51 protein-coding genes and 4 tRNA genes (2 of these 55 only partly in view) are annotated in these 57120 nt (G+C 59.9%); 23 read left to right on the top strand and 32 right to left on the bottom strand.

From position 1 onward, the window contains the following. On the bottom strand, positions 1-700 hold the 5' portion of the coding sequence (gene dapA / locus OU997_RS17240) for a 4-hydroxy-tetrahydrodipicolinate synthase (RefSeq protein ID WP_108486500.1). Its footprint begins 179 nt before the window's first position; the window shows 700 of its 879 coding nt (coding positions 1-700); it begins with the start codon at positions 698-700; its stop codon lies beyond the left edge, outside the window. Positions 701-926: 226 nt separating this feature from the next. Between dapA and OU997_RS17235 the strand changes: the two genes are divergently transcribed. After that, positions 927-1484, top strand: coding sequence for a glycine cleavage system protein R (locus OU997_RS17235; RefSeq protein WP_108486501.1), 558 nt, complete (start codon positions 927-929; stop codon positions 1482-1484). Between the two features lie 14 nt (positions 1485-1498). After that, positions 1499-1972: a peroxiredoxin gene (locus OU997_RS17230; RefSeq protein ID WP_267809929.1), complete on the top strand. Its 474-nt coding sequence runs from the start codon at positions 1499-1501 to the stop codon at positions 1970-1972. A 53-nt stretch (positions 1973-2025) separates the two neighbouring features. Here the strand turns inward: OU997_RS17230 and OU997_RS17225 are convergent, their stop codons facing one another. Both OU997_RS17225 and OU997_RS17220 read right to left on the bottom strand, forming a co-directional pair. After that, entirely contained in the window at positions 2026-3090 is a 1065-nt protein-coding gene (locus OU997_RS17225; protein WP_267807736.1) for an AI-2E family transporter, read from the bottom strand. Between the two features lie 32 nt (positions 3091-3122). After that, complete coding sequence (locus OU997_RS17220) at positions 3123-3374, bottom strand: sulfurtransferase TusA family protein (protein ID WP_108486503.1); 252 nt, start codon at positions 3372-3374, stop codon at positions 3123-3125. Positions 3375-3480: 106 nt separating this feature from the next. Between OU997_RS17220 and OU997_RS17215 the strand changes: the two genes are divergently transcribed. After that, complete coding sequence (locus tag OU997_RS17215; protein WP_108486504.1) at positions 3481-4914, top strand: M48 family metalloprotease; 1434 nt, start codon at positions 3481-3483, stop codon at positions 4912-4914. A 48-nt stretch (positions 4915-4962) separates the two neighbouring features. On the opposite strand, the gene OU997_RS17210 is transcribed toward OU997_RS17215, so the two are convergent. Then, entirely contained in the window at positions 4963-5847 is an 885-nt protein-coding gene (locus OU997_RS17210) for a bile acid:sodium symporter family protein (protein WP_108486505.1), read from the bottom strand. 151 nt (positions 5848-5998) lie between these two features. Then, entirely contained in the window at positions 5999-6760 is a 762-nt protein-coding gene (locus OU997_RS17205) for an SDR family oxidoreductase (protein WP_108486506.1), read from the bottom strand. A gap of 224 nt (positions 6761-6984) precedes the next feature. Here OU997_RS17205 and OU997_RS17200 point away from each other — a divergent pair, with 224 nt between their 5' ends. Next, complete coding sequence (locus tag OU997_RS17200) at positions 6985-7992, top strand: NADP-dependent oxidoreductase (RefSeq protein WP_267807733.1); 1008 nt, start codon at positions 6985-6987, stop codon at positions 7990-7992. 88 nt (positions 7993-8080) lie between these two features. On the opposite strand, the gene OU997_RS17195 is transcribed toward OU997_RS17200, so the two are convergent. The 12 genes from OU997_RS17195 to OU997_RS17140 all read right to left on the bottom strand — a co-directional run bounded on the left by OU997_RS17195 (position 8081) and on the right by OU997_RS17140 (position 26297). Continuing rightward, positions 8081-8278 (bottom strand): Fic family protein, encoded by a 198-nt coding sequence (locus tag OU997_RS17195; RefSeq protein WP_267807732.1) that lies wholly within the window; start codon positions 8276-8278, stop codon positions 8081-8083. Between the two features lie 13 nt (positions 8279-8291). Continuing rightward, positions 8292-9083 carry a Fic family protein gene (locus OU997_RS17190; protein ID WP_267807730.1) on the bottom strand — a complete coding sequence of 264 codons (792 nt, stop codon included), beginning with the start codon at positions 9081-9083 and terminating at the stop codon, positions 8292-8294. Further along, the gene (locus OU997_RS17185) at positions 9083-12559 is read right to left on the bottom strand and encodes a DEAD/DEAH box helicase family protein (protein WP_267807729.1); all 3477 of its coding nucleotides are present in this window, start codon (positions 12557-12559) and stop codon (positions 9083-9085) included. The genes OU997_RS17190 and OU997_RS17185 overlap by 1 nt, the downstream gene beginning before the upstream one ends. A 6-nt stretch (positions 12560-12565) precedes the next feature. Further along, positions 12566-14560 carry an RNA-binding domain-containing protein gene (locus tag OU997_RS17180; RefSeq protein ID WP_267807728.1) on the bottom strand — a complete coding sequence of 665 codons (1995 nt, stop codon included), beginning with the start codon at positions 14558-14560 and terminating at the stop codon, positions 12566-12568. Between the two features lie 91 nt (positions 14561-14651). Then, complete coding sequence (locus OU997_RS17175) at positions 14652-16613, bottom strand: DEAD/DEAH box helicase (RefSeq protein ID WP_267807727.1); 1962 nt, start codon at positions 16611-16613, stop codon at positions 14652-14654. A 46-nt stretch (positions 16614-16659) separates the two neighbouring features. Further along, a complete protein-coding gene (locus OU997_RS17170) occupies positions 16660-17853 on the bottom strand; it encodes a restriction endonuclease subunit S (protein ID WP_267807726.1) in 1194 nt (397 codons plus the stop codon). Further along, positions 17850-19334: a type I restriction-modification system subunit M gene (locus OU997_RS17165; RefSeq protein WP_267807724.1), complete on the bottom strand. Its 1485-nt coding sequence runs from the start codon at positions 19332-19334 to the stop codon at positions 17850-17852. Before OU997_RS17165 ends, OU997_RS17170 begins: the two co-directional genes overlap by 4 nt. Before the next feature lie 185 nt (positions 19335-19519). Beyond that, entirely contained in the window at positions 19520-22588 is a 3069-nt protein-coding gene (locus tag OU997_RS17160) for an efflux RND transporter permease subunit (RefSeq protein WP_267807722.1), read from the bottom strand. After that, positions 22585-23616 carry an efflux RND transporter periplasmic adaptor subunit gene (locus OU997_RS17155; protein WP_267807720.1) on the bottom strand — a complete coding sequence of 344 codons (1032 nt, stop codon included), beginning with the start codon at positions 23614-23616 and terminating at the stop codon, positions 22585-22587. The genes OU997_RS17160 and OU997_RS17155 overlap by 4 nt, the downstream gene beginning before the upstream one ends. A gap of 90 nt (positions 23617-23706) precedes the next feature. Further along, positions 23707-24486, bottom strand: coding sequence for an ABC transporter permease (locus OU997_RS17150; RefSeq protein ID WP_108486576.1), 780 nt, complete (start codon positions 24484-24486; stop codon positions 23707-23709). Between the two features lie 11 nt (positions 24487-24497). Then, positions 24498-25430: an ABC transporter ATP-binding protein gene (locus tag OU997_RS17145; protein WP_108486514.1), complete on the bottom strand. Its 933-nt coding sequence runs from the start codon at positions 25428-25430 to the stop codon at positions 24498-24500. Between the two features lie 207 nt (positions 25431-25637). Further along, positions 25638-26297 carry a transglutaminase-like domain-containing protein gene (locus OU997_RS17140; protein ID WP_267807719.1) on the bottom strand — a complete coding sequence of 220 codons (660 nt, stop codon included), beginning with the start codon at positions 26295-26297 and terminating at the stop codon, positions 25638-25640. Positions 26298-26448: 151 nt separating this feature from the next. On the opposite strand from OU997_RS17140, the gene OU997_RS17135 reads away from it, so the two are divergent. Next, positions 26449-28896: an acyl-CoA dehydrogenase gene (locus tag OU997_RS17135; protein ID WP_267807717.1), complete on the top strand. Its 2448-nt coding sequence runs from the start codon at positions 26449-26451 to the stop codon at positions 28894-28896. 66 nt (positions 28897-28962) lie between these two features. Further along, a complete protein-coding gene (locus tag OU997_RS17130; RefSeq protein ID WP_108486517.1) occupies positions 28963-29373 on the top strand; it encodes a PA2817 family protein in 411 nt (136 codons plus the stop codon). A 125-nt stretch (positions 29374-29498) separates the two neighbouring features. On the opposite strand, the gene OU997_RS17125 is transcribed toward OU997_RS17130, so the two are convergent. The 4 genes from OU997_RS17125 to OU997_RS17110 all read right to left on the bottom strand — a co-directional run bounded on the left by OU997_RS17125 (position 29499) and on the right by OU997_RS17110 (position 29900). After that, a tRNA-Gly gene (locus OU997_RS17125) sits at positions 29499-29574 on the bottom strand. 20 nt (positions 29575-29594) lie between these two features. Further along, positions 29595-29670 (bottom strand) — tRNA-Glu (locus OU997_RS17120). 43 nt (positions 29671-29713) lie between these two features. Further along, positions 29714-29789: transfer RNA gene (locus OU997_RS17115), tRNA-Gly, on the bottom strand. A gap of 35 nt (positions 29790-29824) precedes the next feature. Continuing rightward, positions 29825-29900, bottom strand: a tRNA-Glu gene (locus OU997_RS17110). 220 nt (positions 29901-30120) lie between these two features. On the opposite strand from OU997_RS17110, the gene OU997_RS17105 reads away from it, so the two are divergent. Both OU997_RS17105 and OU997_RS17100 read left to right on the top strand, forming a co-directional pair. Then, entirely contained in the window at positions 30121-30891 is a 771-nt protein-coding gene (locus OU997_RS17105) for a hypothetical protein (RefSeq protein WP_108486518.1), read from the top strand. A 35-nt stretch (positions 30892-30926) separates the two neighbouring features. Continuing rightward, positions 30927-31589 (top strand): glutathione S-transferase family protein, encoded by a 663-nt coding sequence (locus OU997_RS17100; protein WP_267807715.1) that lies wholly within the window; start codon positions 30927-30929, stop codon positions 31587-31589. A 68-nt stretch (positions 31590-31657) separates the two neighbouring features. On the opposite strand, the gene OU997_RS17095 is transcribed toward OU997_RS17100, so the two are convergent. Both OU997_RS17095 and OU997_RS17090 read right to left on the bottom strand, forming a co-directional pair. Further along, the gene (locus OU997_RS17095) at positions 31658-32140 is read right to left on the bottom strand and encodes a GAF domain-containing protein (RefSeq protein WP_108486520.1); all 483 of its coding nucleotides are present in this window, start codon (positions 32138-32140) and stop codon (positions 31658-31660) included. Next, complete coding sequence (locus tag OU997_RS17090; protein ID WP_267807714.1) at positions 32133-33026, bottom strand: ATP-binding protein; 894 nt, start codon at positions 33024-33026, stop codon at positions 32133-32135. The genes OU997_RS17095 and OU997_RS17090 overlap by 8 nt, the downstream gene beginning before the upstream one ends. Before the next feature lie 99 nt (positions 33027-33125). Between OU997_RS17090 and OU997_RS17085 the strand changes: the two genes are divergently transcribed. Beyond that, positions 33126-35438, top strand: a complete 2313-nt coding sequence (locus tag OU997_RS17085; RefSeq protein ID WP_267807713.1) for a response regulator — start codon at positions 33126-33128, stop codon at positions 35436-35438. On the opposite strand, the gene OU997_RS17080 is transcribed toward OU997_RS17085, so the two are convergent. The 3 genes from OU997_RS17080 to msrB form a co-directional block, all read right to left on the bottom strand. Further along, a complete protein-coding gene (locus tag OU997_RS17080; RefSeq protein ID WP_267807711.1) occupies positions 35414-35890 on the bottom strand; it encodes a MarR family winged helix-turn-helix transcriptional regulator in 477 nt (158 codons plus the stop codon). The two genes, OU997_RS17085 and OU997_RS17080, sit on opposite strands and share 25 nt — an antisense overlap. Then, positions 35887-36372: a glutathione peroxidase gene (locus OU997_RS17075; RefSeq protein ID WP_108486524.1), complete on the bottom strand. Its 486-nt coding sequence runs from the start codon at positions 36370-36372 to the stop codon at positions 35887-35889. The genes OU997_RS17080 and OU997_RS17075 overlap by 4 nt, the downstream gene beginning before the upstream one ends. A gap of 109 nt (positions 36373-36481) precedes the next feature. Further along, positions 36482-36877, bottom strand: a complete 396-nt coding sequence (gene msrB, locus OU997_RS17070; RefSeq protein WP_108486525.1) for a peptide-methionine (R)-S-oxide reductase MsrB — start codon at positions 36875-36877, stop codon at positions 36482-36484. A 325-nt stretch (positions 36878-37202) separates the two neighbouring features. Between msrB and OU997_RS17065 the strand changes: the two genes are divergently transcribed. From OU997_RS17065 to htpX, 4 genes are all read left to right on the top strand, one after another. Beyond that, a complete protein-coding gene (locus OU997_RS17065; RefSeq protein WP_267807710.1) occupies positions 37203-38414 on the top strand; it encodes a pyridoxal phosphate-dependent aminotransferase in 1212 nt (403 codons plus the stop codon). A gap of 12 nt (positions 38415-38426) precedes the next feature. Continuing rightward, positions 38427-39170 (top strand): SDR family NAD(P)-dependent oxidoreductase, encoded by a 744-nt coding sequence (locus OU997_RS17060; protein ID WP_267807708.1) that lies wholly within the window; start codon positions 38427-38429, stop codon positions 39168-39170. Further along, complete coding sequence (locus OU997_RS17055) at positions 39170-39622, top strand: hypothetical protein (protein ID WP_108486528.1); 453 nt, start codon at positions 39170-39172, stop codon at positions 39620-39622. The genes OU997_RS17060 and OU997_RS17055 overlap by 1 nt, the downstream gene beginning before the upstream one ends. A 145-nt stretch (positions 39623-39767) precedes the next feature. Then, a complete protein-coding gene (gene htpX / locus OU997_RS17050) occupies positions 39768-40643 on the top strand; it encodes a protease HtpX (RefSeq protein WP_108486529.1) in 876 nt (291 codons plus the stop codon). A gap of 45 nt (positions 40644-40688) precedes the next feature. Here the strand turns inward: htpX and OU997_RS17045 are convergent, their stop codons facing one another. Further along, positions 40689-41351 carry a thiopurine S-methyltransferase gene (locus tag OU997_RS17045; RefSeq protein ID WP_108486530.1) on the bottom strand — a complete coding sequence of 221 codons (663 nt, stop codon included), beginning with the start codon at positions 41349-41351 and terminating at the stop codon, positions 40689-40691. 171 nt (positions 41352-41522) lie between these two features. Here OU997_RS17045 and OU997_RS17040 point away from each other — a divergent pair, with 171 nt between their 5' ends. Continuing rightward, positions 41523-42293, top strand: coding sequence for a DODA-type extradiol aromatic ring-opening family dioxygenase (locus tag OU997_RS17040; RefSeq protein WP_267807707.1), 771 nt, complete (start codon positions 41523-41525; stop codon positions 42291-42293). Positions 42294-42424: 131 nt separating this feature from the next. Here the strand turns inward: OU997_RS17040 and OU997_RS17035 are convergent, their stop codons facing one another. Continuing rightward, on the bottom strand, positions 42425-44146 hold the full coding sequence (locus tag OU997_RS17035; RefSeq protein WP_177479975.1) for a DEAD/DEAH box helicase: 1722 nt from the start codon (positions 44144-44146) through the stop codon (positions 42425-42427). 331 nt (positions 44147-44477) lie between these two features. Between OU997_RS17035 and OU997_RS17030 the strand changes: the two genes are divergently transcribed. Next, a complete protein-coding gene (locus OU997_RS17030; RefSeq protein ID WP_267807706.1) occupies positions 44478-45269 on the top strand; it encodes a crotonase/enoyl-CoA hydratase family protein in 792 nt (263 codons plus the stop codon). Between the two features lie 6 nt (positions 45270-45275). On the opposite strand, the gene OU997_RS17025 is transcribed toward OU997_RS17030, so the two are convergent. Beyond that, positions 45276-46049, bottom strand: coding sequence for a spermidine synthase (locus OU997_RS17025; RefSeq protein WP_108486534.1), 774 nt, complete (start codon positions 46047-46049; stop codon positions 45276-45278). A 163-nt stretch (positions 46050-46212) separates the two neighbouring features. Here OU997_RS17025 and OU997_RS17020 point away from each other — a divergent pair, with 163 nt between their 5' ends. The 6 genes from OU997_RS17020 to OU997_RS16995 all read left to right on the top strand — a co-directional run bounded on the left by OU997_RS17020 (position 46213) and on the right by OU997_RS16995 (position 53231). Further along, positions 46213-47562 (top strand): flavin-containing monooxygenase, encoded by a 1350-nt coding sequence (locus OU997_RS17020; RefSeq protein ID WP_267807704.1) that lies wholly within the window; start codon positions 46213-46215, stop codon positions 47560-47562. After that, complete coding sequence (locus OU997_RS17015; protein WP_108486536.1) at positions 47543-48469, top strand: bile acid:sodium symporter family protein; 927 nt, start codon at positions 47543-47545, stop codon at positions 48467-48469. Before OU997_RS17020 ends, OU997_RS17015 begins: the two co-directional genes overlap by 20 nt. Then, entirely contained in the window at positions 48469-49251 is a 783-nt protein-coding gene (locus OU997_RS17010) for an SDR family NAD(P)-dependent oxidoreductase (RefSeq protein ID WP_267807702.1), read from the top strand. The genes OU997_RS17015 and OU997_RS17010 overlap by 1 nt, the downstream gene beginning before the upstream one ends. After that, positions 49251-49991 carry a sulfite exporter TauE/SafE family protein gene (locus OU997_RS17005; protein WP_267807700.1) on the top strand — a complete coding sequence of 247 codons (741 nt, stop codon included), beginning with the start codon at positions 49251-49253 and terminating at the stop codon, positions 49989-49991. The genes OU997_RS17010 and OU997_RS17005 overlap by 1 nt, the downstream gene beginning before the upstream one ends. Further along, positions 49988-51778, top strand: coding sequence for an N-acyl-D-amino-acid deacylase family protein (locus OU997_RS17000; protein ID WP_267807698.1), 1791 nt, complete (start codon positions 49988-49990; stop codon positions 51776-51778). Before OU997_RS17005 ends, OU997_RS17000 begins: the two co-directional genes overlap by 4 nt. A 106-nt stretch (positions 51779-51884) precedes the next feature. Continuing rightward, positions 51885-53231 (top strand): class II 3-deoxy-7-phosphoheptulonate synthase, encoded by a 1347-nt coding sequence (locus OU997_RS16995; protein WP_267807697.1) that lies wholly within the window; start codon positions 51885-51887, stop codon positions 53229-53231. A gap of 53 nt (positions 53232-53284) precedes the next feature. Here the strand turns inward: OU997_RS16995 and OU997_RS16990 are convergent, their stop codons facing one another. Further along, a complete protein-coding gene (locus OU997_RS16990) occupies positions 53285-54199 on the bottom strand; it encodes a response regulator (RefSeq protein WP_108486541.1) in 915 nt (304 codons plus the stop codon). Between the two features lies 1 nt (position 54200). Beyond that, positions 54201-55505, bottom strand: a complete 1305-nt coding sequence (locus OU997_RS16985) for an ATP-binding protein (protein ID WP_108486542.1) — start codon at positions 55503-55505, stop codon at positions 54201-54203. 182 nt (positions 55506-55687) lie between these two features. Between OU997_RS16985 and OU997_RS16980 the strand changes: the two genes are divergently transcribed. Both OU997_RS16980 and OU997_RS16975 read left to right on the top strand, forming a co-directional pair. Continuing rightward, a complete protein-coding gene (locus OU997_RS16980) occupies positions 55688-55855 on the top strand; it encodes a DUF2897 family protein (RefSeq protein WP_108486543.1) in 168 nt (55 codons plus the stop codon). Between the two features lie 22 nt (positions 55856-55877). Then, entirely contained in the window at positions 55878-56636 is a 759-nt protein-coding gene (locus OU997_RS16975) for a CPBP family intramembrane glutamic endopeptidase (protein ID WP_267807694.1), read from the top strand. Here OU997_RS16975 and OU997_RS16970 read toward each other — a convergent pair. Continuing rightward, a protein-coding gene (locus tag OU997_RS16970; protein WP_420713281.1) for a substrate-binding periplasmic protein crosses the window boundary here: on the bottom strand, positions 56587-57120 show its 3' portion. 243 nt of this gene lie beyond the right edge of the window; the window shows 534 of its 777 coding nt (coding positions 244-777); the start codon falls outside the window, past its right edge; its stop codon occupies positions 56587-56589. The genes OU997_RS16975 and OU997_RS16970 overlap by 50 nt on opposite strands.

The raw sequence follows: 57120 nt of genomic DNA, 5'->3' as shown, positions 1-57120 counted from the left end.
CATTGATGGCGCGCGCGATGGCGGCTTCACCACGCATGGCTGCGGCGCACAGATCACTCATCGCACGCGGGGCGACGTTGGCGGTTACCGAGATATTACCCTTGCCGCCCATCAGCATCAGTTCAACGGCTGTGGCGTCGTCACCGGAATAGACCAGGAAATCCTTGCTCACACGATCCAGTACTTCCTGGCCGCGTTGCAGGTCGCCAGTGGCTTCCTTGATACCGATGATGTTGTCGATCTTGGCCAGACGCTCAACCGTCTCCGGCAGCATGTCGCAGACGGTACGGCCTGGCACGTTGTAGAGAATCTGTGGGATGGCCACCGACTCGGCGATGTGGCGGAAGTGCAGGTACAGGCCTTCCTGGGTCGGCTTGTTGTAATACGGGGTCACCAGCAGGCAGGCATCGGCACCAACCTCTTTGGCAGCGCGGGTCAGTTCGACCGATTCGCGGGTGGAGTTGCCACCAGTACCGGCGATAACGGGGATGCGCCCGGCAACCTGATCGACCACGCGCCGGATCACTTCTACGTGTTCACCCACGTCAAGCGTGGCGGACTCACCCGTGGTGCCGACCGCGACGATGGCGTTGGTGCCCTCTTGCAGGTGGAAATCCACCAGTTTGCTCAGGCCGTCCCAATCAAGACCGCCTTGCGCATCCATGGGCGTAACCAGTGCCACCATACTGCCCGCAATCATGCAACCGCTCCTGCCGGAAAAAGAGAGCCGTAATGGTACTGGGGCCACCTGCCTTGCACAAGCGAAGTCCCGAGGCAACGCGTATACAATCTTTATCAGACAAACGCGGCAGATTCCTCATCACCAAGGCCCGCCGGCATTCCCCTTAGCGGTGCTTTTCGCTACCCTTCCGGCTTTGATCGACACTGTGCAAGCAGGTCGACCGCTTATCGTTTAGGAAGGCTGCATGTCCACCCCCCCAGTTCGCGAACAATTTCTGCTTATCAGCGCCCTTGGCCCCAATGCCATGGAGCTGACCAATGTGCTCTGCCGTACCAGTCACGAGAACCGTTGCGCCGTGGTCAGCACTCGCCTGAGCCGACACGGCGAGTACAGCGCGTTGGTCTTGCAGATATCCGGCAGCTGGGACGCACTGGCGCGCCTGGAATCGAGCCTGCCGGCACTGGCCAAGAAACACAGCTTCTCGGTCAACGTGATCCGCAGTTCCGCCTCGGATAGCCGCCCGCAGGCTCTGCCCTATGTGGCGTATGTCAGCTCGGCCTACCGTCCGGACATTCTCAACGAACTGTGCCAGTTCTTTATCGACCACCACGTCGAACTGGAGAACCTTACCTGTGACACCTACCTGGCCCCACAGACCGGCGGCACCATGCTCAACGCTACCCTGACTGTGACCCTGCCAGCCGGGACGCAGATCAGCTGGTTGCGCGATCAGTTTCTCGACTTCGCCGATGCGCTGAACCTCGATGCGTTGATTGAGCCCTGGCGTCCACAGAACCCATAAAGGAGCAGTAGATGATGGCTGTTGCACTCGACACCCCGGTTGCAGATTTCCAGGCAGAAGCCACCAGCGGTCAGACCGTCCAACTGTCCGCACTCAAAGGCCAGCAAGTGGTGATCTACTTCTACCCGAAGGACAGCACGCCAGGCTGCACCACCGAAGGTCAGGGATTTCGTGACCACTACCCGGCGTTTCAGGCTGCCAACACCCTGGTGTTGGGTGTATCCAGAGACAGCCTTAAGTCCCATGAGAACTTCAAGTGCAAACAGGCGTTTCCCTTCGAGCTGATCTCCGACAAGGACGAGGCCGTGTGCCAACTGTTCGATGTGATCAAACTGAAGAAGCTCTATGGCAAGGAGTACCTGGGCGTTGACCGCAGCACCTTCCTGATCGACAAAGACGGCGTATTGCGTCAGGAATGGCGAGCCGTCAAAGTGCCCGGCCATGTAGAGGCCGTGCTGGCCGCTGCCCAGGCACTGCACAAGGCCTGACAGTCACCAAACTAAAAAGCCGGTCACTCGACCGGCTTTTTTCTGCCTGCAATTTACGCAGCCTCAAGTGGCTCGCTGCGCGGCCAGGCATCGATCACCGCTTTAAACAGCGTGGCCAACGGAATGGCAAAGAACACGCCCCAAAACCCCCACATGCCGCCAAACAGCAACACGGCACAGATGATCGCCACCGGGTGCAGGTTGACCGCCTCGGAAAACAGCAACGGCACCAATACATTGCCATCCAGCGCCTGGATAATCCCGTAGACCACCATCAGGTAGATAAACTGGTCGCCAAAGCCCCACTGGAAGAGCCCGATCAGCGCCACCGGCACAGTGACCACCACAGCGCCGATATATGGCACTACCACCGACAGACCGACCAACAAGGCCAGCAGCGCGGCGTAGTTAAGCCCCAAGTAGGCAAACGCGATGTAGGTGACCACGCCACAGATAATGATTTCGATCACCTTGCCACGAATATAGTTGGCAATCTGCTGGTTCATCTCCTCTGCCACTTGAGTGATCAACGCACGTTCACGCGGCAGATAACCACGAAACCACGCACTGATCAGCTCGCGATCCTTGAGGAAGAAGAACACCAGAATCGGCACCAGCACGAGGTAGATCATGATGCTGACCAGCATCGGCAAGCTCGATAAGGAAAACGACAGTGCCCACTGGCCAAACTTGCCAACCTCACCCCGCACGCCCTCAATTAACTGCAGCACCTGCACATCAGTAATCAGCGTCGGGTAACGCTCCGGCAGCAACAGAAACAGCGACTGCCACTCGCCAAGCATGCGCGGCAGCTCATTGAACAAAGTGCTCAACTGCTGCCAAAGCAGTGGCATCAACACCAACAGAAACAGCCCTAGCATGCTTAAAAACAGAGTAAACACCAGCCACACAGCCACCACTTGCGGCAAACGCAGACGCTCAAAGGCATTCACCAACCCCTGCATCAGAAATGCCAACACCAAGCCGGTCAGCACTGGTGCCAGCATGCCGCCCAGGGTCAAAATCGCGGCAAACCCCACCACCAGCAGAAGGCCCAGCACCACGGCTTGCTCATCGGAGAAATAGCGATGCAACCAATTCTGTAACACTTTGAACATCGTTATTCCTCAACCAAGCATTCGAGCAGGAGCTACGCCTTGCGTAGCCAATAGCGATACACCCCCCCATCAACCTCTTCATGCAACAGACTATGCCCCGCCAGGCTGGCGAAGGCACGAAAATCCCGCTGCGAGCCGGCATCAGTGGCTTCGACCTTGAGCACCGCGCCACTGGCCAGGCGATTGAGCTCCAGCTTGGCCTTGAGCAGAGGCAGCGGACAGTTAAGCCCGCAGGCATCCAGATGCGCATCGAAATCTTCGGCGCGCCATTGCATATCAGTCATTTATTCACTCCAAGAGGGCCGCAAGGATAACCAAGGCCGCACAACCCTGGCCAGCACCGTGGCCTGGCAGCTACAGTAGCGCCTTTGTTCGACAAGAGCTTTGTGCATGAGCCTTCTGCGCCCTACCCTGTTGACGCTAGCCAGCCTACTGGCAACCCCCGGCATGGCCAGTGATCTGCCGTCCCTTGGCGACGCCAGCTCCGCCATCGTATCCCCCCAACAAGAACATCAGCTCGGCCGTGCCTGGCTGAGCCTGCTGCGAGGCCAAGTCAGCCAACTCGATGATCCGCAACTCAAGGACTTCGTCGAAACCAGCGTGTATCGCCTCAGCGAAACCAGTCAGTTGCAGGATCGACGCCTGGAGTTCGTCTTGCTCAACAGCCCGCAGATCAACGCATTTGCCGCTCCGGGCGGGATTGTAGGGGTCAATGGCGGCCTGTTTCTTTACGCTCAGACTGAAGCCGAGTACGCCTCGGTCATGGCTCACGAACTGGCGCACTTGTCGCAGCGCCACTTCGCCCGCGGCCTGGAAGCGCAACAGCGCATGCAGCTCCCGGTCATGGCCGGACTACTCGCCGGTATCGTCGCTGCGGCCGCAGGTGCCGGAGATCTGGGCATCGCAGCCATAGCTTCGACGCAGGCAGCCGCGTTGCAGGAACAACGACGCTTCTCCCGACAGAATGAGCAGGAAGCTGACCGCATCGGTCTGGTCAACCTGGAAAAGGCCGGCTTTGACCCCCGCGCCATGCCCAGCATGTTCGAACGCCTGATGCGTCAGTACCGCTATGACCGCAAACCACCTGAATTTCTGCTGACCCACCCGGTGTCGGAATCACGTATTGCCGACACCCGCAACCGCGCCGAGCAGTACACCGCCAAAGGCATTACCGACAGTGTGCGCTATCAGCTGATGCGCGCCCGCGTTCAGTTGATCTACGAGGAAACCCCTGGGGTCGCCGCCAAGCGTTTTCGCAATATGCTCGACGAAAACCCCAAGCTGGATGCGGCCCGCTATGGCCTGGCGATTGCGCAAATAAAAAGTGGTCAACACAAGGACGCCCGCGAAGCCCTACAACCCCTGCTTGCCAGCGCCCCAAACGATGTCACTTACAACTTGGCACAGATCGAGTTGGACATGGCTGCCAACCGCTTGAGCGACGCACAAAAGCGCATTGATCACTTATTGAGCCTGTACCCGAGCAACTACCCGGTTAACCAGGCGCATATTGATCTGTTGATGAAACAAACCCGTACCCAAGAAGCCGAACGTGCCCTGAACGAGCTGCTAAAAACCCGCGGCAAGGATCCAGACGTCTGGTATCAGGTGGCGGAAGTACGGGGTCTGGCCGGTAATACCATCGGCCTGCATCAAGCTCGCGGGGAATTCTTTGCCTTGGTCGGCGATTACAACCAGGCCCTGGAACAACTCGACTTTGCCAAACGCCGAGCCAGTAACAACTTCCAATTGGCCTCGCGCATCGACGCACGGCAGCGCGAACTGATGGAAGAGAAACGCATCATCGAACAGATGTTGCGTTAAGCCCGCCCCCACACGCCTTTACTTGGCTTATGGGGGCTGAGAGGTCCGCTAATCACTGGCCTTGAGTTGGTTGCCATGCGCCATGTTCACCCACCAGCCGAAAGCCGCGGCGGTGAAGAACATGATGATGCTGTAGATCGCCGCCGGGATCGACATGGTGGCGTTATTCAACAGCATCGGGCTCAGGGCCAGGGCTATCGCCAGGGTGCCGTTGTGAATGCCGATCTCCATGCCGATGGCAATCGACTGGCGCAGGCTCAGCTTGCACAAACGCGGCACCCAGTAGCCCACCGCCAGGCTGATCAAGTTGAACGCCAGTGCCGCACCGCCCACCAGCGGTGCGTAGTCAACGAACGTCTGCCAATCCTTGACCACCGCCAGGATGATGATGATCAGCAGAAACAGCGCGGAGATGATCTTCACCGGCTTTTCCATCCGTTCCGCAAACCCGGGGAAACGGCTGCGTATCCAAATGCCGATGGCCACAGGGCCGAGCACGATGACAAACACCTGCACCACCTTGGTGAACTGCAGCGGCAGGGCCTGATCACCTTCCATAAAGTAGGCCAACGACAGGTTGACGATCAGCGGCATGGTCAGCACCGCAATCACCGAGTTGACCGCCGTCAGGGTGATATTCAGCGCCACATCGCCATGGGCCAAATGGCTGTAGAGATTGGCCGTGGTGCCGCCCGGCGAGGCCGCAAGCAGCATCAGACCAACAGCAAGCGCAGGGGCCAGACCAAAGGCCTTGGCCAGGAAGAAACACACCAGCGGCAGCAGCAACAGCTGGCACGCCAGTCCGATCAGCACCGGTTTGGGGAATTTCACCACCCGAGCAAAATCCGCCAGGGTCAGCGACAAGCCCAGACCAAGCATGATGATGCCCAGGGCAATGGGGAGAAACAGGGTCAGTAACGGATCAGCGGTCATTATTGTTTTACTCCGGGATCGGGACAGCGCGACGATTCTGGCGAGAGCGTGATGGCGTTCGCAGTGACTTTAGCGGCCAATTGCCCGACCTGGGAGGCCTATATGTAAAAAGGTGCCACAAGGGCACCTTTTTTATCGCGACAGCTGAGCGTCAGATTGCCGTTGCCCCACCGTCCACTGCCAGCGCGTGACCAGTGGTAAATGCTGCGTTGTCACAGCACAGATACAGCACGGCGGTGGCGATTTCCTCGACCTTACCGATGCGCCCGACTGGATGCATGGCGGCCGCGAACTCGCCCTTCTTCGGGTCGGCTTCATAGGCGCGGCGGAACATGTCAGTGTCGATCACCGCCGGGCATACGGCGTTGACCCGCACTTTCTTCTTTGCGTATTCAACAGCAGCGGATTTGGTCAGGCCGATCACCGCGTGTTTGGACGCGCTGTAGATGCTCATTTTCGGTGCCGCGCCCAAGCCGGCGACCGACGCGGTATTGACGATGGCACCACCGCCTTGGGCCAGCAGCAGCGGGATCTGGTGCTTCATGCACAGCCACACGCCTTTGACGTTGACGCCCATAATGGCATCGAACTCGCTTTCGCTGCCCTCGGCCAGCTTGCCCTTCTCGATCTCGATACCGGCATTGTTGAAGGCATAATCCAGGCGGCCGTAGGCGCCCAAGGTGCGCTCCATCAGTACTTTGACCTCGGCATCGCGGGTCACGTCGCAACGGACAAACAGCGCATCGCCGCCCGCTTCGCGGATCAGCGCGACAGTCGCTTCGCCCCCGTCGATATCAACGTCGGACACCACCACCTGCAGGCCTTCGTTGGCGAATGCCAGTGCCGTGGCACGACCAATACCCGCTGCACCACCGGTGACCAGGGCAACCCGGCCGGAAAAGCTCAAGCTCATCTGCGTGTCCTCGCAAGGATTAAAAACTGCGCTGAGTCTAATCAGCTCCCCGGCCCCAAGGCAGCACTATCAAAGTGCTGGTGATAGCCCCATCGAAATAAGTGATTAACACCCCAGCACGGCTATCACTCGAATGGATTTACAAGCATTCGGCCCACGGGCAAACCTTGCCCCACTGGCCAGCACGGGCTATCAACAGTCTTTCCGTTCAGTGAGTACCTGCCATGACCGCCCCACTCAACCGCCAATTCCTGCTTGCCCAACGCCCGGTCGGCCTGCCCAGCCGTGAGACGTTCAGCTATGTCGAAAGCAGCGTCGGTGAACCCGGCCCCGGCCAGATTCTGGTGAAGAACGCCTACCTGTCGCTGGACCCGGCCATGCGCGGCTGGATGAATGATGCCAAGTCGTATATTCCGCCGGTGGGCATTGGCGAAGTGATGCGCGCCCTCGGCGTGGGTGAAGTGCTGGCCTCGCAGCACCCGGACTTTGCCGTGGGCGATTTCGTCAACGGTGCGCTGGGCGTGCAGGACTACTTTCTCGGCGAGCCGCGCGGGTTCTACAAGGTCGACCCCAAGCGCGCGCCGCTGCCGCTGTACCTCTCGGCACTGGGCATGACCGGCATGACCGCCTACTTCGCTTTACTCGATGTCGGCGCGCCGAAAGCCGGTGAAACGGTGGTAATTTCCGGTGCAGCCGGCGCGGTCGGCAGCGTCGCCGGGCAGATCGCCAAGCTCAAGGGCTGCCGTGTGGTCGGCATCGCTGGCGGCGCGGACAAATGCAAGTTCCTCATCGATGAGCTGGGTTTCGATGGCGCCATCGACTACAAAAGCGAAGACCTGATTGCCGGCCTCAAGCGCGAGTGCCCGAAAGGCGTGGATGTCTACTTCGATAACGTCGGCGGCGACATTCTGGATGCCGTGCTCACCCGCTTGGCCTTCAAGGCACGTGTGGTGATCTGTGGCGCGATCAGCCAGTACAACAACAAACAGGCGGTCAAAGGCCCGGCTAACTACCTCAATCTGCTGGTCAACAGCGCACGCATGGAAGGCATGGTGGTGATGACCTACGCCCCGCGTTTTGCCGAAGCAGCAGCGGAGATGGGCGGCTGGCTGGCCAGCGGCAAACTCAAATCCAAGGAAGACATCGTCAGCGGCCTGACCACCTTCCCGGAAACCTTGCTCAGGCTGTTCAGTGGCGAGAACTTCGGCAAGCTGGTGCTTAAGGTCGAGTAACGCCAAGATCTCAAAACTGGTTTCAGAGAGGCTTTAAGCCACGAGAAATTGCCCCAGCTGCCGCTCAATCAGGCACCAACGCATAAAGTTATGCCGGTGCCACTTGAGCCTGCTTACCCAGCTCCGTCAGGCAATAACACTGCAGGCGACTGTTGGGCTTGTCCGGCCGGGTCATGGCAATCAGTCCGGCATCCAGCGCCGGACGCAGATAGCGCTCGCGGAAAGACTTGCGGTCAGCCAGGCCCAGCGCAGCTTGAAGCTTCTCACGGCTGACCTCGCCGACCACATGTTTGAGCAGCTCAGCGACTTGGGGGGGTGACTTGAGGCGTGGCTTGGGGGCTCACGCTAAGAATCGCATCACGCAGCATGCTCAACATAAACACAATAAACGGTGCGCTGTCGGCTTGCTGGATGCTGTCATTGATAGCCGCGTAGTACTCGGCTTGATGCGCGTGCACCAGACTTTCCACCGGCACATGCGCGAACATTGGCTGCCAACGGCTTAGGATCAAGGTTTGCCACAACCTGCCCATACGCCCATTGCCATCGGCAAAGGGGTGGATAAATTCGAACTCGTAGTGAAAGACGCAACTGGCAATCAGAGGGGGCTGATCGGTTGTTTCCAGCCACTGCAGCAGATCACGCATTAGCTTGCTGACGCGATTGGCCGGTGGAGCCATGTGCACCACCTGATCTCCCTTCATCACGCCAACACCGCCCTGGCGATAATGCCCGGCATCATCGATCAGACCTTTTATCAGCAGCGCGTGAGCCTCAAGCAGATGCTGTTCACTCGCGGGCTGCAAAGCCTCCAGTAGCTCGTAAACAGCCAGCGCATTTCGCGCTTCCTGCACATCCTTGGGCGGGGCGATGATGCGCTTACCGTCGAGGATCGCGGTGATCTGCTCCTCGCTCAGCGTATTCCCCTCAATCGCCAGCGAGCCCTGAACAGTGCGGATACGGTTGATCCGCCGCAAGCGCAACGCATTGGCATGCTCCGGTTGCGCGCTCAAGCGGCCGACACTTTGCGCAATCTCCGCCACCAACGACAGAATGCTGCCGTTTAGCGTAAAGGGGGGCTGATAGGCCATTACGCGGCCGCACTCCGCTTGATAGCCGCGATCACCGCCACAATGGCGTTGGCATCGGCATCGCCAAAGGCACCATCCAGGCCCTCATGGTGCAGTGCGGTAAACGGCGGTTCGTAGAGTTGCCCGGCTTCCATCACGCCCTGCCGAGTGAGGCGCTCGATGATCATTTCGACAAAGCGAATCTGCTGGCTGTTGTAGCGGTTCTCGTCGAGGAATTGACCGAAAGCCTCTTTGGCGGCGTTGCGGTCCAAGCCCACCAATGAGCGGATCAGCAGGGTCAGCGGCTGGTCAACGCCATAGCACTGCTCGAATTGCTCGCGGCTCTGCACCGGTTCCGACTCATAGACGAAATGCTCCAGCTCGTTCAGGTCGCTCGGCGTCAGCGGGCGGTTGAACTTGAGCCTGGCGATGGCCACATGGTTCTCGTTGGCGCGAATATAGGCTTCAACCTTTTTCCGGTACTGCTCCAGGTTGATGCCGGTGTTGAAGTCTTTCAGATTGACCACCGTCGCCTCGCCAATCTCATCGCTCAGCACGCTGTACACCGGGTTGCTCGGGCGGCGCTCGATAAACTTGATCAGCTCACGCATCCGGCGGCGCAGTTGCTCAAGCATCGGCAAGCGAATGTCCTGCCAGTATTCCTCGGTTTGCACCTCCTGCAGCAACGCCAGCTCGGCGTGTACCGCCGGAATGCTATCCATCACTTCCAGCTGACTGGCCAGCTCGACCACCTTGTCACGATAGGTGATGAAGTCGCTGGTTGAACGCAGCAACGCCAGTTGCAGGTTCAGGCAGACCAGATCGAACAACTTGGCGGTGATGTGCTCAGCCGCACGCTCACTCGGCAGACCGGCGACGTGGCTGCGCAGCTCACCCAGCGCCGCCTCATCCAGGGCATTCCACACCTCACGCTCGGCAAATCGGGTTACGTGTTCCAGCTCAGTACGGACGATGAAGTTGTCCGGGTTCATCGCCGCGACTTCGTCGTGCAGCTCGTTGGTCAACTCCGTGCGCAGCTCGACAAAGGCATCGTACTGGCCGCTGGACTCCGCCAGGTTCCCAGGCTCGCGCACGTTCTTCGACGCCAACAGCGCCAGCAGATCCAGGCGCCCCTTGAACAAGCGCTTGCCCAAAGGTTCCGCCACGCCACCCAGTGCGCCCTTGGGGTTTTCGTTGAAATATTCGAAATTGCCGCAGAAATCGAAGATGGCGAACTCGCGTTTATGCACACCCGGCGCAAACAGATCCGGGCACAGCCGCGTGCCGCGCCCGATCATCTGCAGGAACTTCACCTTCGAGCGCACCGCCTTGAAGAACACCAGGTTCAGCACCTGCGGCACGTCGATGCCGGTGTCGAGCATGTCCACCGAAATGGCGATCTGCGGCAGCTTGTTAAGCTTGCTGCCGAAGTCATCGATCAGGGTCTGCGCATAACTCACCGCATGAGTGATAACCCGCGCAAACTCGCCATTGAAGTGCGGATAGTGATGGTTGAAGCGCCGGGCGATAAAGTCGGCGTGCTTCTGGTTCACCGCAAAAATGATGGTCTTGCCGAGCTTGTCGCCGCCCTCGACCTTCAGGCCGTTCTGCATCAGGTGCTTGAGCATCAGATCAACAGTTGGCTCGTTGAACAGCTGCTTGTTGACCTCCGAGGCCAACACCTCGGTGGGTGTGTCGCCCTCGGCGCTGTAATCGCCCCAGTCCAGCGACTCCCAGTGTTCTTTCTCCTCATCGCTGAGCTGGTCGTAACGGATACCTTCGCGCACGAACTTGATCGGCACCGAATAGGCAGTGGGCGGCACCAGATAGCCATCCTCCACCGCCTCATTCAGGCCGTAAGCATCGGTCGGTACGCCCGTTTCCAGGCCGAACAGGTGATAGGTATCGCGGTCCACTTCGTCACGCGGGGTGGCGGTCAGGCCCACAAGATAGCTGTCGAAGTAGCGGAAGATCGCACCGTACTTCTGGTACACGCTGCGGTGCGCCTCGTCGATCACGATCAGGTCGAAGTGGCCAACGCCATACTTGCGCCGGTCGCCCTCCATCTGCTCGATCAAGCCCATCATGGTCGGATAGGTACACAGGTACACCCGCCCCTGGCCGTGCTTGTCGGTCACCAGATTGACCGGGCTGGAGTCCGGCAAAAACGCCTTGAAGGCATTCGTAGCCTGATTGACCAGGGACACCCGGTCAGCCAGGAACAGCACGCGCTTGACCCAGTTGCCGCGCATCAACAGCTCGACCAGAGCAATTGACATGCGCGTCTTGCCGGTGCCGGTGGCCATGGTCAGCAAACCGGCGCGGCGGCCCTGACTGAGGGACTCGGTCATCGCCCGAATCGCCCGGTGCTGATAGGTACGCTCGACAATCTCACTATTGATCGGCAGCTCGCGCAGGTCGGTTTGCAGGCTGCGCCGCTGGATCGCCAGCTCCAGCTCATCGCGGGTATAAAACCCCTGCACCTCGCGGGGCGGAGCACGGCGGTCGTCCCACAGCCAGGTGTGGTTGCCGTTACTGTAGAAAATCAGCGGTCGCTGGCCTTTCTCGGCTTCCAGGCAATCGGCATACAGCTTGGCTTGCTGCTGGCCCACGTCCGGGTCTTTGAGGCTGCGCTTGGCCTCCACCACCGCCAGCGGTTTGCCGTTGGCACCCCACAGCACGTAATCGACAGAGCCCTCGCCCTGCGCGTTGGGCATGCCACTGACCGGCACTTCGGCGTCGGCGTTCTTGCCCAACTCCCAGCCGGCCTCGCGCAGCAGCACGTCGATAAACAGACGGCGGGTGTCGGCCTCGTCGTAGTCGTGGCTGTCCGGCACGGCGATATTCGCCGCCTTGGCCTGGGCCAGTGCCGCACGGGTGGCCACCAGCTCGGCATCCAGCTTGGCCAGCAGCGCCTCACGCTCGCTCAGGCTGGCAGCCTGCTCGGCAATCGCCGCCTCGCGGGCCTCCAGAGTGCCGTGCTGGGCGGCAATCTGTTGCTGGAACTTGGCTTCCTGTTTTTTCAGCTCTTCACGGGTAAAGGCCGCCGCATCGCTGACGCTGACCAGTTTCGGCACGTTCTGTTCGTCGAACGCCGCGTCGATGCTTTTAGGGTCGCTGGCGCGGGTATAGGTGCGCGCCAGCCAGAACAGCAGATGAAACAGCTCGCGCACCAGCTTCATCGCATCGCTGGAGCTGATCGGCTGATTGCCATGCACGGCCTGGTTGCCCAGCTTCTGAATCAGCCGCGCCTTCTGATGAATCTGCGGCGGCAGCAGGTGCACGAACTCCACCTGCGTTAGCAGCAGATTAAGGCCATTGTCGTAAGGCATGCGCAGGTCACGGTCATGCTCATAGAGCCAATGCACCGCTTGCTCCAGGGCATGGCGGGTGCGCATACAACAGGCGCGCGGATCGGAGTACACCAGCTGTTCTGCGCCCTTGGCCGGCTCGAACAGGGTTTTGAACTCGGAGGCAAGGAACTGGAAATTGCTCACAATTGACTACTCACTTTCCGTTGTGCGGTAGGCCTGCATTTCATGGGTTGGCGCAGTTGGGAAGGCGAACTGCAATTTGCCCTGCTGCACCAGAGGCCTCAAATGCTGTTTGCGAAAAGCGTCTGCGCTGCGCCCAACCAACTCAGCCAGACTGCTACCGGTCACATAGTGGCCTCGACAAAGGGCAAGGATCACTTCGTGCATCTCTTCGGGCTCCAACTTACCTCTGGTTCGTGGTGCTTGAGCTATAGCTTCCAGTTGGCCGCGATAAGTTCCATCCAGATATTTAAGCGAGTCAATAACCGGAGCGTCGAGGATCGCAGTCAGCAAACGTCCGTGATTGTCACGCTGCTCAACACGATCAATAGATGCACCAGCAAGGGGTAATGCCGTGAAATGTCCGGAGCTGACCGGCAAATGTCCGGAGCTGTCCGGCAAATGTCCGGAGCTTTCCGGTAAATATCCGAAGCCATCGCCAAATACTTCTTCAGGCCTGGGCAATGCGGAACCCGGCAAGCAATAAACCGCACCACGGCCGGGATTGTGGCTTTCCAGAAAGCCATTGCGGATAAGGCCCTGAAGCAGACGCGTAGACTCAACTGGATGGAGACCCGTCAATTCCATGACACGGGCATGGCTGAGGGTGCGCTCGGAGACGACAGCGGCCAAGGTCAAGCGCTCGTTGCGTTGCAGCGCATCAAAGCCCGAACCGAACTGCAGACGCAGAGCTACCACTACATCCTCAGGCAACAAATCGACCATACGCAGTTCTAGCAGTGTCTGGTTGTAAGGCTCGCTACGCTCGTACAACGCCGGCGTACGCCAATGCTGGCCACCCCAACCATCGTAGATCTTGGGGATGCCCGAGCCGGCTTGCTCGCCCACGCCAACCAGGCGGAACATCTTGTGCAAGGTGCGATTGCGGCAGTCATGCTCACCGCCGCGAATGGCAATTTCTGGCGGCACGCGCATTAGTCCTGGGTTGCGAAAGCCAAACATGTCAGGGCGCTTGACCACCAAAACCGAAGCCCGATCAGAGTAATCGGCATGCACCAACACATTGGCCAAGGCCTCGCGTAGGGCGACGTGGATCGGTGTTTCATCCTTGCGCTCACCCTTCTCCAGAGCAAAAGGCACTTTCAACTCACCGGTGAGTTTGAGGTAGACCTTGCGATAGAAGTCATAGAGATTGCCCGACCATTTACCGTCTAGAGTGATGCGGTCCAGCCAGCGCAACTCGGTTTTAGCCTCTGGGCGCTCCTGGTAGTCGAGCATGTAGTTGGGCAGCTCTTCCTGTATCGAGGTCATCCAGCCAAACATCAACAGGCCGGCCAGGGTCAGGCCACCAACCCCCGTTTCTCGGTCGCGCCGCCAGCCGCCGATTTGACGCAGAAACTCCTGATCGTCCAGGGTATTCCAAGGATGAGCTGGCTCGCGGTTGCCTAACACTTGACGATAAGCGCGCAGAGTCTCAGGACACAGATCTTCCAGGTGGTAGCCCTTGAGAATGCGATCATCACGACTGTCCTCCACCTGTTCAGCGATCATCCGCCGTACATCTTCATCGGCAATATGCCGATCACCCTCGTTGAGGCGACGATAGGTATGACCGAAGGGGTTGGTAGTGAGGTGAACCGGACGTTGCTTGCGGTTGGCGCGCGGAATATCAACCACCAGCAACGTTCGCTCTTCAATCATCACTTCACGAACGTGGTCATCACTCAACAGGTTAGCGCTGACCTTTTGCCGGTTATTCAGATTATCAAATAGCTCTTTGCGTACCTTTGTTGGGTTGGTAATACCTTCCAGCAGGAACTGGCCTTTTTTCTCGCGCACACCCAGCACTACCACACCACCATTTGTATTGGCGAAGGCGCTATAAGTCGGCCAAAAATCCTCTGGCAAAGCACCTTGCCCGTCCCGACCTCCAGCCAGTTTGCATTCCAGGTCAATAGACTCGCGCAACAGCTCAAGATCGGCACGTGAGTGAAGATCGATCATGCTCGCGACCTGACGGCAACAAGACGCGCCATCTGACTAGTGAACTCACTCGATACGATATTTTTTGCGTAATTCATCATAGAGCTACTCATTATCCGACTGCCTTCTGTGCGTCCATCTCGTCCAGGTGCTGACGCACGCTGCCGATTGAGTCCTGAATCCTGCGGGTAAAGCTGGAAGGTTCGCGGTAGGTCATCACCAGCCGATCAATCGCGCGGGTCATGGCCACATACAGCAGGCGCGCCTCGTCGACTTCGTCTTCACCCTTCTTCGGCATTTCACCCAGATGGGGGATCAGCACCAGGCCGAACTCCAGGCCCTTGCTCGAATGCATGCTGACGATCTTGACTGCATCCTCGCGGCCATACAACGTGCCACGGCCCTTGGCCGACTGGCCCGAGGCGAAGGCGATGCCGGCCTCGCTCAAGGCCCGTTCGATGCGTTGCGCCTGGGCGGTGCTGCGATAGATCACTGCCATGTCATCCAGCGCGCGGCCCTGGCCTTGTTCGTCGCGGATGCGCTCAACGATGCAGTTATGCTCCTGCCAATCCGACTCACAGCGCAGCAGCTCGGGGAATGCGCCCCGCCGCCCGGCGCTTTGTGGCGCGACGATGGGCACGCCGTCTTCAGCGGCATCGCGGGCGGTCAGCAGTTCCATGGCAAAGGCCCGCGCCACCGACAGCACCTCCACGGTATTGCGGTAGTTCAGCCGCAGGATGGTGGTGCGGCCCTGGGCCTGAATGCCGACGCTGGCGAAGCTGAAATCCATGCCGCTTTTACCGCCCTTGCCGCGGTAGATCGACTGCGCATCGTCGTACAGCACCAGCAGCGAATTGCTCTCCGGATCGATCATTTGCACCACCAGCTTGAACCACTCGGGCTGGAAGTCATGGCCCTCGTCGATCAGCACCGCTGCGTACTGGGCGCGGGGGATTTGCCCACGGTCGACGCCGTCGATGGTGTTCTCGACCATCTGCGCCATCTTGGCGTTGACCGACAACTTGGGGTCCGGGCGGTCGACGTTAAAGGCGGTGAGCATGTCCGAGCACCAGGCGTGGAAGTTACGCACCACCACCTTGTCACTCAGGTCGCGCTCTGCCAGCACCTGCTGCAAGCGCCCGGCCAGGGATTTGTTGTAGCACAGCACCAGCACCGGCTTACTCGACACCTGCGCCAGGTGCGCACAGCGATAACCGAGGATCATGGTCTTGCCGCTGCCGGCCGCGCCGTGGATGACCCGATGCCCCTCGCCCAGCGAGCGCGCCAGTTGCTCCTGCTGCAAGTCCATGACCTTGATCAGGCTGGGCAGGGGCGCGTCCTGTTCAGCAAACAAACCGAACTGCCCTGGCAGCACATTGACCCGCACCTCGGGGTACAGGTGATAGCGCACCCTGTCGATCTGCGGCAGGCTCAACTGGCACGGGAATACATGGTGGAACATATCCCACAGGCGTTGCTGGAAGGCTTCGGCGTCCACCGTTTCGGTCATTTCATCCTGAAACAGCACCTGTTGCGGGTTGAGCACCTCGGCCAGGTCCGTGCCCTCGAACTGCTTGCGGGTGATCGCGGTCAGCACCACGCCCCAGCCGAACGGCATAATCAAGTTGCCGGCCCGTGGCGAGCCGGCGGGTTGTTTTAGCGCCGGGTCGCGCTGCAGCATCATCACCACTTCCATGGCGTAGGCGCGCGCCTGCATCATCGGGTTTTTCTGGGTTTTCAGCAGGCCATCGGCAAAGATCTTCGCCTGGCCGCGATCCATGCTCTGGATGGTGTCCAGCTTCCAGTCCTTGACCTCCAGCACCAGCACCCCGCGCAGCGGATGCATCAGCACAAAATCCGGCTGCAAGGCCTTTGGCCCCACCGGGATATTGAACCAGCACAGGTAATCGTCTTCGAGCTTCTTCTCCAGGCGCTCGGCCAGCCGGCGTTCGCCAGGGGTGTCGAAGCGGCAGGTGGTGCGGGTAGGGAAGAATTGAGCCATATGGGTTGCCTGTTCCTTGGCGTGCTGGGAGCACAGGTTGTTCGTAGGGTGGATGACGCTTTTATCATCCATCGTGACGCCGCTTTGTGGATCGGTGAAGCGTGATCCACCCTACGGTTTAGAGCTGTCCTGCGAACGCTTGCTGCTGTAAAGACTGAAACAGTTGGTGAGCAGTAACTTCTGCCTTTTCTAACTCTCGTTGGTGTACCTCGATTTTCGACACCGCTTGAGCAAATTGCATTTGCAGTTCGATGGGTGGAGTCAGCAACGGAAACTTCTTTAGCTGCGTCATATTTATCGATGCGATCCCCGTAGTCTGCTTCGACACACTGAGAAAATACCGCTTGCCGCGCGCACTACCAACTAGCCAGTTCAGAAAAACTGGATCAATTGCAGGCGAGGTTACTCGAACCCTAAAGACGTGGTTTTGATGAATGCACTCTGCAATCGAACCGTCCCATAGCGCTCCCCTTCCAAGCTTGTCAGGATCGCCGCCCTCAGTTAACAACAGATCGTTCACAGCCAACCGATATCTGCCTATCTCCGCGTCTGTTGCACAGATCGTTTTAACTGAGCCCAGCTTTAGGTGACGGTCTTGAACATTGGCCACTGCAAGATATGGAATCTCTCGGGTCTCTTCCGTTGTTCGCCGACCTTTGGTAATTCCAGAGCAAATATCAGCGACATCGCCAAGAAAATCAGTTTCGGGCCATCCCTTCGGATTCGTCACCGGGTCGCCGAACATCTCGAGAAATACGGATTGCAGCAGTTGATCGAGCTTGACGATAGCTTCGCGGCGCTTGGCGCGCAGCGCGTCGGCCTTGTCCAGAATCGCTGCGATACGACGCTGCTCGGGGAGTGGCGGGAGCGGGACACTTAAAGATTTAATGATTGCTTGTGAAATATTGGGCTGACCGCCACCAACCCGGCGATCAAGCAGCTCCGGCTTAATGGCTGAGAGATATTGATATAGGTATCCACGGTCGCAAAGGTTTGGATCAGGAACGATATGGCATATCGCTTGATTCGTAGTGGCGTCCATTGCGAGTTCGGAAACCTCGCCTACGGTTGCACCATACATTGCAATTAACAGCGCGCCTTTGGGTACAAGCTTGACTGCCGACTGCTCCACTGCGGCATCTGTAATCGACTCCTCAGTACTGCTTACAAAGCGAGTCTTCAGCTCGCCGGACTTGACCCAGGGAATAGCACCGCCATCGAAATATTCGGGCTTAGAACGCGAGGGAGTACCGCCGCTACCAGTACGGCAAAAGTCTTCAATTTTCTTTGCGGGAAAGGCCACCGAGGTCACTTCAACATCCCCTCCAACTCATCCATCCCTCGCATTATCTCCGCCTCCAACACCTTTAACTCGGCCAGGATTTTCTGCGGCGACTCGTGGTGCACTTGCTCGTACACCACTTGCTTATAACGGTTGATCGACAGGTCGTAGTCATTGCCGACGATCTCGGCCTTGGGCACCAGAAAGCTCTGGGCGGTGCGGTCCAGGCCGACGCTGGTGGTGCGGTTGTGCCAGCGTTTGATGATATCCGGCAGGTTGTTGGTTTCGTGTTGGCTGGCGTCCAGCTCGTTGCGCTTGTCGTCCAGGGAGAAGCCGTCGGCCTGCATGTTGTAGAACCAGACGTGATCGGTGCCGCCGGAGTTGGTTTTGGTAAACAGCAAAATCGCGGTGGACACCCCGGCATAGGGGCGGAATACGCCCGAGGGCATGGAGACGATGCCGTCCAGCTTGTGTTCTTCCACCAGCATCTGCCGCAGCGCTTTGTGCGCTTTGCTGGAGCCGAACAGTACGCCGTCGGGCACCACCACGGCGGCGCGGCCACCAGCCTTGAGCAGGCGCAGGAACAGGGCGAGGAATAGCAGCTCGGTCTTTTTGGTTTTGACGATTTGCTGCAGATCCTTGGCGCAGCTCTCGTAGTCCAGGCTGCCGGCAAACGGTGGGTTGGCCAGGATCAAGCTGAACTGCCCTTCCACCCCGGCATGGCCTTCGCTGAGGGAATCGCGGTTTTCAATCGCCGGGTTTTCCACGCCGTGCAGCAGCATGTTCATCGAGCCGACACGCAGCATGGTGCTGTCGAAGTCGAAGCCGTGGAAGGTGTCGTGGTTAAAGCGCTTGGCGCTGGCGGCGTCTTGGTACAGCTCGTGGCTGTGGTGGGTATTCAGATACTCGGCAGCTGCCACCAGAAAGCCGGCAGTGCCGCAGGCCGGGTCGCAAATGGTATCCGACGGCTTGGGGGCCATCATCTCGACCATCAGTTTGATGATGTGCCGCGGCGTGCGAAACTGGCCGTTCTGCCCGGCACTGGCGATTTTGCCGAGCATGTACTCGTAGAGGTCGCCCTTGGTGTCGCGGTCTTCCATGGGGATGGCGTCGAGCATGTCCACCACCTTGGCCAGCAGCGCCGGGTTGGGAATGGTGAAGCGCGCATCCTTCATGTGTGCGGCGTAGGTGGACTGGCCATCCTCGCCGCCGAGGGTTTTGATAAAGGGGAATACCTTGTCGGCCACCAGGGTGTAGAGGCTGGCCGGATCCCCCAGGGCCTTGAACGCCGCCCAACGCAAATGCGCCTGGTAGGGGCTGAAAATCGGCTTATCAATCGGCTGCCCGGTGCGCGCCGCTTTACGTTCTTTGACCGTCTGTAACTCGTCGAGGCGCTTGATAAACAGCAGGTAGGTCATCTGCTCGATGACCTCCATGGGGTTGGAAATACCGCCGCTCCAGAACGCATTCCAGATCTGGTCAACTTGGGATTTGATAGCGCCTGTGATCACTGTGTCTGACTGCCTGAATTAAATAGTGAATATATTGCCCGGCGTATGGACGCTGCGGGCAATAAGAGCAAACCGGCAAAACGCCGGTCTGGAAAAGGGGGTGCAGTGTAACGGCTGGCGGGCTACACCGCTAAGATGCCCGTACCCCATCAGAACGGCATGGGTATCGCTTCGCTCAACCCATCCTACGCAACCGCCAGCGCCTCATCCTGCGCGTGGATCGGCTGCCAACGGCGCAGCAGCATGTACAGCGTGGGGATGACAAACAGGGTAAAGAAGGTGCCGACCAACAAGCCGCCCACAATCACCCAGCCAATCTGCTGACGGCTCTCAGCCCCGGCCCCGGTGGCCATGGCCAACGGCACCGAGCCCAGCACCATCGCCCCGGTGGTCATCAGAATCGGCCGTAGACGCTGCACGGAGGCCTCAATCACCGCCGTACGCAGTTCAATGCCCTGACGCAGCAGGACGTTGGCGAATTCGACAATGAGAATGCCGTGCTTGGTGATCAGACCAATCAGCGTGACCAACCCAATCTGCGAATAGATGTTCAAGGTGCCGCCAAACAGCGTCAGCGCCAGTAAGGCACCAGCCATCGACAGCGGTACGCTGAACAGGATGATCAGCGGGTCAGTAAAGCTCTCAAACTGCGCCGCCAGTACCAGGAAGATAAACGCCAGGGCCAGGGCAAAGATCAGCGCAATGCCGGCGCTGGACTCCTTGAAATCCCGCGAGGTGCCGGTGTAATCGTACTGCGTCTCCGGCGGGAACACCGCGCGCGCCTTAGTCTCCAGATGCGCCAGGGCTTCACCCAGGGTGTAGCCGGCGCCGACGTTGGCGCTCACCGTTACCGCGCGCAGCTGGTTGAAGTGGTTAAGCTCGCGCGGCGCCACGGTCTCGCGCACCTCGATCAGATTGGACAGTTGCACCATGCTCTCATCGCGGCCACGCACATAAACCCGGTCGAGATCTTGCGGGTTGCTGCGGTCCACGCCCTGCAACTGCACCAGCACGTCGTACTGCTCACCGTTCTGCTTGAAGCGCGTCACCTGACGGCTGCCAAACAGGCTTTCCAGGCTACGGCCAATGGTCGCCACATCAGTACCCACGGCCACGGCCTGCTCGCGGTTGACCGCGACTTTCAGCTGCGGCGCATTGAGCTTGAGGTCGCTGTCCAGGCTTTCCAGCCCCGGATAATCGCGCAGCGAGTTGAGCAATTCATCGACATAGCCCTGCAGCTCGCTGTACTCCATCGACGAGCGAATCACGAAGTTCACCGGCTGGTTACGCGCGCTCTGCCCCAGCGGCGGGCGATTGACCGGGAAGGCGCGCACCCCGGCGATGTCCTGCAGTTTGGGCAGCAACTCGTTACGAATCTCGAACTGGCTGCGCGAACGGTCGGCCCAGTCCTCCAGCTTCATAAAGGAGATGCCTTGGGCCACCGTCGGGAAGCCGGCAATCACCATATAACGGTTGGTCTCGGCGATACTGGCGTAGGCGGCCTCTACCTCGCGGGCATAGCGTCCGGTGTAGTTGATGGTGGCACCATCCGGGCCATTGAACACGCCGATGATGGTGCCGGTGTCTTCGGTGGGCGCCAGCTCGGATTTAAGCCCTGAGAACAGCAGCACGCAGGCCAGCATAGCCAGCAACAACACGCCCACGACCCACACCCAGGCACTCAGTGCTTTGGCCAATAGATGCTTGTAGCTGTACGTCAGGCCATTGAGGAAATTCTCGATCAGGTTGTACACCCGGTTACGCCGCTCGCCGACCTGATGCGGCTTGAGCAGCAGCGCACACATCATCGGGGTCAGGGTCAGGGCAACAAAACCGGATACCAGCACCGCGCCGGCCAGGGTCCAGGCGAACTCGGTAAACAGCTTGCCGGTGGTGCCCTGCATAAAGCCGATGGGGGCAAATACCGCGGCCAGGGTCAGGGTCATGGCGATGACCGCAAAGGCAATCTCACGGCTGCCCTTGAGCGCTGCCTGCATGGGCGACATGCCGTCTTCGATATGCCGGTGGATGTTCTCCAGCATCACGATGGCATCGTCCACCACCAAGCCGATAGCCAGCACCATGGCCAACAGGGTCAGGGTGTTGATGGTAAAGCCCATCAACGACATCAGGGCAAATGCGCCGATCAGTGATACCGGAATGGTCACCAGCGGAATGATGGTGGCGCGCAGCGAACGCAGGAAGATAAAGATGATCAGGATGACCAGCCCTACCGCTTCCCAGATAGTGACGAAGACGTTGTTGATCGACTCACGGATAAACTGCGAGTTGTCGTTGGCCACCGCCATTTCCATGCCTTCCGGCAACAGCGAGCGGATATCCGGCATCGCCTCAGCCAGGCCGTCGGAGATGTCCAGCGGGTTGGCCGTGGCCTGCTTGATCATGCCCATCGACACCGCAGGTTTACCCTTATAACGGACGATGCTGCGTTCATCCTTGGCGCCGATTTCGGCATAGCCCACATCGGCCAGGCGCAGCAGATAACCACGCGAATCATCGAGAATCAGTTGGTTGAACTGCTCCGGGGTGTTCATGTCGGTTTCCGAGAGCACGGTAAATTCGCGTTGCTGCGATTCGATACGCCCGGCAGGAATCTCGACGTTCTGCCGGCGCAGGGCGTCTTCCACGCCCTGTACGGTGAGGTTATGCGCGGCAAGCTTTCCCGGGTCCAGCCAGATGCGCATGGCAAAGGTGCGCGCGCCGCGAATCTGCACTTCGGAAACGCCAGGGATGGTCTGCAGGCGATCCTTGATCACCCGCTCCAGCACATCGGTGATTTCCATGGCGCTGTAACGTTCACTGTAGAAGGCAATCCAGATCACCGGCTGGGCGTCGGCCTCAACCTTCTGCACGATGGGCTCGGCGATTTCATCCGGCAGCAGGCCGCGCACCCGGCCCAGTCGATCGCGCACATCGTTGGCAGCCTCATCGGAGTTGCTGCCCAAGCGAAATTGCGCAGTGATCTGGGTATTTTCCGAACGGCTGATCGAGCTGACGAAATCCAGCCCATCGATGCCCGACAGCACATCCTCGATCGGCTGCGCGACCTGGGACTCCATGATCTCGGGGCTGGCCCCCGGGTAAGTGACGTTGACCGTGACAATCGGTACGTCGATATTCGGGTACTCGCGCACGGCCAGACGGTCATAGGCCATCAGCCCGAGCAGCACCACAATCAGCGAGAGTACGGTGGCAAATACCGGCCGACGGATGCAGATGTCCGACAGGGTCATGGCGCTTGCTCCACCACCTTGGTGCGTACCGGCGCACCGGCTCGAACCTTCTGCCAGCCAGCGCTGATCAGGGTTTCATCACCCTGCAGGCCTTCCAGCACCTCAACCATGCCAGCCAGGCGCTTGCCCAGTTTGACCTCGCGCACCTCGACCTTACCCTCGACCACCAGGTTGACCAGCAGCTTGTCGCCCACCGGCATGATGGCCTCTTCTGGAATCACCAGGGCATTCGGCCGTTCGGCGAGGATTACCGAGACCCGCACGAACTGCCCTGGGCTCAGGCGGCCATCGCTGTTGCTGATATGCGCGCGAATCGCCTGACTGCGTCCGACTTCGTCCAGGCGTGGGTTGATGGCGAAAATCTCACCGGTGAAGTGCTCGCCCGGATAGGCATCCAGACTTATTTCAATGAGCTGCTTAAGGCGGATCTGGCTGACGGCTTTTTGCGGAATGCGGAAATCCACCTTGAGTGGATCGAGTACTTCCAAATTGACGATGTCCTGGCCTTCGCTGAGGTAATCACCGGGGCTGACGGCGCGCAAACCCAGCACGCCATCGTAGGGAGCGACAATGCGCGTCTTGTCCAGGCGTGCCTGGGACAGCGCCAGGCTGGCACGTGAGGCCTGCTGCTGGGCGCTGGCTTCATCCAGCGCTTGGGCGTTACTGGCACCGCGCTTGAACAGCATCTGCGCGCGCTGAAAGTTCTTTTCCGCAAGGTTCAGATTGGCCTGAGCCTGCGCCAGTTCGGCACGGGTGATCGCATCATCCAGGCTGACCAGCAGCACCCCCGCGTCGACACGCTGGCCTTCGCGAAAATGCAGTTGCGCCACGCGCCCGGCGATTTCCGGACGAATCATCACCGACTCGTCAGGCCGCAGCGAACCGAAAGTCACCAGCTCATCACGCACCAGGCGTCGCTCAACGTTGACCGCCTCGACCAGCGGCCCTTCATTGGCGTGCGCTTGCACACTGACAAGCGAACACACGAGAAAGACGGTACCGAGCAAAGCAGGTGCGCGGGCAAACATATACAACCCCTAATTCGTTTTAGAGGCCGAGCCTAACGGCCGAGCCGCGCAGATCAGCCGTTAAAAATGTTTCCCGATGTTGGCTGCCGCTTACTGGCGCATGCCCCGACCGCTAACCAGTAAGCGAATGCACACGCCATAAAGCACGGCGGTGGCGACCAGCATAAAACCGATGGCCACACCGATACGGATATCGGAAACGCCGAGAATGCCATAACGAAAGGCGTTGACCATATGCAGCACGGGGTTGGCCAGCGACACCGTCTGCCAGAACGGTGGCAACAGGTTGATCGAATAGAACACCCCGCCCAGGTAGGTCAGTGGCGTCAGCACGAAGGTCGGGATGATCGAAATATCATCAAAGTTGCGCGCATACACGGCGTTGATAAAGCCACCCAAGGAAAAGATGGTGGCCGTCAACAGCACCACCAGCACGGTGACACCGAGGTGATGCACCTGCAGATGAGTGAAGAACAACGACAGCACGGTGACGATCACACCCACTGCCAGGCCGCGCAGTACGCCACCGATCACATACCCCGTGAGGATGATGTGCGGCGACACCGGCGAGACCATCAGTTCCTCGATGGAGCGCTGGAACTTGCTGCCGAAGAAGCTCGACACCACGTTGCCGTAGGAGTTGGTGATCACCGACATCATGATCAGCCCCGGCACGATGTACTCCATATAAGTGAAGCCACCCATGTCGCCGATCTGACTGCCGATCAGGTTGCCGAAGATCACGAAGTACAGAACCATGGTGATTGCCGGCGGCAGCAGGGTCTGCGGCCAGATGCGGGTAAAGCGGCGTATCTCGCGGTAGACGATGGTGCGCAGCGCCACCATGTTGGCGGTGAATTCAGAGTTCAAATATGCCGTGCTCATACCGCCACCTTCGCCAGGTTCTTTTCCACCAGGGAGACAAACAGCTCCTCCAGGCGATTGGTTTTATTGCGCAGGCTCAGCACCTCCACCTTCTGCTGCGCCAGTTGGCGGAACAACTCGGTAATGCCCTGCGCCTTGTCCACCTGCACTTCCAGGGTATGCGCATCGAGCAGTTGTGCGGGATAGCCGATCAGCTGCGGCGGTACCAGTTGGGCATCCTTGAGGTCGAGCAGGAAGGTTTCCACATGCAGTTTTTTCAGCAGGTCCTTCATGCTGGTGTTCTCGACAATCCGCCCGTGGTCGATAATGCCGATGTTGCGGCACAGTTGTTCGGCTTCTTCCAGGTAATGGGTGGTGAGAATGATGGTGATGCCCTGCTCATTCAGCTCGCTAAGAAAGCTCCACATCGAGCGGCGCAGTTCGATATCAACCCCAGCCGTCGGCTCATCGAGAATCAGCAGACGCGGCTGATGCACCAGCGCGCGAGCAATCATCAAGCGGCGTTTCATCCCACCGGACAGCTCGCGTGACGGCACATTGTGCTTGCCCCACAGACCAAGCTGGTTGAGGTACTGCTCAGCGCGCTCCTTGGCGATTTTTGCCGGGATACCGTAATAACCGGCCTGGGTCACGACGATGTCGAAGGCCTTTTCGAACTGGTTGAAGTTGAATTCCTGCGGCACCACACCCAGGCAGCGCTTGAGCGCCGAAGGCTGTTTGTCCAGATCGTGGCCAAACACATTGACCGTGCCGCTGCTCTTGGTCACCAGGGTCGAGAGGATGCCGATGGTGGTGGATTTGCCGGCACCGTTGGGGCCGAGCAAAGCGAAGAAATCACCTTCAGCCACGTCAAGGTCGATGCCATGCAGCGCCTGGAAGCCGTTGCCGTAGGTCTTGGTCAACTGGCGAATGGACAGAGCAGTACTCATAAAAATGCGCACACCTGATCAGATAAAAGAAATTCAAGAGGGGCTGCGCCTGCAGCGCGAAGTGGCCCAAGTCTAGCGCCTGGAACCTCTCCACCACAGCATCTTTGCGCAAAACTGCCGCCCCCACGGCTGGGCAGCAGCCTACCAGCGCCAGGGGCAGATTAAACCCGGCCGTTTCCGATGGTGCTTATCAGCCCTGTCGATAGATCAGCCGGGCACGGCCTCGGCGGCGAAGTCGCCACTGATCAACAGCGCGTCATCGGCAAACAGATGTGGGTAGCATGCAGCCAGATGATCGAAGAACAGCGGCTCCGGCACATCGGCAAACTGGCCGTGGTCATGCAGGTATTCCATATAACGCTCGCCCTGCTGGTTGAACGGGTGAAATACGCTGTCGCTTAGGCCATCGAATTCCAGCGGCGCCACCTTGAATACCCGGCACAGCGCCAGGTTGAACGCGGGCGTGGCCTTGACCCAGCGACCCGCGAGGTACAACTCGGTATAGCCGTGCATGGCGAATACTTCACTGCGCAGCATCTCCAACAGCCGTGGAGTGGCCAGGTGGTTGCGCACATCGGCCAGGCCGATGCGCGCCGGAATGCCGCAATGGCGGGCGCAGGCGGCGAGTAAGGTGGCCTTGGGTACGCAATAACTCTCCCCAGCCTGCAATGCGTAGCTGGCCTTCAACGTCTCGGCATCACGGCTGAATACGTAGGGGTTGTAACGGATTTCATCACGTACCGCGTAGTACAGGCTGACGGCCTGTTCGCGCGGGTCTCGACTGGCGCCACGAAATTTTTCTGCGAACTCCACCAGCGCGGGGTGGTCACTATCGATGAAGCGGCCGGGCTCGAGGTATTCACGCATCAGGGTTCTCCATGACTGAGAAACCAGTCTACCGACGCGAGTCCGACCAATGCCACGACGATTCGGCCAAGCTCACCGCTCTTGTCGCCATCAATGACGACTACGCTCGTGATGGTGCGTAACAACGCATCGTCATCATGGAGGATTCCGCATGCTCGCTCTCTGGTTACTCGCCCTGCTGCTTGGCACGGCCTTACTCGCTCACCGCCGCACCGCGCCTCTGCCCGCACTGGGCATCGTGACCGGCTTGCTGATTCTGATGGGCGTGTTCAGCCATGCACCGGTCTGGCTGATGGGCCTACTCTGGTTACTCCTGCTAGCCGTGGCCTTGCCTCTGCTGCTGCCGCAACAACGCCGCAGCCTGTTCACTGCACCGCTGTTTGCCTGGTTCAAGCGCGTGCTGCCGCCGATGTCGACCACCGAACGCGACGCCATCGAAGCCGGCACAGTGTGGTGGGATGGCGAGCTGTTCAGCGGCCGCCCGGACTGGGACACCCTGCTCGCCTACCCCAAGGCGCAGCTCACCGAAGAAGAGCAGGCGTTTATCGATGGCCCCACAGAAGCGCTGTGCGCCATGGTCAGTGACTGGCAGATCGGCCAGCAGATGGACCTGCCCGCTGAGGCCTGGGCGCATATCAAGCAACACGGCTTCTTCGCCCTGATCATTCCCAAGCAATACGGCGGCAAGGGCTTTTCCGCCTATGCCCACTCCCAGGTGGCCATGAAGCTGGCCACCCGCTCCGGCGACCTGGCCTCCACCGTAATGGTGCCCAACTCTCTCGGCCCGGCCGAACTGCTGCTGCACTACGGCACCGAGGCGCAGCGCGACCATTACCTGCCGCGCCTGGCCCGCGGTGAAGACATCCCCTGCTTCGCCCTCACCGGCCCCCTGGCTGGCTCCGACGCCGGCGCCATGCCGGATACCGGAATCATCTGCAAAGGCCAGTGGCAAGGCGAGGAAGTGATCGGTCTGCGTCTGAACTGGGAAAAGCGCTATATCACCCTCGGCCCGGTCGCCACCCTGCTCGGCCTGGCCTTCAAAGCCTACGATCCCGAGCATCTGCTGGGTGAAGAGGACGACCTGGGCATCAGCCTCGCTCTGGTACCCACCGAAACGCCTGGTGTCGAAATCGGCCGCCGCCACCTGCCACTCGGCGCCGCCTTTATGAACGGCCCGAACTCAGGCAAGGATGTGTTTATCCCGCTGGATTACTTGATCGGTGGCCAGGAGATGCTCGGCAAGGGCTGGATGATGCTGATGAACTGCCTGTCCGTGGGCCGCTCCATCTCCCTGCCGGCAGTCGGCACCGGCGCAGCCAAGTTCACCAGCCTGACCACCGGCCAGTACAGCCAGATACGCGAGCAGTTCAACGTGCCGCTTTCAGCCTTCGAAGGCATTCAGCAAGCCCTGGCACGTATCGGCGGTAACGCCTGGCTGATGGACAGCGCACGCATCCTTACTGCCAATGCGGTGGATCTGGGCGAAAAACCCTCAGTGCTCTCGGCCATCCTCAAGTACCACCTGACCGAACGCGGCCGCGAATGCATCAGCCACGCCATGGACGTGCACGGCGGCAAGGGCATCGTCATGGGCCCCAACAATTATCTGGCCCGCTCCTGGCAGGGTGCGCCGATCTTTATCACCGTGGAGGGGGCCAATATCCTTTCGCGCAACCTGATGATCTTTGGTCAGGGCGCGATTCGCTGCCACCCCTACGTGCTCAAAGAAATGACCCTGGCCAGCCACGCCGATCAGGATCAGGCACTGCAGGAATTCGATGAGCTGCTGCTGCAACATATCGGCTTTGCCGTCAGCAACGCCGCCAGCAGCCTGCTGCTCAGCCTCGGCTTTGGCGTGTTCAGTCAGGTGCCGGGTGACCGCATCAGCCGCCCTTATTTCCGCGCGCTCAACCGCCTGGCAGCGTCCTTCGCCCTGCTCGCCGACACCAGCATGATGCTGCTCGGCGGCGAACTGAAACGCCGCGAACGCCTGTCAGCGCGCCTGGGTGATGTGCTCAGCCATCTGTACTTGGCATCGGCGGCCCTCAAGCGCTACCACGACCTCGGTTATCCGGAGCATTCACAACCCATGCTGCGCTGGGCCGTAGAAGAAAGCCTGGGCAAGGCCGAACAAGCGCTGGAAGAGCTGCTCAGCAACTTCCCCAGCAAACTGCTCGGCTGCGCTCTGCGCGTACTGGTATTGCCGCTGGGCCGCCGTCACAAAGGCCCACGCGATGAACTGGACGCCGAAGTAGCCAGCATTATCGGCCGTAACAGCGGCGATCCGGCGCTGGAGGAATTGCTCGAAGGCTGCTATCGCCCACAAGCTGAACAGGACCCGGTGGGTGCTCTGCAATATGCGATGAACCTGCTGCAAGACGTACAGGGGCTGCAGAAGAAACTGCACAAGGCCGTCAAAGCCGGCCAGCTACAGGAACTGCCAGAGCAAAGCCTGATCGATGCCGCGCTGGCTGCTGGGGTTCTCAACCCGGAAGAGGCGCACAGCCTGCAGCAGGCCGAAGCGGCGCGGCGGGTGGTGATTGATGTCGACGACTTCGCCAAGGAGGAACTGACCTTAGGCTCCGGCAAGGTGCGTTAAACCGACGGGACAGCGGGCGGCGTGAGCCTTATACTTGCGCGCCCGTTTTACCTACAGGATTGCCCCATGGCCAACACTCACATCGACCATCACCTCGCCCTGCTGCAGCACTTGCGCACCATTCTGGTCGCCCTGGGCGAAGCCGAGCAGATTCTCGATGACAGCCATGCCATGTACCTGGAGCGCTACGACGAGCTGCTCAGCGACCTGCCGAGCGATCCAGAGGCCAGCCTCTACCTGGGCCAGGACCTGATCAGTCAGATCTTCCAGCGCTACCCGCAAATCGCCCACCTGGTACCGCGTGACCTGCTGTGGTTCTTCGGCGGTGACTGCCTGCACTTCATGCCGGATGAAGAAATCGAGATGTACCAGACCCTCGAAGAACGCCGCTTCTACGCCGAAGAAAACGACGCACCCTTCGACTGGAATCAGGAAAAGCAGCTGCTGAGCATGCCCGCTCAGGGCGGCAAGCACTGAGCCTCAGCCAGAAACAAAAAGCCCGCACGGCATAACCGGCGGGCTTTTTTACATGCATCAAAAACAGTAGAAACTAAAACGCCGCTCAGTGAGCGGCGTTTTTGATGCTTTCTATCGAAAGAAAATGGAGCGGGAAACGAGACTCGAACTCGCGACCCCGACCTTGGCAAGGTCGTGCTCTACCAACTGAGCTATTCCCGCATACAACTTGGTACAAAAAATGGCGTCCCCTAGGGGACTCGAACCCCTGTTACCGCCGTGAAAGGGCGGTGTCCTAGGCCACTAGACGAAGGGGACCTTGGAACTTGTCGGCTATCTGCCTGAGCAGATCACCTTAATTTGGAGCGGGAAACGAGACTCGAACTCGCGACCCCGACCTTGGCAAGGTCGTGCTCTACCAACTGAGCTATTCCCGCATAAAACTTGGTTTTCAGCACACTTCATTAAAAAGTGGCGTCCCCTAGGGGACTCGAACCCCTGTTACCGCCGTGAAAGGGCGGTGTCCTAGGCCACTAGACGAAGGGGACGCTGCCCGGAAAATACAACTTGTCCGGCTTTCATGCGCTTCGCTGTTTGGCTTTGCGCGATGAAGTGGCGCGCATTCTATGGAGCCTTTCAAGGCTCGTCAACCTCAATGTAAAAAATTTTATAAATCAACGACTTCAGCCCTTAATGTGATGCAGATCTATGAGGCCTTTGCCTAAGGCACTACACTCGGACGAAAAACCGGGAACGAGAGGCTCCATCATGTCCCCACTCGTGATTACCATTTTGATTGTGACGGGCATCGTCATCCTGATTGGCATTGCCTACATCAATCATATGATCGAGAGCAGCAAGCTGGAGAAGTCGCGTATCAAAGCTGAATTGAATGATCGCCTTCGCCGTTGTGAAGTGCTGAGCGAAACCCTGCCCGGCCAGTTCATGACCCCCGCACTCAAACAGCTTCTCAACCGCCTGCAGCTGCATTTTGCGGAAAAAATTCTACCGTTGGATAAAAGCAACAGCACGTTGAAAGCTCGTGTGGAAGAGTTGCGCCTGATGCTCACACAGGGCGAAGCCATTTCCATTGCCAACCCCGCTCAACCAATCATTAACGAAGTCAAAGCCAAAGAGGTGCGCTTCCAGCTGGAGAGCCTGCACGCTCAACTGACACGTTGCGCCAAAGAAGGGAGCATCAGTACCAATGAAGCCAGGCACTGGTTGAAGGAAATACGCCAGATGCTGACCCAAGTACACATTGAATTTTTTAGCAATATCGGCCAGCAGGCACTGCATCAAAATCAACCGGGTCAAGCCCGTCTGGCCTTCGAGCGCGGGGTACAGTATCTGCGTAAACAGCCCGATCCTGCGCCTTACCAAGGTGCACTCAAAAAATTCGAAGAACAACTGGCACGTGCCAATGCACTGGTACTGGAAACCAGCAAACCCAGCATTGATCTGCCCAGTGAACTGGATGCTGGCCTTGAGTCGATGAATAGCGATAACGAGTGGAAGAAGAAAAATATCTACGACTGACAGACTGCAGTCATTTTACTCAGTGAGCATGCTTCATGAGCCTGACCCTCTATGGTGCCCCCCTGTCCCCTTTCGTAAGAAAGGTTCGCCTGTTCCTGGCCGAAAAGGCCCTCGACTATCAACTAGAAATCATCCTGCCCTTCGGCCAGCCCGCCTGGTACCGCGAGCTAAGCCCCCTGGGACGCATTCCATCATTCAAAGATGGCGATTTCAGCCTGGCTGACTCCAGCGTTATCTGTCAGTACTTGGATGATAAATACCCACACAACTCAAGCCTATTGGGGCGCACAGCCGAACAGCGTGCGCAGGTTCGCTGGCTGGAAAAGTATGCTGACTACGAACTGGCTCCACTCTGCACCTTCAGCGTATTCCGTAATCGTGCCTTGAAACCCAGCATGGGCCAGCTCTGTGATGAGGAGTCAGTCCAGAAAGCATTGACCGAAAAGCTGCCCGCGCATTTCGACTACCTGGAAAAGACTCTCGGTAACGCAGAGTATTTTCTCGGCGACTACCTGACGCTCGCGGATCTGGCCGTGACCTGTCAGCTGATCAACATGGAGCATGGTGCCGAGATACTGGATCCGCAGCGCTGGCCTAACCTCAGTGCCCACTACACACGAATCAAGTCTCGCTCATCAGTACAGGGGGTATTGCCGGGCGAACTGAAGATGCTCGCCAAAATGAGCGCCAATGCCTGAGTCATCGCCATCTACCTATAAAAAGCCCGGCGATTGCCGGGCTTTTTATTCCTGCATTGAGGCCTGACTCAGCAATCAGTCAGCTCGACAAATACCTCGACCAGCCTCTCGATGCCGGCCTGATCCGCTGCGCTAAACCGCGCCAGCCGTGGGCTGTCGAGGTCCAACACACCGAGCAGGCGTCCATCCTTGAACAACGGCACCACCAGCTCGCTATTGGAGGCACTGTCACAGGCAATATGCCCGGCAAAGGCATGCACATCTTCAACGCGCTGGGTCTGCCCAGTAGCCGCTGCTGCGCCGCACACACCACGCCCAAAGGGAATCCGCACACAGGCGACTTTGCCTTGGAACGGCCCGAGCACCAACTCCTCACCACGAGCCAAGTAGAAACCCGCCCAGTTCAGATCGCTCAGTTCCTGAAACAGAAACGCCGAAAACTGCGCCGCATTGGCAATAAAATCTCGCTCATCGGCCAGCAATGCCTGCAGTTGCGCCACCAGCAGTGGATAGCCGTCAAGCCCTTGCCCGCTTTGTTGTAAATCAATCATCCGCCTTACTCACTAATTGCAGTCCAACCCAGTCACGGGCGAATTGATAGGCGCAGCGGCCATTTCGGTTACCGCGGCCCAAGGCCCAACGTAGTGCAGCCTTCTCCAGTTCCTCATGCCACTTCCAGACCAGCCCAGCCGGGGCAGCGTGCACCTCCACCCAATGCCTGACCACATCAAGAAAATGCTCCTGGCTAAAGGGGTAGAACGACAACCACAAGCCGAAACGATCGGACAGCGCGATCTTGTCCTCCACCGCCTCGTTGGGATGCAGCTCGCCTTCCACCCGTTGCCAGTTCTCGTTATCGCTTTGTTTTTCCGGCAGCAGATGACGACGGTTAGACGTGGCATACAGCAGCACATTGTCCGGTGCACGCTCCAGAGAGCCATCGAGCACGGTTTTCAACATGCGGTAATCACCCTCACCGGCTTCGAACGACAGGTCATCGCAGAACAGCACAAAACGCTGCGGCAAGCCGCTCAACTGTTCGACGATACGCGGCAGATCGGCCAGGTGATCGCGCTCGACTTCAATCAAGCGCAAACCCGCCGAGGCATATTCGGCCAGCAGAGCACGTATCAGCGAGGACTTCCCTGTACCGCGCGCGCCCCAAAGCAAGGCATGGTTGGCCGGTAACCCCTGAATAAACTGCCGGGTGTTGCGCGCCAACTGTTCACGCTGCCGGTCCACCCCAATCAGGTCACTTAACCGCATATCCAGACTGACGTTGAGCGGACTCAGAAAACCGCTACGCCCTTCACGCTGCCACCGGGCAGCCAGACTTTGCGGCCAATCGATTGGCGCATGCACAGCTGGCAATAAAGGATCAAGGCGCACCAGAAGTGCCTCGGCACGCACTAAAAAATCACCTAAACGCGAATCCACAACACACTCCAGAGTTTCCGGCAGCCCAGACACTGCCGTGTGGTAAATCACTTGGGCTATGCTTGGCCTGCGACTCAACATGAGAATGACCGGCCCCATATGGATATAGCGCTAACCCAACGTCTGTCATTCAAACAGGCCGGCTTGACCGTTTTGGTGGCTTTTATCCTTGGCACGGTGCTCAGCTTGGTGCAGGTGGGCGTCGATTATGCCAGCGAAGACGCGTCCATCAACCGCGAGATCAATGCACTGATGGAAATCAGCCATAACCCGGCTGCGCGTATCGCCTACAACATCGACGCCGAACTGGCTCAGGAACTGGTGCTGGGACTGTTGCGCTCACCTGCAGTGATCAACGCGCAAATCATCGACAACAACCAAATGACCCTCGCCAGCGTCAGCCGCCCAGCCTTGGAAAGCCGCTACCGGATACTCAGCGACTTGATGTTTGGTCAGCGCCGACACTTTGAAACTGCTCTGTTCGTCAGCCACGCCCCCGAAGAGGCACTGGGAAAGCTCATCCTGGAAGTGGATACCTATGCGTTTGGCAGCCACTTCCTCAATCGTTCGCTGCTGACACTGCTGACCGGTTTTGCCCGCAGCCTGCTGCTGTCGCTGATCCTGCTGGTTCTTTTCTATTTCATGCTAACCAAGCCTCTGACCAGTTTTATCCGTGCCCTCAGTGAACGTGACTTGCGCACCACCAGTAATGCCAAGCTGCCCTATCCGCGCGGTCATAATCGCGATGAGATCGGCGTACTGGTTGATGTGACCAACCGCCAGCTAACCAGCATTGCCAGCGAAATCGAGCAACGCCAACAGGCTGAATCACGCCTGACCCGATACCTAGGTGAACTGGAAGACATGGTTTCAGCACGAACGGAACAACTGGAGGCAGCCAATAGCCGATTGCTCGATTCCAACCGCGAACTAGAAGAGGCCAGGCGTACCGCGCTGGACATGGCTCAAGCGCGCTCAGCCTTCCTGGCCAACATGAGCCATGAGATTCGCACCCCACTGAACGGCTTGCTGGGCATGCTGGCGCTATCACTGGATGGACCGCTGAGCAACGAGCAGCGCCAGCAACTGTCGATCGCACACGACTCCGGCAAGGTACTGGTCGAATTGCTCAACGATATTCTTGACCTGTCGAAGTTCGAGGCTGGCCAGCTTGAACTTGAGCAGATTCCTTTCGATCTCGGCAGCATGATTGAGGAAACCGCCAGCCTGCTGTCACAGAATGCCGCCCCCGGAGTAGAACTGACCACCCTGATCGACCAACACTTGTCAGGACAACTGCTAGGCGACCCGACCCGGGTCAGACAGATCGTCAGCAATCTACTGTCCAATGCCCTGAAATTCACCCGTTACGGTCGCGTCGACATCAGTGTCAGCGCTCAGCCCAACGGTGTCAGGATCATCGTGCGCGACACTGGAATTGGCATCGCCGAGGACGCACAAAGCCGTATCTTCCATCCGTTTGCGCAGGCCGCAGTTGGCATCACCCGCCAGTTTGGTGGTACCGGACTGGGGCTGGCACTGACTCGCCGGCTCTGTGAGGCCATGCGCGGGCAGCTCAGCCTGGAAACCCGCGAAGGATTTGGCAGCACCTTTCGCGTCGACCTGCCCCTTCCCAGCCTGGGTGGAAAACCGCAGCCAGCGCAACTGCATGGGCGTATTGTCGGGCTGATCACTGCCAGCTCAGGACTCAATGCGCAACTGACCAGCCTGCTGCCGAACTGGGGGCTGGACTATCGGCAACTGGATATCGACAGCTCACTGCAGGACCTGCACGCCGACCTGCTGATCAGTGATTGCCCGCAGCGCCTGCAGGAATTGCGGCAGACCTCCAGCCTGCCCATCCTGCTTGTTAGCGCCTACGGCAATTTCCTCAGCAGCGAGCAAGTAGAAAATCTAGCCCCCATAGAACAACTGGCCAGGCCGGTATCACGCCACACACTAGTGCGGGCGTTGCGCCATAACCTGAACCAGGGTGACAACCTGCCAAACCTGACGGCCAGCGAACCACCGCGCAGCCGGCAAGCGCGCATTTTGTTAGTGGAAGACAACCCGGTCAATCAACTGGTGGCCAAGGGCATGCTGGGCAAACTCGGCTGCGAGGTGCTGCTGGCCAACCATGGGGCTGAGGCCCTGAGCCTGCTGGAAACGCAGAACGTCGATCTGATCCTGATGGACTGCAACATGCCGGTCATGGACGGCTACGAGACCACTCGCCGGATTCGCCAGAAAGAGGCAATTGCTAAATTGCCAATCATCGCCCTGACAGCCAATGCCCTGGCCGACGAGCGCGACCGCTGCCGCGCGGCCGGGATGGACGACTACCTGGCCAAGCCCTTCCGCAAGGATGAGCTGGCGGCACTGCTTGATCAGTGGTTAAGCGTCATAAACTGATCCAATAGCCCGCCAACCTGGCTGCGCAACGCCGCAAGGGCATCCAGGTCGACACCCCGCTCACACAGCAACTGGCTTTTCAACGGCAGTACCTGTTCACGCAGAGCCCAGCCAGCGTCCGTCAGGGCCAGGTGCACCTCACGCTCATCGCTGAGCGACCGCTTGCGCTGCAACAGCCCTTGCAACTCCAGACGCTTGAGCAGCGGCGTCAGCGTGCCGGAATCCAGCAACAGTCGCTCACCCAGCGCTTTGACCGTCGGCAGTGCCGGCGGTTGCTGCTGCCATTCCCACAGCACCAGCATGGCCAGGTACTGCGGGTACGTCAGGCCGAGATGATCAAGCATCGGCTTGTAAGCACGGATCACTGCCCGTGAAGCGGCGTACAGCTTGAAGCACAGCTGCTTGTCCAGCTGCAGCCCTTCATCATCCGCGTACAGACTGGCCTGAGTCATTTCAGCAGCGCTTCGATCTCGGCTGTCAGGTCTTCAGGTTTAGTGGTCGGAGCGAAGCGCTTGATCACCTTGCCATCGGCACTGACCAGGAACTTGGTGAAGTTCCACTTGATGCCCTGGCTGCCCAGCAGTCCTGGCGCACTTTTCTTCAAGTTGACGAACAGCGGATGGGCATCGCTGCCATTCACATCGACCTTCTTGAACAGCGGGAAGCTGACGCCGAAGTTCAGCTCACAGAACTCGCTGATCGCGCCCTCATCACCCGGTTCCTGCTTGCCGAACTGATTGCAGGGGAAGCCCAGCACCACCAGCCCCTGGTCCTTGTACTGTTGCCAGACGTTTTCCAGCCCCTTGTACTGCGGCGTAAATCCACACTTGCTGGCGGTATTGACCACCAGCACGGCCTTGCCACCAAAGTCGGCAAGGGTTTTCTGCTCGCCCTTGATGGTGGTAACCGGAATATCGAAGAGTGCGTTGCTCATGCTGGCCATCCTGGAAAGTGGGAGTAGACGTAAGATAGCGAGCAATTAAATTGCATGCAATTTAATTAAACCAAAATAAGGCCCGCTAATGCAGGCCTATGCGATGGCCTTAAGCTTTCGGCACCAGCTTGAGCGAAGCAGAGTTGATGCAATAACGCAGCCCTGTTGGCGCCGGCCCATCGGGAAACACATGCCCCAGGTGGGCATCACACTTGACGCACTTCACTTCGATGCGGTGCATGCCGTGGCTGAAGTCGTCCAGACTGGCGATGGCCTCACTGCTGACCGGCTGAAAATAGCTGGGCCAGCCGCTACCGGAATCGTACTTGGCATCGGAGTCAAACAACGCGGCCTGACAGCAGGCACAGTGATAAATACCCGGCACCTTGCTGTCATGGTATTGGCCGGTGAAGGCACGCTCGGTACCGCCCAGGCGACATACATGAAACTGTTCCTCAGAAAGCTCCTCGCGCCAGACGTCCAGGGGTTTTTCCAGCTTATCCATGGTCACAATCCTCAATAAAAATGCCCAAAACGATCGTCAACATCACGTGGCAGCGCTCCGATGGAAGCTGCGGCGGCGCACGTTAGCGTGCATGGGTGACACACCACAAAAACGCCGGTGCGTAACTTTTGTGCACAAGCCCCAAAGGGTGAAGCACCGGGATGGGCTGAGCACAAAAAAGCCCAACCAGTACCTTTGCCAAGGTCGGGCTGGCACGTATCATTCGACCCCAGTCTGTCACCGGCGTTACAACCTGCCAAGGCGCGTCATATCGCGACTGCTTACAGGGTAATTCAGCGACGTTTCTCCATTCGGGATCACTTACATGCAGTTCAGCAAATCGAACAAGCTCGCCAACGTCTGCTACGACATCCGCGGGCCCGTGCTCAAGCACGCCAAGCGCCTGGAAGAGGAAGGTCACCGCATCCTCAAGCTGAACATCGGCAACCCGGCACCGTTCGGTTTTGAAGCGCCTGAAGAAATTCTTCAGGATGTGATCCGCAACCTGCCCACCGCTCAGGGCTACAGCGACTCCAAAGGTCTGTTCAGCGCACGCAAGGCGGTGATGCAGTACTACCAGCAAAAGCAGGTAGAAGGTGTTGGCATCGAGGACATTTACCTGGGCAACGGCGTGTCCGAGCTGATCGTGATGGCCATGCAGGCGCTGCTCAATAACGGCGACGAAGTGCTGATCCCGGCACCGGATTACCCACTGTGGACTGCTGCCGTGGCCTTGGCTGGCGGCAAGCCAGTGCACTACCTGTGCGACGAGCAGGCGGGCTGGTTCCCCGATATCGCCGACATGAAGGCCAAGATCACCCCGAACACCAAGGCCCTGGTGCTGATCAACCCGAACAACCCCACCGGCGCGGTGTATTCCAAAGAAGTGTTGATGGACATCGTCGAACTGGCGCGCCAGCACAATCTGGTGCTGTTCTCCGACGAAATCTACGACAAGATCCTCTACGACGAAGCCCAGCACATCTCCACCGCGTCTCTGGCCCCGGACGTGCTGTGCCTGACCTTCAACGGCCTGTCGAAATCCTACCGGGTGGCCGGCTTCCGCTCTGGCTGGGTCGCGATTTCCGGGCCGAAACACCGCGCACAAAGCTACATCGAAGGCCTGGATATCCTCGCCAACATGCGCCTGTGCGCCAACGTACCGAGCCAGCATGCCATCCAGACCGCCTTGGGCGGCTACCAGAGCATCAATGACCTGGTATTGCCCAATGGCCGCCTGCTGGAGCAGCGCAACCGCACCTGGGAGTTGCTCAATAACATCCCCGGCGTGAGCTGCGTCAAGCCGATGGGCGCGCTGTATGCCTTCCCGAAGATTGACCCGAAAGTCTGTCCGATCCACAACGACGAGAAATTTGTGCTGGATCTGCTGCTCTCGGAAAAACTGCTGATCGTCCAAGGCACCGCCTTCAACTGGCCGTGGCCGGATCACTTCCGCGTAGTCACCCTGCCGCGTGTGGATGAACTGGAAATGGCCATCGGCCGCATCGGCAGTTTCCTCAAGACCTACCAACAGTAAGCGGAGATCGCCATGCGCCAGGGCAAACGCTACCTGCTGACCGGAGCCAGTTCTGGCATCGGTGCCGCCCTGGCCCGCGAGCTGGCCAGCCGAGGCTATGACTTGGCCTTGGCCGCACGCCGCGAAGAAAGCCTGCACCTGCTGGCCGCCGAACTGCAGGCGCGTTTTGCCCGCAAGGTAGTTGTATTGCCACTGGATGTAACCGACTACGACGCCTGCCAGGATGCCGTAGGCTTGGCGGCCAATGCACTCGGCGGACTGGACGGGATTATTGCCAACGCCGGCATCGCCCTAACTGGAAAAGCCGGCGGTGGCCACTTCAAGCGCGCTCGACTGACCGTGGAAACCAACCTGATCGGCGCCATTGCCTGCCTGGATGCCGCCTGCGCGCTGTTTCGCCAGCAAGGTCACGGCCATCTGGTTGCCGTCGCCTCGGTCGCCGGCAAACGCGGCCTGCCGCATACGGCGGCCTACTCGGCAAGCAAGGCCGGCCTGATCAGCTACATGGAAGCCACCCGCGCCGAACTGTTGGGCAAGAACATCGATACCACGCTGCTGCTGCCGGGCTTTATCGACACGCCACTGAACAGCGATATGGCCAGTCGGCCATTCCTGATTGGCGTGGAACGCGGCGCAGCGCTGATCGCCAAGCACATCGACAAACGCCGTGTCAGCGCCTACGTGCCTGGCTGGCCCTGGGCGCTACTAGGCCGTGTGCTGCCCTACCTTCCCACCTCAATGATTGGCAAATTCTGATGGACCTGCAGATCGACGACTTCTACAAAGATGCCGCTGCTGGCCTGCTGGCGCTGTATCAGGCATTTCCCAGCAAAGTCGCGCTGTATGTTGAAGACCTGATCGGCCGTGAAGAGCCGGACGAGTTCGGCCTGCCCACACCACGTCATCAAAGCTGCCTGGGCGCCCTGCTGTGGCTGGCCGAGGAAGGCTATATCCGCTTTGACTCCACCATCGGTTACGACGCCCTTGATCAAGCCGTACTCAGCGAAAAAGGTTTCCTGCGCCTGACTCGCGGCGTACCTCACGCCCTGCGCGAGGGCGAAGCATTACCACCCAGCGTGCGCCGCGTGCATGCCACCCTGGCCTTTCAACTGCGCGAAGCGCTGGGCCAACGTCATGGCGAACGCGTCGCTCGCCTCACCCGCCTGCTATTCGAATCCAACCTGAACAGCGCAAACGACATAGTTTGAAATAGTCGCCAGGTTGAAGTGCCTGGGCGCGCGCCCTTATATAGCCGTCATAACCGTCAATGGCCGTTGAAAACTAGGTGAAACAGCCAAAACAAGGTTTTCAGCGGCCTGACAGATCGTTCCCCGTGAGGAGTCTCAATACACCATGATGCGCATTATGCTGTTCCTGGCCACCAACATTGCGGTGTTGATCATCGCCAGCATCACCCTGAAACTGCTCGGGGTTGACCGCTTTACCGGCCAGAACTATGGCAGCCTGCTGGTTTTCTGCGCCGTGTTCGGTTTTGCCGGTTCGCTGATTTCGCTGTTCCTCTCCAAGTGGATGGCGAAGATGAGCACCAAAACCGAAATCATCACCCAACCGCGCACCCGCCACGAACAATGGCTGCTGCAGACAGTCGAAGAGCTGTCCCGTGAAGCCGGGATCAAGATGCCAGAAGTGGGCATCTTCCCGGCCTACGAGTCCAACGCCTTCGCCACTGGCTGGAACAAGAACGACGCTCTGGTCGCCGTCAGCCAGGGCCTGCTGGAACGTTTCTCGCCTGATGAAGTGCGTGCCGTACTGGCTCACGAAATCGGCCACGTAGCCAATGGCGACATGGTCACCCTGGCGCTGATCCAGGGCGTGGTGAACACCTTCGTGATGTTCTTCGCACGGATCTTCGGCAACTTCGTTGACCGCGTGATTCTGAAGAACGAGGGCGAAGGCCACGGTATCGGCTACATCATCGCGACCATCTTCGCCGAGCTTGTTTTGGGCATCCTGGCCAGCATCATCGTCATGTGGTTTTCGCGTAAGCGCGAATTCAAGGCCGATGAAGCCGGCGCCCGCCTGGCTGGCACTGGCGCAATGATCGCCGCCCTGCAACGCTTGCGCGCCGAGCAGGAAGTACCGGTCACCATGCCCAGCAGCCTGACTGCTTTCGGCATTAACGGTGGTCTGAAGAATGGCCTGGCTGGCCTGCTGATGACCCACCCGCCACTGGAAGTACGTATCGAAGCCCTGCGCCAGCGTGGCTAAGTACTGCAGCAACGCAAAAGGCGGCCACAGGCCGCCTTTTTCTTTTCAGGTTTCAGTCTTACACACGCGATAGACCCGCTCATCCAAACGCTCAAGACCGTGCTTGAGGAACTTCCAGTTCTCACCCAGTACATCGATGCACTCCAGCACGTGCAACTGCCAGCGCTCTGCCAACAACTGCTGCACCTCGGCATCACCCACGGCGAAGGGCGGTCCTGGCATCTTCTCCTGATCATAATCCAGGGTCACCAGCAGCCCCTGGCAACCGCTCGGCAAAACCTGCGCCAGGTGCGCCACATAACGGGCGCGCATCTCGGCAGGCAAGGCGATCAGCGCGGCGCGGTCATATAGTGCGGCGCAACCAGCCAGCTGCTGCGCGCTGAGGGCAAAGAAGTCCCCGCAATAGATCTCCAGATTGCCCGCCTGGTAATGCCTGAATACGCCAACATCACTGACCAACGGTTGCAGCCCATGCTCCGTGAAAAAATCCTCGACCGCACGCTGCGCCAGCTCCACCCCCACCACCTGATGACCCTGACCTGCCAACCAGGCCAGATCCAGGCTCTTGCCACATAACGGCACCAGCACCCGTGCGCCTTCGGGTACCCCCAACGCTGGCCAGTAACGCTGCAGGTAAGGATTGACCTCGGGCAGATGAAAACCAATTTCACTGCGCGCCCATCGCGCCTGCCAGAACTCTGCGTGCATACCGCCTCCTGTAGAAACTGAGCCGCTGATCCTGCCGCAAAGCGGCTGCAAGGCCAAGGACTTTGTCCCGCGAGAATACATCTACAAAGACGATAAATAACCCCTGATATTTCCGCTTTTATATGCAACTTACCTGATTAAAAATTGCGGGCAATCGCTCAGGAGTCCGTCATGCCCCTACCCAGCCTGTTTATCTCCCACGGCTCACCCATGCTGGCACTGCAACCCGGTGCCAGTGGCCCCGCCCTCGCCCACCTGGCTCAGCAACTGCAGCGCCCGCGAGCCATCCTGGTGGTTTCTGCGCACTGGGAAAGTCAGGACTTGCGGGTAGGCGGCGCGGTAAAACCCGAAACCTGGCATGACTTCCGCGGCTTTCCGGCCGAGCTCTACCGGGTGCAATACCCCGTGCCGGGTGCCCCGCAACTGGCGGCCGAGATTGCCGAGCGACTGACGCAAGCCGGCCTGCCCACCCAGCTTGATGCCGAACGCCCGTTGGACCACGGCGCCTGGGTACCCCTGACATTAATGTACCCGCAGGCCGATATTCCGGTGCTGCAGCTTTCGCTGCCCAGCCGACAAGGCCCAGACTTGCAGCGCAGGGTCGGTCAGGCACTGGCGGGGTTGCGCGAGGACGGCGTGCTGCTGATCGGCTCCGGCAGCATCACCCACAACCTCGGTGAGCTGGACCGGCAAGCCGGCCCGGAACAGGCCGCCCCCTGGGCCAAGGCCTTTCGCGACTGGGTGGTGGAGAAACTGGCCGCACAGGACAACGCAGCCCTCGACGACTATCGCCGGCAGGCCCCCTACGCCACACGCAGTCATCCCAGCGACGAACACCTGCTACCGCTTTTCTTTGCCGCAGGTGCAGGCGGGCAATTCAAGGTCGAGCACAGCGGCTTTACCTTGGGAGCACTGGGAATGGACATCTACAGCTTCAGCTGAGTCACCCTTGAGCGAACCAATCCGCCCCTACCCAGCTCGCATACCGCAAAAAACTGAACTCATCGCGACAGCAAAAACTCAACGAATAAAAAAGCCCCGCATTAAGCGGGGCTTTTTTATTCAACGAAGAATCAATCTTCGCGGTAACGACGCAGCTTCAGCGGCTTACCACCTACGCGGGTATCCTTCAGCTTACCCAGCAGACGCTCAAGACCCTCTTCCGGTAGCTCGACCAGGCTGAAGCTCTCGCGTACCTGAATACGGCCGATGTCCTCACGAGCCAGACCACCTTCATTGAGGATGGCGCCGAGTAGGTTCTTCGCAGCGATACCATCGCGCGCGCCCAATGCGGTGCGGCAACGCGCACGGCCTTCGGCCAGCGGTACCGGCGCACGACGCTCGCGGCTGCCGTCACGCTCAGGACGATCGCCACGGTCACTGCGCTCGCTACGTTCACGCGGCGCGCTGCTGCCGCTACCCGGCACCAGCGGCTGATCGCGCTCCACTTCCGCCAAGGTCAGGGCCTGACCATTGGTGGCTTTGCGCAACAGCGCGGCGGCCAAGGCACGCGGGCTGCAGCCGATGTCAGCGGTCAGGCGATCCAGCAGGTCACCGTGGCTGGCTTCAGCATCGGCCACCAGCGGTGCCAGGCTGTTGGTCAGTTTCTTGATGCGCGCGTCCAGCACTTGCTGAGCGTTCGGCAGCTTCACTTCACCCACTTTCTGCCCGGTCACACGCTCGATCACTTGCAGCATGCGGCGCTCACGCGGGGTGACCAGCAGCAGCGCACGACCGGTACGGCCCGCACGGCCGGTACGACCGATACGGTGCACGTAGGATTCCGGGTCATACGGCATGTCCACGTTCATCACGTGGGTGATACGCGGCACGTCAAGACCACGGGCAGCGACGTCGGTGGCGATGACGATGTCCAGACGGCCATCTTTCAGCGAGTCGATCACGCGCTCACGCTGGTTCTGCGCAATGTCACCGTTCAGGGCAGCAGCCTTGTAGCCTTTGGCTTCCAACGCGGCGGCCAGATCCAGGGTGGCTTGTTTGGTGCGTACGAAACCGATCAAGGCATCGAACTCTTCGACTTCCAGCAGACGCAGGACGGCGGCGTGCTTCTGGTCGGCGTGAACCATCAGGTGCGCCTGCTCAATCGCCGTTACGGTCTGGGTCTTGGAGGCGATCTTGATGTGCTGCGGCTCACGCAGGTGCTTTTCTGCGATGGCGCGGATCGAGTGCGGCAGGGTCGCGGAGAACAGCACGCTCTGACGGCTGGCCGGCATGGCTTCGAAGATCACTTCGAGGTCATCCATAAAGCCCAGCTTGAGCATTTCGTCGGCTTCATCGAGTACCAGGTACTGAATGGTCGACAGCACTTTCTCATCGCGACGCAGGTGGTCAACCAGACGACCCGGCGTGGCGACAATCACTTGCGCACCCTGACGAATGGCTTTGAGCTGCGGGCCCATCGGCGCGCCGCCATACACGGCAACGACGTTCAGACCGGGCATCTGCTTGGAATAGGTTTCAAACGCGGTGGCCACTTGCAGGGCCAGCTCACGGGTTGGCGCGAGGATCAGCGCCTGCGGCTCACGCTTGGCCGGGTCGATTTTCGACAGAATCGGCAGGGCGAATGCCGCGGTTTTACCGGTGCCGGTCTGGGCCTGGCCGATCATGTCCTGGCCGGACAGAATCACGGGAATGGCTTGTGCCTGAATTGGCGACGGCTCTTCGTAACCAACAGCGGTCAGTGCAGCGAGAATATTGGAATTGAGTCCGAGTGCGGCGAAGCCGCCGGTTTCCTGGGTCATGGGTCTGCCTCTAGTGCATCCGCAAAGACCCATGTTCCAAAGCTGCGCATGCCGTGTAAGACCCGAAAGTCACCCTGGCAGCTCTGTCGGCGGGGATTTGCGAAAACATGGTGATAAATGAATCGTCAAGGATAGCCCGCGCTGGGCGGACTGGCTGCCGAAGTCAAGCTTCGGGCGATTTGCACTACCTGAACGTGGCCAAAAATTGACCGGCGCGCACTATACCGGAAAACCTGGCCGATGTGCTGGTTTTTCCATAAATAGCGCTTGGCCCACGCCAAATCGTCATGCTCTGGTAGCCTGCAGATGGCACGCTGTAGTAGCACAGCGCTTACCCATAACCTGCCTACAAGGACTCACCACCATGACCCAAAGCACCAGCGGCCGCGTGAGCCGTGAAAAACGCGGCCAGATCATGTTGATCGGCCTGGACCGATCGAGCAAGCGCAATGCCTTCGACATGCCCATGCTCGATGACCTGTGCCGGGCCTACGGTGAGTTCGAACGCGACAGCGAGGCACGGGTGGCACTGGTATTTGCCCATGGTGAACACTTCACCGCAGGCCTGGACCTGGCCAATGTGGCCGCACAGTTTGCCGCCGGCTGGAAGATACCTGAAGACGGCTGCGATCCCTGGGGCGTGTTTGGCGGACCGCGCGTCAGCAAGCCGGTGATCGTGGCCGCACAAGGTTACTGCTACACCATCGGCATCGAACTGATGCTCGCTTCAGACATCAACCTGTGTGCCAGCAACACCCGCTTCGCGCAGATGGAAGTGCAGCGTGGCATCTTCCCGTTCGGCGGCGCCACCTTGCGCATGCACCAGAGCGCCGGTTGGGGCAATGCCATGCGCTGGCTGCTGACCGGGGATGAGTTTGACGCCCACGAGGCCTATCGCCTGGGACTGGTGCAGGAAGTGGTGGCCAGCGAAGAGTTGCTGCCCAAGGCGCTGTGGCTGGCCGAACGCATCGCCGCACAAGCGCCACTGGGTGTTCAGGCCACCCTGGCTTCCGCCCGTCAGGCGATAGTGGAAGGCCCGAATGCTGCTGCCGCCAGCCTGCATAAAACCGTCACACGACTGATGGCCAGTGAAGATGCGCAGGAAGGTGTGCGAGCCATGCTGGAGCGCCGTCCGGGCGACTTTAAAGGGCGTTGAGCTTGATCAAGTCGCCGGACGTACCGCTTTGATCAACGACTCCAGCGAATAACCGAACTGTGGCGCCAGCAGCTCATTACGGCGCCGCAGTTCGGCAAAGTCGATGTCCTGCTCCAGATCCGCCGGCACCAGCAATACCACATTGCCCTCTTTTACTGGGCACTCCCAGTAATGCCGATGGTAGAGGCCGCGCAGCAGCGGCGCGCCGAGGGGTTTGCCGTCATTGCCGGCCCACTGATTGATGATCAGCCAGCCGCCAGGGTTGAGCTGCTTCTGGCAGTTTTCCAGGAAGCGCCAGGCCAGATGCCCGGTCGCCGGACCATGATCGGTGTACAGGTCGACAAACAGCAGGTCGGTTTTCTCGGCACTTTCCAGAAGATCCAGCGCATCGCCGATACGGATGGTCAGGCGCGCGTCATCGGTCAGCCCCATATGCTCCATGGCCAGGCGCGGCACATCGGCACGCAGTTCGATCACCTCAACATCATCCAGCGGCAGAAACTTCAGGCAGGCCTGCGTCAGGTTGCCGGCACCAAGACCGAGAAACAGCGCGCTTTCCGGCTGTTCATGGCACAGTGCACCAAGCAGCATGGCGCGGGTGTAGTCATACTCCAGCCAGCTGGGATCCGGCATATAGACGCAGCTCTGCTCAATCGCTTCACCGAATTCAAGAAAGCGGTAAGCGCCCATTTCGACCACCTGAATCACCCCGAAGGCATCGTGCACTTCGGCGATCAACAGTGGGTCCGGCATCTGCCCAACCGGAGGTAAACCTGGCATCCCGCACACTCCACCGTGACATCCCCGACCATTTCGGTCAGAGGAAAGGCGCTAATTGTCATTGAGGCACCCTCCCCTGGTCACGCGATAATTTGCCGCAGTCGGGGACGCCGAGTTCGTCGCTATACGGCTACAACAATAAAAACGATTATCGAGGTTTGCCATGTACGCGATCATCGGTGCCGGCCCCATGGGGCTGTGTACAGCACGTCAACTGCACAAGCACGGCATCGACTTTGTCGGTTTCGAACAGCACTGCGATGTTGGCGGCTTATGGGATATCGATAATCCGCACAGCACCATGTATGACTCGGCGCACCTGATTTCCTCCAAGGGCACCACCCAGTTCAGCGAGTTCCCGATGCGCGACGAGGTGGCCCCTTACCCGCATCACAGCGAAATGCGCCGCTACTTCCGCGACTATGCCGCGCATTTCGGCCTGTATGCGCACTACCAGTTCAACACCCGGGTGGTCGATATCCAGCGTCTGAACAAGGGCTGGAAGCTGATCAGCGAACAGCACGGCGTGCAGCGTGAATGGCACGTCGATGGCGTACTGATCGCCAATGGCACCCTGCACACGGCCAACCAGCCGGCGCTTCCAGGCAACTTCAGCGGCGAACTGATGCACTCCAGCGCCTACCGCTCGGCAGCCGTGTTCGACGGCAAGCGCGTGCTGGTGATCGGCTGTGGCAACTCGGCCTGCGACATTGCCGTGGACGCTGTGCACCGCGCCGCCTCGGTCGATCTGTCAGTGCGCCGCGGCTATTACTTCCTGCCCAAATTCGCCCTCGGCCGGCCTATCGACACCCTCGGCGGCGCGATCAAACTGCCGCGCCCGCTCAAACAGTGGGTCGACGGCCTGCTGGTGCGCGCCCTGGTCGGTAAACCCTCGCAATACGGCCTGCCAGACCCGGACTACAAACTCTATGAATCGCACCCGGTGATGAACTCCCTGGTGCTGCATTACCTCGGCCATGGCGATATCAAGGCACGCCGGGATGTGGCCAAGGTTGATGGCCTGCAGGTGACCTTCAGCGATGGTGAACAGGCCGAATACGACCTGATTCTGCAAGGCACCGGCTATACGCTCAACTACCCCTTTATCGACCGCGCTCACCTCAACTGGCCGAGCCAGGCCGGCGCGCCGCAGCTGTACCTGAACGTGTTCCACCCCGAGTACGACAACCTGTTCATGATGGGCATGGTCGAGGCCTCGGGCCTGGGCTGGCAGGGCCGCGACGAGCAGGCCGAGCTGGTGGCATTGGTGATTCGCCAACAGCAGCAAGGTAGCGTCGCCGCCCGCGACTTCCGCCGCCTGGTGCAGGCGCGCAGTGCACAACGCCTGGATGGCGGCTATAGCTACCTGAAGCTGGAGCGCATGGCCTATTACGTGCACAAGGACAGCTACCGCGCGAGTGTGAAGCAGCACATCGCTGAACTGCAGCAGAACCTGCCGCCACTGAACTCAACCACTGCCCAGGAAAACCACGATGCCTGCCGTCAATCTTGAGTTTTCCCCCAGCGCGATGATTGCCCTGAACGCGATCATCGCGCTGATGATGTTCGGCGTGTCGCTGGAACTGCGTGCCGATGATTTCAAACGCATCCTGCGCGCCCCCAAAGCCCCGCTGATCGGCATGCTGGTGCAGTTTATCCTGCTGCCGGCCTCGACCTGCCTGCTGACCATCCTCCTGCCGATCGACCCAAGCCTGGCCCTGGGCATGATCCTGGTCGCCACCTGCCCCAGCGGCACCTTCTCCAACATCATGACCTGGTTGGGGCGCGGCAACGTCGCGGTGTCGGCCAGCGTCACCGCAGTGTCGAGCGTGACGGCGGGGATCTTCACCCCGCTCAATTTCGCCCTGTATGCCGGCCTCAATCCCAGCACCCGCGCACTGCTCACGGAAATCAGTGTCGACCCGGTCGAGCTGCTGCTGATGGTGCTGCTGGTACTGGTGCTGCCCATGGTGCTCGGCATGCTGCTGGGCAAGCGCCATCCGCAGCTGGCGCACAAACTGGAAAAACCGCTGCGCCACTTCTCCCTGCTGGTGATGCTGGCCTTTGTCGGCGGTGCATTCGCCAAGAACTTCACGCAGTTCATCGATTACTTCCACCTGTTCTTCTGGCTGGTGGTGGGCCTCAACTGCATGGCGCTGCTGCTGGGCTACCTCTGTGCACGGCTGTGGCGCTTGCCCGAAGCGGATGTACGCGCCGTCACCCTGGAAACCGGCATCCATAACTCGGCACTGGGCATGGCGCTGATCTTCACCTTCTTCCCGCAAGCTGGCGGCATGCTGCTGATTGCCGCCTTCTGGGGCTGCTGGCAGCTGCTGTCCGGGCTGATTCTGGCGCTCTACTGGTCACGCACCCCACCCGCCAGTGCACCGGCCAGGGCTCTCGGCGAAGGCACTCACTGATGCGTATTGCACTGATCACCGGTGCCGCCAGCGGCCTCGGCTGGGCACTGGCGCGCGCCTATCATGCGGCGGGCTACGCCCTGCTGCTGACCGACATCAATGCTGACGGTCTGGCCGAGCGCGTCCGCGAGTTGGGGACTGAGTGTGTACTGGGCCTGCCCGGCGACATCACCGATCCGGCCCTGCACCGACAATTGCTGAACGCCTGCCGCGAGCGTTTCGGCCGGCTTGATGTGCTGATCAACAACGCGGGCATCACCCATCGCTCACCCACAATGCAGACCGACCCCGCCGTGTTTCGCACCGTCATGGCGGTGGATTATCACGCGCCAGTGGAGCTGACCCTCAGCGCCCTGCCTCTGCTGCAACAAAGCCGCGGCCAGATCATCGCCATCGGTTCCATGGCCGGTTGGATGCCGGTGCTGGGCCGGGCGGGATATTGCGCGGCGAAAAGCGCCCTCAGTCAGTTCTTTGAGGTGCTGCGCGCCGAGGTCGCCCGTGATGGCATTGGCATGCTGCTGGTGTACCCGAGCTTTCTCGACACTCCCATTGATCTCAACGCCCTCGGGGCTGACGGCAAACCTGCCGGCCATGCCCGCTCCACCATCGGCCGCATACGCGGTGCCGACTGGATGGCCAAGCAGATTCTCCAGGCCCAGACCCTAGGCCGCGAACGCCTGTTCCCCGACCGCGGCAGCTGGCTGGCCAGCCTGCTGTGGCGCATCGCACCGGGTTTCTACTACCGCAAGATGAGCGCGCGTTTCGCGGCAGAGATGGACTGATGGAATTGGCCTGGCTAGCCCTGGCGGGCTTTATCCTGCTGGCCTACACACTGGAAGCGATCACCGGCTTCGGCAGTATCGTCATCGCCCTGTCGCTGGGCGCCCTGCTGCTGCCGATTGATCAGTTGCTGCCGGTGTTGGTGCCGCTGAACATCTGCATGACGGGTTATCTGGTCTGGCGCCATCGGCAGATGATCGACCGCCGCCTGTTGCTGGGCATGATTCTGCCCGGCATGCTGCTCGGTACGCTGATCGGTTATGCCCTGCTGCCCTTCCTCGACTCAGCTTTGGCCAAGCGCCTGTTTGGCGCACTGGTGCTGTGGTTTGCTGCCCGTGAGCTGTGGCGTTTGCGCCACGTAACCGTGCAGTCCGCGCGCCCCCTATGGCTCAGCCGCCTGCTCAGCGCCTGTGCGGGTGTCAGCCACGGCTTGTTTGCTTCCGGCGGGCCGCTGCTGGTGTTCGCCCTGGCTGGCACCCAGCTGGACAAGGCGCGCCTGCGCGCCACCCTGGTCACCGTGTGGTTCACCCTCAACAGCCTGCTGACGCTGGCCCTCCTGCTCGACGGCCGCCTGCTCCCCGCGCTGCCCCAGGTCGCCAGTTACGCACCCCTGCTGCTGATCGGCGTGTGGCTGGGTGAGCGCCTGCACCAACGCTTCAACGAACAGCATTTCCGCATTGCCATCTACCTGTTGCTGCTGGTCACCGGCGGCCTGCTGCTCGCGCCCTGGAGTCTGCTATGAGCTTCGACATCATCATCAAGAATGGTCTGTATTTCGACGGTACAGGCGCACCCGGTGCGCTGCGGCATATCGGCATCAAGAATGGACGCATTGATGTACTGAGCCTCAGCCCGCTGGATGAGCGCGGCTGCCCCGAGGTGCTGGATGCCGCCGGCAAGTGGGTGACACCGGGCTTTCTGGAAATCCACTCGCACTACGATGCCGAAGTGATCGCCGCCCCCGCCTTGAAAGAATCCGTGCGCCACGGTGTGACCAGCGTGACCATCGGCTCCTGCTCGATCAGCATGGTGCTGGCCGATGCCGAGGACTGCTCCGACCTGTTCACCCGTGTTGAGGCGGTACCGCGTGAATACGTGCTGCCGATCCTGCAGCAGAAGAAAACTTGGCGCGATGCGGCCGGCTACCGCACCTTCTACGACCAGCATCCGCTGGGGCCTAACATCAGCTCCTTCCTCGGTCACTCGGAACTGCGCGTAGCGGTGATGGGCCTGCAGCGGGCCACCAGCAAAATCAAACCCACCGAAGCCGAATTGCAGCGCATGGAACAGCTATTGGAAGAGGCGCTGGATGCCGGCTGTATTGGCCTGTCGGTGATGACCACCAAACTGGACAAAATGGACGGTGACCGCGCTTGGTCCAGCCCGCTGCCTTCAACCTTTGCCAACTGGCATGAGTTCTCCCGCCTGTTTGCCGTTCTGCGCCGGCGTGGTGCGGTGCTGCAGGGCGCGCCGGATGCGGTGACCAAGGTCAATGTGTTTGCCTTCCTCTATCAAGCCCACGGTTGGTTCCGCAAACCGCTTAAGTGTTCAATGCTCACCGCGCTGGACTTGAAATCCCAGCCACTGCTGCACCGCTTCACCCGCCTCTCCGGCTGGCTGGCCAACACCGTCTTGCGCGGCCATTTCCGCTGGCAGACACTGCCTGCGCCCTTCACCCTGCGCTTGGAAGGGCTGAACGTGAACGCCTTCGAGGAGTTCGGCGCGGGCGAAATCCTGCGCAACATCAAAGACCCGGACGAGCTGTACGCCAAGGTGCAGGAGCCGCAGTTCCGCGCTCTGTTCAAGAAGCAGGTCAAGGCCATCCTCACCAAAGGCCTGTGGCACCGCGATTTCTCCGACTGCTGGGTGACCGAGTGCCCGGACGCCAGCATGGTCGGCCAGAACTTCAAGCAACTGGGTGCTGCGCGCGGCCTCGACCCGGTGGATGCCTATTTCGAGCTGGCCTGCCAGTACCGCGAAGCGCTGAAGTGGACCACCTGCTACGGCAATCAGCGCGAGGCCGTCATGCACGCACTGCTGGCCAGCCCCTGGACCCAGCCGGGCTTTGCCGACTCCGGCGCGCACCTGCGCTCGATTGCCCAATACAACTTCCCGCTGCGCTTTCTCAAATACGTGCGCGACGCTGAACGGGCCGGCACGCCGTTTATGACCGTGGGCCATGCCATCCACCGGTTGAGCGGTGAGCTGGCGGACTTTATCGGCGTGAATGCGGGCTATATCCGCATGGGCGACCGGGCTGATCTGGTGATCGTCAACCCAGACGGCCTGACTGATGAACTGGACGCCATCCACGAAGCGCCGATGGAGGTGCTCGGCCTGGAGCGGGTGGTAAAACGCAATGACGCGGCCGTGGAGGCGACACTGATCAACGGCCTTATCGCCTACCACCGCAGCCGCGAGTTCCCTGAGGCGCTGGGCAAACAGCCGGGCTTTGGCCGCTTTCTGCCGGGGCGTGACGTATTGCCGCGCACAACACCAGCAGCAGGTTTCAAACCCGTCACTGCCTGAGCTGCACGCCACCATACAGCGGCTCTATCATGCCTATCGGCTTGAAGCGTCTGGCTTATCGGTTACCATGCCCGTCCGCCTGATTTGACTTAAGCCGAGAGCCGTAATGTCGCAACCCTGGAGTCCTGATAGCTGGAGAGCCAAGCCGATCCAGCAACAACCGCAGTACCCGAACGCCGCGCACCTGGCGCAGGTCGAGCAGACCCTGGCCGGTTATCCGCCGCTGGTGTTTGCCGGTGAAGCCCGCGAACTGCGCCGCCAGTTTGCCGAGGTCACTCAGGGCCGCGCGTTTCTGCTGCAGGGTGGCGATTGCGCCGAGAGTTTTGCCGAGTTCAGCGCGGCGAAAATCCGCGACACCTTCAAGGTGCTGCTGCAGATGGCCATCGTCATGACCTTCGCTGCCGGCTCCCCGGTGGTCAAGGTTGGACGCATGGCCGGTCAGTTCGCCAAGCCGCGCTCGGCCAACGATGAAACCATCGACGGCGTGACCCTGCCCGCCTACCGTGGCGACATCGTCAACGGCATCGGCTTTGACGCCGCCAGCCGCGTGCCAGCCCCGGAGCGCCTGCTGCAGGCCTACCACCAGTCCACCGCCTCGCTGAACCTGCTGCGCGCCTTTGCCCAGGGCGGTTTTGCCGACCTGCATCAGGTGCACAAATGGAACCTGGAGTTCATCGAGCACTCTGCCCTGGGCGAGAAGTACAACCAACTGGCCGACCGCATCGACGAAACCCTGATGTTTATGCGCGCCTGCGGCATGGACGGCGCAGCTCAGGTGCGCGAAACCAGCTTCTTCACCGCCCATGAGGCGTTGCTGCTGAACTACGAACAAGCCTTCGTCCGTCGTGACAGCCTGACTGGCGGCGACTACGCCTGTTCCGCCCACATGCTGTGGATCGGCGACCGCACCCGTCAGTTGGATGGCGCGCACGTTGAGTTCCTGCGCGGCGTGGGCAACCCGATTGGGGTGAAAGTCGGCCCGAGCATGAACAGCGAAGAGCTGATCCGCCTGATCGACATCCTCAACCCGGACAACGATCCTGGCCGCCTCAACCTGATCGTGCGCATGGGTGCGGACAAAGTCGAAGCCGGCCTGCCGCGCCTGATCCAGACCGTGCAGCGTGAAGGTCGCCAGGTGCTGTGGAGCTCAGACCCGATGCACGGCAACACCATCAAGGCCTCAAGCGGTTACAAGACCCGCGACTTTGCGCAGATCCTCGCTGAAGTGAAGCAGTTCTTTGCCGTGCACCAGGCCGAGGGCAGCTATGCCGGGGGGATTCACATCGAGATGACCGGGCAGAACGTCACCGAATGCATCGGCGGCGCGCGACCGATCACCGAAGACGGCCTGTCGGACCGCTACCACACCCACTGCGACCCACGGATGAACGCCGACCAGTCGCTGGAGCTGGCCTTCCTGATCGCCGAAACCCTCAAGCAGGTGCGCCGCTAAGGCGGCTGCCAACCCCGCTGCTAGGCCGCACAAGGCGCAGCAGCGGGAGTCATTCAGGCAATCAGGCGCTCTCGCAAACGTCCGAGCATGCCCAGCAGACTGCCGACTTTCTCACGCTCGCGATCATCAACAGGTTGCTGCGCCAGTCGCGTGACCACTTGTGCCGGCTGCGCACGCCAGATCTGCGCCTGTTCAGCCGCGGCCAACAAGCCTTTGTCAAACAGGCCACGACGAATCGGCTTGGGCAGGTAACGGAAAATCTGCGCCTCGTTGATCAGCTTGAGCAGCGCCTGGGTATCACAGAACGGCGTCACCACCAGGCTAAGCAAGCGTGGCTGCAACTGCGCCAACGATTTCAGCAAGGGCGTGGTGCTCTCACCCGCCAGCTGCAAGTCGCTGATCAGCATGTCCACGGGCTGACTGTTGAGTAACGTCAGTGCATCGTTCAACGATGCTACCCGCAGCAGCCGATGGCCACCACTGACACAGAACTCAGCCACGACCTCAAGGGTTTGTGTGTCGTTATCCAGCAGCATCACGTTCAACGCCACCGCCTGACGCACAGCGGCAGCGCTGTCAGTTGCATGAATCTGGCGAGCGGCAATCTGCGCCGCCTGGCGCAGGGTGAAGGCCATCTCCTGCTGGTCCCAGGGCTTGGTCAGGTAACGGAAGATGCCGCCACTGTTGAGCGCCTCCACGGCGGCATCCAGGTCCGAATAGCCGGTCAACAGAATGCGCAGGGTATCGGGGGCAATCTGCCGCGCCTGGGCCAGCAGTTCGGCACCGCTCATCTGCGGCATGCGCTGGTCACTGACGATAATCTGCACACGCTCGCTTTTCAGCCGTTCCAGGGCGCGGCGCGGGTCGCTCTCGGTCAGTACCTCATACTCGCGGCGAAACTGCAGGGCCAAGCTGCGCAGAATGCGCTCTTCATCATCAACAAACAGAATACGAACCGGCTCATTCATATCAGGCACTCCGTTGTAGTGGCAGCGCCTGCGGGCGCGGCAGGCGGATCAGAAAGCGCGTACCACGCCCAAGCTCAGACGCTGCGCGGATCTGCCCGCCGTGGTCCTGGATGATCTTGTAGCTGATCGATAGCCCCAGCCCGGTGCCCTGCCCCACCGGTTTGGTGGTAAAGAACGGATCGAAGATGCGCGCCAGCACCTCAGGCGGCATGCCACGCCCGGAGTCCTGCACGGAAATGCACACGGCACTGTCATCGGCCCAGGTTTTCACCAGGATCTGACCGAAGCCATCGATGGCCTGGGCGGCGTTGTTGAGCAGGTTGAGCAGCACCTGGTTGATCTGCGACGGCGCACAGGGAATAGGTGGCAGCTCGCCCAGTTGCAGGATGGCTTCGGCTTTGTCCTTGATCCCGTTACGGGCAATCACCAGGGCGCTGCGGATGCACTCATTGAGGTCGACCTCCTCGCTCATGGCGCGATCCAGGCGGGCGAAATCCTTCAGCCCGACCACCAGCTCGGCAATCTGCTCCAGGCCATAGAGGGTGTCGCTGAACAGCTGGGTAAAGTCCTCCACCAGCAGCTCCGGTGCAGCCTTGGCGCGGGCCTCGGCGGCGGCATCCAGAGCCATGGCCAGGCGCGCCTCATCGCAGGTCGGATCGTTCAGACAGTCGCCCAGCGCAGCCTGCACCTCGGCCAGTTCAAACAGCGGCGCACTCAGTTCGCGCAGCAGTTGCACGTTGTTTTTCACATAACCCAGCGGGGTGTTCAGCTCGTGGGCGACACCCGCGACCATCTGCCCCAGGGACGCCATCTTTTCTGACTGCACCAGTTGGGTCTGTGACTCCTTGAGTTCCACCAGGGCCTTGCGCAGCACCAGATTGCGCTGGGCGATGCGCGCCTCCATGGCCTTGAGCAGATCGAGCACAGTGCCCAGGCCGCGATACAGGCCCTGGGCGTCAACCAGAATAAAATCCTCGGTAATCGGGTATTGCAGCTGCCCGGTGATCTGCTTGGCGGCGTCCTCCAGGCTGGTGTCCAGGCTGACCACCAGCGGTGCCGCATTCATCACCTCTTGCACCGCGTGACGGCCGCGCAAATCGCGGCCAAAGCGCTGCATGAAGATATCCTGCAAGGTGGTGCGGCTGACCAGGCCCAGCGGCCGGCCGGCGCTATCGACAATCGGCAGCGAGAGAAAAGCCTTGAGCTCCGGCGTCAGCAGACGATCCGCCACATCGGCGATACTCATGTCCGCAGCCAACGGTGTAACCGGCTTAAGCAAGCGCGTAAGTGCGCTGGCAGTGGTCATGGGCAGACTCCCTGTGCGTTGGAAAGCCGCCATTCAACCAGCGCCAAGTTGCCGCCGTGTGACAGTCATCACAGTTGACCCGCAAGCCAGAGCGTTGCGTGCCGCCCATCGGAACGCTATTGCCGTTTAATTACCGACCGCCGCGCGCTATGGTGGCCGCTCAACTCTGCAAGGATGGTGTTATGACCTGGTCTATCTGGCTGCTGATGCTTCTGGCGCTGGGATCCATCGTGGGTGGCCTGATGGTTCTACTACGCACGGCCAAACCACTGCCGCTGAGCGAGGAGCAGCTGGCGAAGATCCGCCAACGCCAGCTTGAGCAAGACGCCAAGGACGCACGCGAGCCTTAACCGCAACGAACAAGGACGTACCATGCCATTGCATCTGCGCTTGATGCTGCCAGCCCTGTGCCTGGCTACTGGGTTTGCCCTGGGTTATATCCAGCTGCCGGGGCTGGCCGCCGGCACTATTCTCTGCGCTTTACTGCTGTTTGCCGACAGATACCTGCCCACTGCGCTGTGGGCGGGGCTAAGCCTGCTGGCCTGCATCGGCTTTGCTGCGCACCTGGTTCCGGGATTTAGCGCTATACCGCTGTGGCCGCCGCGCCAACTGAGTGCCGATGCCGCGCCCTATGCTTTGCGTTTGTCCTGGGACAAGCTGCTGGTCGGCGTCACGTTACTGGCCTGGTGGCTGGGGCAGAAGACGCCGAGCAAGCCACTGTCAAACAGCGTGTGGCTCACCGCCGCACTGACGCTGCTCGTCGTCCCGCTGCTGGCGTTGGCGCTGGGTTTGGTCGGCTGGCAGCCGAAATGGCCAGACGGGCTTTGGTTATGGTTGGCGGTCAACCTGGGAGTGGCCGTGCTGGCCGAAGAGTTGTTGTTTCGCGGTTTGCTGCAAAGCCGACTGGTCAGTTGGCTCGGTGCCGGTGCGGGCATTGGTCTGACGACGCTGCTGTTCGCTGCCGTGCATCTGCCCTTCAGCCCGTTATTTGCCGTGGTCGCCGGGATTGCTGGCTTGGGCTATGGGCTGATCTTTCACTTCAGTGGCCGAATCAGCCTGGCCATCGCCCTGCATGGCGCCGTCAATCTGCTGCACCTGCTGCTTTTAAGCTACCCGCTGCGCGTGGCATGACAGCGACCTGATAGCGGCCAAAAATACGCTGCAACTGCCCCGTATCCCGCAAACGCTCAAACATGATGTTGAACTGCGTGGCTGAAATGGGGGCATTCGGGCGAATCAATACGTGATGGCGATAACGCTGGTCGGCGCGCTCAGAAACCAGCAATTGCCCGACATATTGGCGATTACGCTGCAGAAAATCGCCGATATACGAACGCGTCACCAAGGTAATTTCCGCCCGCTGATGCAACACCATCAGCAGGTTGCTTTCATGTGAATGAGTCAAGGTGGCGTTGAACGCTTTGCTGAGATAGTCCGGCTCAGCGTTGAAACCGGCAAAGGCATAGTGATAACCGTGATAGAGGGCCAGCCGTTTGCCCTGCAGACTGTCAAAGTAATGCTGGTCACGGCCAGGTTCGACGCGAGCGATAAACACTTCAGAATCTTCCAGCAACATGTCATATGCCACATGCGGAATCTGCTGCCAACCCCAGGC

This window comes from Pseudomonas sp. SL4(2022) (genome assembly GCF_026625725.1).
Taxonomy (GTDB): Bacteria; Pseudomonadota; Gammaproteobacteria; order Pseudomonadales; family Pseudomonadaceae; genus Aquipseudomonas.
The sequence above is the reverse complement of the archived record's forward strand: the minus strand, read 5'-3'. Positions and strand labels throughout refer to the sequence as shown.

What these genes read in the sequence shown, in the direction of transcription:
- OU997_RS17235 (WP_108486501.1), top strand. Translation starts at nt 927, where the DNA reads ATGTCCACCCCCCCAGTTCGCGAACAATTTCTGCTTATCAGCGCCCTT.
- OU997_RS17230 (WP_267809929.1), top strand. Translation starts at nt 1,499, where the DNA reads ATGGCTGTTGCACTCGACACCCCGGTTGCAGATTTCCAGGCAGAAGCC.
- OU997_RS17225 (WP_267807736.1), bottom strand. Translation starts at nt 3,090, where the DNA reads ATGTTCAAAGTGTTACAGAATTGGTTGCATCGCTATTTCTCCGATGAG.
- OU997_RS17220 (WP_108486503.1), bottom strand. Translation starts at nt 3,374, where the DNA reads ATGACTGATATGCAATGGCGCGCCGAAGATTTCGATGCGCATCTGGAT.
- OU997_RS17215 (WP_108486504.1), top strand. Translation starts at nt 3,481, where the DNA reads ATGAGCCTTCTGCGCCCTACCCTGTTGACGCTAGCCAGCCTACTGGCA.
- OU997_RS17210 (WP_108486505.1), bottom strand. Translation starts at nt 5,847, where the DNA reads ATGACCGCTGATCCGTTACTGACCCTGTTTCTCCCCATTGCCCTGGGC.
- OU997_RS17205 (WP_108486506.1), bottom strand. Translation starts at nt 6,760, where the DNA reads ATGAGCTTGAGCTTTTCCGGCCGGGTTGCCCTGGTCACCGGTGGTGCA.
- OU997_RS17200 (WP_267807733.1), top strand. Translation starts at nt 6,985, where the DNA reads ATGACCGCCCCACTCAACCGCCAATTCCTGCTTGCCCAACGCCCGGTC.
- OU997_RS17190 (WP_267807730.1), bottom strand. Translation starts at nt 9,083, where the DNA reads ATGGCCTATCAGCCCCCCTTTACGCTAAACGGCAGCATTCTGTCGTTG.
- OU997_RS17180 (WP_267807728.1), bottom strand. Translation starts at nt 14,560, where the DNA reads ATGATCGATCTTCACTCACGTGCCGATCTTGAGCTGTTGCGCGAGTCT.
- OU997_RS17175 (WP_267807727.1), bottom strand. Translation starts at nt 16,613, where the DNA reads ATGGATGATAAAAGCGTCATCCACCCTACGAACAACCTGTGCTCCCAG.
- OU997_RS17160 (WP_267807722.1), bottom strand. Translation starts at nt 22,588, where the DNA reads ATGACCCTGTCGGACATCTGCATCCGTCGGCCGGTATTTGCCACCGTA.
- OU997_RS17155 (WP_267807720.1), bottom strand. Translation starts at nt 23,616, where the DNA reads ATGTTTGCCCGCGCACCTGCTTTGCTCGGTACCGTCTTTCTCGTGTGT.
- OU997_RS17145 (WP_108486514.1), bottom strand. Translation starts at nt 25,430, where the DNA reads ATGAGTACTGCTCTGTCCATTCGCCAGTTGACCAAGACCTACGGCAAC.
- OU997_RS17140 (WP_267807719.1), bottom strand. Translation starts at nt 26,297, where the DNA reads ATGCGTGAATACCTCGAGCCCGGCCGCTTCATCGATAGTGACCACCCC.
- OU997_RS17135 (WP_267807717.1), top strand. Translation starts at nt 26,449, where the DNA reads ATGCTCGCTCTCTGGTTACTCGCCCTGCTGCTTGGCACGGCCTTACTC.
- OU997_RS17130 (WP_108486517.1), top strand. Translation starts at nt 28,963, where the DNA reads ATGGCCAACACTCACATCGACCATCACCTCGCCCTGCTGCAGCACTTG.
- OU997_RS17105 (WP_108486518.1), top strand. Translation starts at nt 30,121, where the DNA reads ATGTCCCCACTCGTGATTACCATTTTGATTGTGACGGGCATCGTCATC.
- OU997_RS17100 (WP_267807715.1), top strand. Translation starts at nt 30,927, where the DNA reads ATGAGCCTGACCCTCTATGGTGCCCCCCTGTCCCCTTTCGTAAGAAAG.
- OU997_RS17095 (WP_108486520.1), bottom strand. Translation starts at nt 32,140, where the DNA reads ATGATTGATTTACAACAAAGCGGGCAAGGGCTTGACGGCTATCCACTG.
- OU997_RS17085 (WP_267807713.1), top strand. Translation starts at nt 33,126, where the DNA reads ATGGATATAGCGCTAACCCAACGTCTGTCATTCAAACAGGCCGGCTTG.
- OU997_RS17080 (WP_267807711.1), bottom strand. Translation starts at nt 35,890, where the DNA reads ATGACTCAGGCCAGTCTGTACGCGGATGATGAAGGGCTGCAGCTGGAC.
- OU997_RS17075 (WP_108486524.1), bottom strand. Translation starts at nt 36,372, where the DNA reads ATGAGCAACGCACTCTTCGATATTCCGGTTACCACCATCAAGGGCGAG.
- msrB (WP_108486525.1), bottom strand. Translation starts at nt 36,877, where the DNA reads ATGGATAAGCTGGAAAAACCCCTGGACGTCTGGCGCGAGGAGCTTTCT.
- OU997_RS17065 (WP_267807710.1), top strand. Translation starts at nt 37,203, where the DNA reads ATGCAGTTCAGCAAATCGAACAAGCTCGCCAACGTCTGCTACGACATC.
- OU997_RS17060 (WP_267807708.1), top strand. Translation starts at nt 38,427, where the DNA reads ATGCGCCAGGGCAAACGCTACCTGCTGACCGGAGCCAGTTCTGGCATC.
- OU997_RS17055 (WP_108486528.1), top strand. Translation starts at nt 39,170, where the DNA reads ATGGACCTGCAGATCGACGACTTCTACAAAGATGCCGCTGCTGGCCTG.
- htpX (WP_108486529.1), top strand. Translation starts at nt 39,768, where the DNA reads ATGATGCGCATTATGCTGTTCCTGGCCACCAACATTGCGGTGTTGATC.
- OU997_RS17045 (WP_108486530.1), bottom strand. Translation starts at nt 41,351, where the DNA reads ATGCACGCAGAGTTCTGGCAGGCGCGATGGGCGCGCAGTGAAATTGGT.
- OU997_RS17040 (WP_267807707.1), top strand. Translation starts at nt 41,523, where the DNA reads ATGCCCCTACCCAGCCTGTTTATCTCCCACGGCTCACCCATGCTGGCA.
- OU997_RS17035 (WP_177479975.1), bottom strand. Translation starts at nt 44,146, where the DNA reads ATGGGTCTTTGCGGATGCACTAGAGGCAGACCCATGACCCAGGAAACC.
- OU997_RS17030 (WP_267807706.1), top strand. Translation starts at nt 44,478, where the DNA reads ATGACCCAAAGCACCAGCGGCCGCGTGAGCCGTGAAAAACGCGGCCAG.
- OU997_RS17025 (WP_108486534.1), bottom strand. Translation starts at nt 46,049, where the DNA reads ATGCCAGGTTTACCTCCGGTTGGGCAGATGCCGGACCCACTGTTGATC.
- OU997_RS17020 (WP_267807704.1), top strand. Translation starts at nt 46,213, where the DNA reads ATGTACGCGATCATCGGTGCCGGCCCCATGGGGCTGTGTACAGCACGT.
- OU997_RS17015 (WP_108486536.1), top strand. Translation starts at nt 47,543, where the DNA reads ATGCCTGCCGTCAATCTTGAGTTTTCCCCCAGCGCGATGATTGCCCTG.
- OU997_RS17010 (WP_267807702.1), top strand. Translation starts at nt 48,469, where the DNA reads ATGCGTATTGCACTGATCACCGGTGCCGCCAGCGGCCTCGGCTGGGCA.
- OU997_RS17005 (WP_267807700.1), top strand. Translation starts at nt 49,251, where the DNA reads ATGGAATTGGCCTGGCTAGCCCTGGCGGGCTTTATCCTGCTGGCCTAC.
- OU997_RS17000 (WP_267807698.1), top strand. Translation starts at nt 49,988, where the DNA reads ATGAGCTTCGACATCATCATCAAGAATGGTCTGTATTTCGACGGTACA.
- OU997_RS16995 (WP_267807697.1), top strand. Translation starts at nt 51,885, where the DNA reads ATGTCGCAACCCTGGAGTCCTGATAGCTGGAGAGCCAAGCCGATCCAG.
- OU997_RS16990 (WP_108486541.1), bottom strand. Translation starts at nt 54,199, where the DNA reads ATGAATGAGCCGGTTCGTATTCTGTTTGTTGATGATGAAGAGCGCATT.
- OU997_RS16985 (WP_108486542.1), bottom strand. Translation starts at nt 55,505, where the DNA reads ATGACCACTGCCAGCGCACTTACGCGCTTGCTTAAGCCGGTTACACCG.
- OU997_RS16980 (WP_108486543.1), top strand. Translation starts at nt 55,688, where the DNA reads ATGACCTGGTCTATCTGGCTGCTGATGCTTCTGGCGCTGGGATCCATC.
- OU997_RS16975 (WP_267807694.1), top strand. Translation starts at nt 55,878, where the DNA reads ATGCCATTGCATCTGCGCTTGATGCTGCCAGCCCTGTGCCTGGCTACT.